The sequence below is a fragment of the Massilia glaciei genome (genome assembly GCF_003011895.2).
Lineage (GTDB): Bacteria > Pseudomonadota > Gammaproteobacteria > Burkholderiales > Burkholderiaceae_D > Telluria_A > Telluria_A glaciei.
In genome coordinates this window covers 1-44,864 of the sequence record NZ_PXWF02000242.1, presented here as the reverse complement: position 1 = coordinate 44,864, position 44,864 = coordinate 1, and the positions used below count along the sequence as shown (strand labels likewise).

Here is a 44,864-nt window from a genome sequence, read left to right as displayed (position 1 = left end):
CCGTCCCCAAGGCAATCCACCGCGGTGGATTGGGGACAGACCCCTGTTCCTTGAAAATATTGGAGGCGTGAATGCGCGGCGCGTAACACGTCCGTTTCCGCGAAACAGGGGTCTGTCCGCTGTTTCTCTGTTTCTCGTCCCCTGTTTCTCTGTTTCCTTTTCATTATGAGCCCGGTGTCTAAAAGGCTAAAGCTTGCTTGGTGCCGTCGGCAGGCTAATTTTCGAACATCCTTCGCGATTAATTAAATGTCATACAACATTAGCATTGATATTGTCAGCATGCGAATGTCATATTGAATTGCGATTTCCCCGAATCTTGCCGTGTATTTTTTTTCAAAATTATCCTCCTTAATTAATTTCTTGTTTACTAATTCTTCTTCAATTTTAAGTGAAATTGGATGCGCCGATACTGAGCCAGAACTGTTTGGCGTAGGTCGAAACGGGAAGAATATCTTCCGAAGTTGTCTGTTTTCGAAATCCAAAATCACCGAATCAAGATCCCACCCTTCCCATTGAAAGTGGGAATCTAGTCTGGCGAATACAATTTTTTTTTGCTTGTACCACTTCCATGCCCCTAATCCATCCATATTTTTCAAATCGGAAATCTTGAAGCCTTTACATCCAATCAGCATTCCTCCCAGCAATACAGCGCCATCATCGAAGTTGATTTTTATTTTATTTGAGTCCAATTGTGGCTCCCTGAAAAAAATTTCCTTTATCATTCAACGATACAAAATACTGCTCACCGCCGCCCGATCCATACTTTCCATTACGAGTTGCCCTACCAGATCCGACGCAAATATCTGCAGTAAGTTTATACTTCCGTACTGCCGTCCTTGGAAGGAACTTCGCGTGCGGATCACTCAATGTACTTTGGACTTGCAATAGATCATGCAATTTCTTGTGGTTCCATTTGGCGGTCATGATTGTCTTTGAGTTTGTAAAATAACTTGGAACATTATTTCCTTGGAATGGTGAGTACAAAGCATAGACTGTAGTCCCTCGTTTCAACACCGTGTTCTTGTAGCGATCCACACCTGGGTAATCGCCCTTGCCCTGCCATGTACGTGCCTCTGCCGCTGGGTCCTTCCCACAACAGGGATCACATCCGCCTTTCGACCGCGCCAAACCAAGCGCATCAGTCCAAGTGGTCGGGTTAGACGCATATTGATAGCTATTAAGTCCGCCGAGTAAACCGACGGGATCCTGTGAAACGTAGCGCGCGGAATCTGGATCGTAATACCGATATCGGTTGTAATGCAGTCCGGTTTCATCATCATGGTACTGTCCCTGAAATCGCAATGGTTGATTGATCCCGCGAATATTCGAATTCGAGTCTAGATATAATGAATCGTGTGGTAGTACTCGCCCCCATATTTGATACCTAGCGCTCCAAACTAAACGTCCTGCTCCATCCAGCAGTTCACGCGGGGTTCCCAAGTGATCGCAGTTGTAATAACGAATACAGTCATCCGCAGCCACATTCTCACCTAAAGTCTTGCATGCCTCCCACGACCTTATATGTTCCCTTTCGACTTCCTCAGCCAACGCGACCGCTTCGACTTCATCGTTCCTTAAGGGGAAGCTCCAATTTGCGACTTCGCTCAAACATCGAGTTGCGCTATTAGTAGGCGCAGCGCTTCCTTCCGAATAGACGGCAGTACCTAATGGCTCTACCACCATCGACTCAATTTGGCACAGCGGTATAAAACTATCGGGCTCATACAAATACGTGATCGCTCTATGCCCTTTATATTCCTGCGCCAATACGTCCCCGTCCCAGAAAAACAGTGTTGTAGTGTTGCTGAGGGGGGCGACAGTATTATTTTCTCGGCATGCCAATTTCTCGACTGAAACTTGCTTGGCGATACGCCGACTAAATGCGTCATAACAATAACTTGTTGTGTATCGGTTTCCTGACTTGGTATGAACTGCACGTACTAACCGGTTCTCCGCGTCATAACTGAGGGCCAAATCGCGTGTTAGCGTTGGAATTTTCAGATGCTCGAAGTGCTTGTTGCTGACGTTGCCTTGCGGATCATACGTATAGTGATTGCCTTGATAATCCTTAAGCAAGTTATTGATGACTGGCGTTGTGGCGACGGTTGTTGGCGGCGATACCGGAACGTTATTGGTCAAGGTCGGACCAACGTCAAGCAGATTCCCGGCCGGATCGAAAGAAAATTTTTCAGTCAAGCCCGGCTGAACTGAGCTAAGTAGCTGCCCCAGCGCATCGTAGCTGTAACTCAGCGTGCCGTCCGTCATATTGGGCGCGGGCCAACCATGTGCAATTTCAATTAAATTGCCCACGGCGTCGTACTTAAAGTTGCGGTCGCGTAGCTCAGCCGTGTCGCAATTTCGCCGCAACGTCATTCGCGAGATACGAGATTGCGAATCGTACTTGCGCCGCGCTGACACTGTTTGTCCGACGCCAATCCGGCGCAGCGTTTCGCGATGCAATTTGTCGCGCTCAACATCGACAAGCGTTACTCCTTGCCACAGCGTCCCGTGCCAGTGCCCCGAGCCATAGCGCAACACATCCACGCGGCGGCCGTTAGGCATGATCGTCTGAATGCGGTCGCCCAGTTCGTCGTAGGCGTGAGTCATCACGAAACTCGCATCAGCATCCTTTCCACCTGCCACGCCCGTCAACAGCCCGCCCAAGTAGTACGCGCTGCGTTCCTCGATCAGCTGCCCCAACGCGTCGTAGTTAAAGCGCTGCTCCGCGTGTGGCGCCGCCACTGCGGTCAGGCGCCCGAGCGCGTCATAGGCGTATCGATGCAAGCCGTCGCCGGTTTGCTTTGCAACCAGTTGTCCAAGCATGTCACGTATCAAACTGCTGGCGCGGCCAGCGCACTCGGTCCCGACGAGTTGCCCGCCTTTGTCGTAGGCATAGTTCGTGACTTTCCCGTCAAAGCCAACCTCTGACGTGAGCCGGCCGTCCGCGTCGTAGCACAATCGGTAGCTCTCCCCGTTGCCGTTGATAAGTTCGACAAGTTGCAAAATGGGGTCGTAGCGGTATTGCAGTGTGTGGCCGAGCGCATCGATGCGTTCGATTGGCAGACCGTGTCCGTTGTAGCGATACTGGGTCTGGTTGGATGCGGCGTCGGTATGAACAAGCAAACGGCCATCGGCATCGTAGGCAAATTGTTCTCTTGCCCCATCAGCTTGAGTGACCGCCGTCAGGAGGCCGGCCCGATCATAGGCATAGCAAGTTGCCTGGTCGAGCGCGTCGACGACAGCGGTCAAGCGGCCCGCCGCATCGTAGTCATACGTAGTGCTATAGCCCGAGCAATCGAAGTAGCTGCTCAAACGTCCCGCGCGGTCATAACGGATCCGCTTGATACCCCCTTTAGCATCCTGCAACTCGATCATCCGCCCTTGCGGGTCGTAGCGGTAGCTGGTCACATGGCCGAGCGCGTCGGTGCGCTTGACTAGGTTTCCAGCGTCGTCATACTCAAACCGTGTCACGTGTCCTAGCGGGTCGGTAATGGACACTGGCTGGTTATGCGCGTCGTATTCGATTCGATTGACGTGTCCCAGCGCGTCTGTGCTGCTGGTGAGGTTGCCCGCTCCGTCATACTGATAACGTGTTGCGCGGCCAACGGCATCGATCTCCGCAAGCAGCATGCCGTCGCGATCCCAGGTGCGTTGGCCCAGCGACGCGGCGGCGCCCGCAGCTTCGATCCTGCGCACATCAACTGCCAGCCAATTGGCGTCAAAGATGTATTCGAGCACGCCGCCGTTGGCGTCGGTCACGCGGGTGGTGTCCGCATCAAGGTAGGCGATGCGCACCGCGTCGAGGCCGTCGGCGGTCTCGGTCGCCACTGCTCGCGCCTGATAACTGTTAGCCACCGTCACAGGAAAGCGTTCAATCAATTCCGTGTCGGGCAATTCGGTGCCACTCCAGCGCTCACGCAGGGCGGCAAGGCTGATCCATTCAAGCGTGTGGGCAAAGCCGGAGTAGCTTGTATAGCTGCACAGCAAATGATCTCGGTAACCGTAGGTCCTGGAATCACCGGCCAAATTGGTCTGTCGTGTCAGATTGTGGCGAACCGGCAGCTGGGCGAAAGGATCCTCCGGCGCGGGCGCACCCATCACCTCGACTTGGTATTCATAGCGCACATGGCAGATTCGCGTGCCATCGGCACGCACTTCGTCGATCTGGCCGATACGCGGCGGGACAGCGGGCGCTCTGTTGCCTGCAAACCGGCTCGGATGAACCATGCGGTCGCGCATCGCTTCGAGCACCTGGCCATCGTCACTTCGTACGCGCAGAAGAAGCTCTCCCGCCCCGGCCTGGGAAAAGCGTTCAACGCTGATGCCTCGCCCATCACGCCCGGCACTGCGCCGCAAGGTGTAGCGTTCCGCCTGCTCGGGCATGCCCGGACTGAGCATCGCATCGACGCCCTCATAACCATGCGGGAGCGCCACATCCGCAGCTGCATCGCGCGTGAACGACTCGGTACTGCCGTCGCGCCAAACCAACTTAAATTCAGACGTGCTCAATCTCGTCAACGCAAAGCCTTCCTTGCGGCTGTCGAATGTGGCGGCAACCGCCAGCGGGGGAAGTCGCAGGGCGCGTCCGCTGTCATCGATATACACAATGCCTTTGCCGGCAACGGCCAAGCTCGCTGTGTATGGTGTTGCCCAGCGTGCGCCATATAATCCCCAGTCCTCTGTTTCCGATCCGGACCGGTAACAACGCGTCCAATCGAGCGGGATTGGTCCGTCGAGGACCACGTCGGTCTGATACAGGACCTCCTCGCCGGTCCCAAAATGAACAGGGTGACGGCTCGATACTGGCTTACCGCCAGGCGCCGCATTCTTGGGGCAGCAACTGGAAGGCTTATCGGATTTTTTATCTTTCTTCTTGCTGGTTTTCCCGCCTTTTGGCTTATCCGGCGAGCGCGGCGGTGGTGGTGGTGCTGCTGCTGATGGTGCCGATTTTTTCCCCGGCGGCGCTTTCTTCTTGAACGGATTGCCGAGTTTTGGAAGCCGCCTGCGCAGCCATTCGCCAACGCCGCGGTACCTCCCCAAGGCACCGGCAGCGAGGGCTTGCCCTGCGTTCATGGCGGCCGCAATCGGGTCGGGTGTCTTTCCCGTCAAGATATAGTCGGCTGAATGGTCCATGACCGTCGCCCCGGCATCCGTGGCGGCGCCTACGGCGGTCACAACAACCCCAACCGTGCCACCCGCCGCCGCGCCCACCCCCATCGCCGCCGCCACCGGGGCCCCTACGACGGTGGAACCGACTGCCACGCCCGCTGCGGCCAGCCCACCACTGCCCAGCATCACCTTGCCACCCGCGTCCATTGCTTCGGCGCCAAATTGATGCACCGAGGGCGAGACGTTGTCCTTGTATTCCTTGGCCGCGCCCTTGACGGCTTCGCGCGCTTCCGCGCCGGCCTCGGCTGCCTTTTCGGCGATCAGCGCGCTAATCTGTTGCAACCGCGTGCGGGGCGCCATGCCGCCCCGCTCATAGATCTTGCCGATCGTGTTGCGGTTGTTCATCCAAACCTCACAGCCTTCTTGCACCGTTGCCGTGCCGTTGCCGTGATAGGTCTTGCTCGCCGTTTTGGTCTCGACCCGCTTGCCGCAGGTGCCGCTCTTGATGCCGCCGGCCGTTCCGGGCTCATCGCCTTTCACGGTCGGAATGATGCTGCGCTGATGCAAAATCACCGGCTCGCTGCGCGACTTGACGTTTGGCGATACATTCGTGGCATCGGCGAATTCGCCAACCACGGAGTAGGGAATCGGTGGGTTGGCCGGCCCCATGGGCGTCTTGCAAATATCCGGGGTCAGGCTGACGCAATAAAAGCGTTTGGATTTGGTGGCGGTCTCGTTGGCCATTATTTTTCACTCGCCCTTGCTATCATCTGCTTCAGCTTCCGACCATTGATGTCGCACCAACTCGTCCAGCCGTGCCAGTTGGTCGGCTTGCGTGATGTGCATCAGGCGCGAGGAGACATTGTTGCCGTCGGCCCGAAGAAAGCCGCGCCAGACCAGGTCGAGTCGATTTGATTCGGGGTTGACGACAACCGTGTCGAGCGAAAGCGGCATCACCGTCAATTCTTCCGCCAGGTTGACTGCCAGCACGAACACGGCTTGCTGCGGCAGTGCGAAACGCAGCACCGTATTGCCACTTTGGTTCTTTCGCGCCGATGGGCTGTCTGGACTGCAAAGGTTCACCAACGAAAACCTTTCCCCGCCGGCCAGGTAGGCGCACTGCTGGTCGCGCGGCGCGCAGTTCCAATAGCCAAAGTCAAAATCGACGGGCAAACGGGGAACTTCATCCGCTTCCCAGTCCTTCTTTTCTTCGATCTTCCCGATCAATGCGCGGCGTGGTTGCCACGCGCGGCCAATCACGCCAAAGCCGGACGGCTCCTCCAATTTTCCGCCGCGCGCGCCCTTGGAAAAGGATTTTGCATTGCACAGCTGGAAAGCTGCCCCGACTTGCGGCGCGGGAAGCCGCGACTTCCCCGCCGCCTTGAGGTACCACTTGCGCGTAAATCCCTTGCCGAGCGGGTTGGTCTCGCAGGCTTCGTGGGCGATGGCACAGGGTTCAGCGGGAGTTGCGGGGCCAATGCGGTGCTTGGCTGGCACGCGCTTACTGGCGCGATCATCGCTGTCGATTCGGCACTCGCCACCGAGCGCGAGTTCATAGCGAACCGGCACACTTGTCATTGGCGCCGCGGCCGACAAGCGCCAGGGATTTGGCCGCAAAAGGCCAAGGGTGCCGATTTTGACGGGCCAATGCAATAGCCGTGTGACAGCCGTCTTCCTCACGAACCAACGTTCGCCGCAGACCATCAGGGTCTTGTCGATGATCGCTGGCGGTGCCGGCTCGCCTGCCAGGCTCGGCATGACGGCAAGTCGCACCAGGAGCTCCTTCGCCGGCTTCTTGTCGGGCACATGCGCGACTGCGTTGACGATCACGTCGCAGCGCGGCTTATACGGGGCAAAGTCACTTTCCTCAAGCACACTTGCAGATGGATCGTCGCCGTGGTGGCGGTCTTGGGTGTTGAGTTCGGCGGGCGTGTCGAGCACCTTGAGCGTTGCCCATCCGTCCTGGTCGCATGGCCCGATCGTGTAGCCGATCTTTGCCACGAACACATGGAAGGCTCCGTCGTGCTGGTCGACGGTATCAAACTGCGCCGCCGAGAACGGCGTCCTGTTATCGAAAAGCAGGTTCGGCACGGCAAACTCTGGGGCGCCCGTATCCTTCCCAGGCGGCGTTGCCGGCACCGCGGCTGTAGCAGACTGTGCCATTGTCATCCCGGGTTGTGGTCGATGTCGTCGCCGTGGACTTCGACCTTCTTGCGCCCCTCGATCATGATTTCGTCGGCCACAAGGGATATGCGCGTTGCCGTCATCGTTATCACGGAACTGCCGACGACGAATTTGATCTCGTTACCGGCCTGGAGCAGGCTTTCCATGCCGACGATGACCGTCTTCGACATGCCGACCTCCTCGGCCTGCGTCAGCGCGACGGTCGTGTTCATGAGGCCGCCCACCGTGGTCTGATAGGCCGCGCCGATCGACAGTGCCTTGGCCAACAGAATGGTCTCGCTCTTGTAGCCGTCGATACTGACTTTTTCGTTCCCGCCTACATGCTCGCCGCGGTCGCCGCCGATGTCGATGTCCTCGTTGTGGTCGACCCGTTCGGTGCGGTTGTTGCCAACGTTGATTTTTTCGTCGTGCCCGACCGTTTCGGTGCGGTCTCGCTTGACGTTGGTGGTCTCGTCGCGGTCGATGTTTTTGCGGCGGTCGTTGCCAACCCACTTGTCCTCGTCGTGCTCGACTTCGGTTAGTTGGTCCTTCTCGGCGTGCAACCACAGTTGTTCATGGTCCTTCTTGTCTTCGAAGCGCAGGGCGTTGGCGTGCGAGCCGTCGCCTTTCTTCGTCGAGCGGGTCAAAATGCCGCTTTGCGTGCTGTTGACCGGCAATTGCCAGGGCGGCATATTGTGATGGTTGTAGACGCTGCCGATGATGATTGGGTGGTCGACATTGCCATTTAGGAAAACGATCGCGACCTCCTGGCCAACACGTGGCAAGCTGATGTGACCGAAGTTGCTGCCAGCCCAGCTCGACATAACCCGTAGGAAGGGAGAACTGGCGTCGTCGAACTTCCCCAGGCGGTCCCAGTGAAATTGCACTTTCACCCGGCCGTAATTGTCGGTGTGGATTTCCGAGTCGGGAGGTCCCACCACCGTCGCCGTTTGCATGCCCGATACCAGGCAAGGGACGCTGTTGAATCCCCGCCCGGGACGCCAGCGAATACTCTGGCGTATGCAAGTGAAAACGTTATCGTAGTGCGAGGGGGCGGCGCGGCCCGCGTGGTAGTTGTTGCTGGCGGTGTGCAATACCGACAAAATCAGGTACGCGCGTTTGTGTATCGGTACCGCGCCAATTTCGCCGCGCGGCCGTTGCCCTGGCTCGGCGCTGAAGTGTCCACCGAGCTTGAAGGCGCGCCCGGCTTGGGCCCAGCGGCTGTCCCCTTCGGCCACAAAATATTGGACACGCCCTTCGTGCTCATCCATACGGCATTCGGCCAGCGCCAATCCTTCTCTATAAGTCTTGAAACCATCCGCGCCGGCATTCTCGTAACGCTCGTAAAGCCAGACTTTTCCCTGCGTGTTCGTCATGCCGGCGGAGGCGAATTGCGGGCGCGGATTTTTGTAGTCGAAGCTGGTCAGTGTCGTCTTGCCGGAGCCCAGCTCGCGCACTGCCTGCCAGGAATGGATCGCGTCGTCCTCAACCGAGCCGGATTTGCTTTTGAACGGAATCTGGGCCGGGTTAATTTTTTTCGATCCCGCATCGATGGAAGCCGACCGGGTGCTGTCATCGCCGATCCACAGGGTATGGCCATCGGCGCGGTGCTCGTACCAAGTGTATAGACCCAATTCTTCCCAACGCCGATGCAAGTGGTTGTGGTCGGACTCGTTGTACTGGTTGGCACAGACGATAGGCGGATCCTTGTGTAGGAGACGCGTATTCCAGTCGCGGTCGTGGTAATGGTCAAATGTGGCTTCCGTAATCCCGATCACGTTTTTATGGAGGAAGGACATGCTGTTTACGCGCAGGGTGGTGAAGGCAAGCCAGGGCCGCAACACCATGCCGTAATAGACAAAGCCGCCATCGGCCTTGATCATGCGGAATTCAAACACATAGCCGTTGAAGTGGCGAAGGCTGCCGTCCTCGCGCACCAGCGAGATCGTCACCATCTTGCCCATGACTTGCTTGAGCGGGATATTGGCCTTGTCGGATAAAAGCTCGACGTCGAATTGAAAGTCGCGTGACACCTCCTCGCGCGCCACGAGTTTATTGACCAGGATGACGGTATCGGCGGGGCCATCCCTGCGGGGGAAGTCGATTGTGAGCAGGCGATGGTGCTGCGGGTCATCGCGCAGCTTGAGCAAGGCGGCAGCTGCGCCGTACAAGGCATTGGCCATCTAATAGTCTCCATTCGACATGGTTCGACGCCGCAAACGCGACTTTGCGCGCTGCGGGTGAGGATGCGAGGAGGAAACTTTATCGGCTGGGGATGCCGTAGATATTGATGTTGGACAAACTATTGCCTAAGAAACCACAATGGCAATTGATGCATTGTAAGTTTCAAAGCCGTCGTCCCGACCGGCTCTTTGTCTGCGAATTTTCTGGATGAGGCCAATCTCACCGCCCGCTTGATCTTCGAATCGGCCGCGATCACAGCTTCGAATCGGCCGCGATCACTGCTTCGGCGCGGCCGCGTCCTCGGCTTTTTTGAGGGCGCGGCGCCAGCGCAGCAGGCCGGCCGACATGGTCGCGAAGTACCCCGCCACCACACCGAGGCCAAGCATGGTGAACGGGCTGTCCGTGAACGCCATGCGCGGCGTGGCCGAGTTCTGGTTGGCGTACAGATCGACGCCGACGTACAGCAGGCGCGCGATGAACAGCATCGCGATGAAAATCCCCAGCCGCGCGTTGGGCGTGAAGAAGTAGCCCTCGCCCGTGGTCTCGTAGCGCGTCAGGCGCAGCCCCCAGATGCCGTAGCCGATGCCCGCCGCCACACCGAGCGCGAGCCACAGCAGCGACATCGGTTTGCCCAGTAATTCGGTGGCCGGCACCAGCGCCATCGCCGTGAACAAGCCAAGTCCGGTCCAATGCTTCTGCATGATCGAGCGCTGGCGCGCCATCGCCAATTTCAGGCGCGAGTAGATGCGCCAAATGAGCAGGGGGGCCAGCACGAGCAGTGCGATTGTCGTCAAATCCATTGTTTGTGTATGTCTAAAAATGTGCGCGCCGCGCTGGGCGGGAACGCAAGGTGGGCCGAGCCGACATTGTAATCGACGCGCGCCCGCCCGCAGGAGGCCAGCCGGGACGCTCTGGCGAACGGCTCCGGCGCCGCGCCCATGGTAATGTCAAGCTGATGTATTTTTCCCATTACCAGGAGCGAGACCGCCATGAACCCAGCAGCAATCGACGCCCACCGCGCGCCCGATCCAGCGCCGATCGAGGATCCCTCGCCGACGCCGTTCGACAACCCCCATCCGCACCATCCGCCGGTGCACACGCCGCAGAACGAAGACCCGGTGCCCGATCCCAAGCCCAGCGTGGGCAACTTCATTTAGGCTTGTGCCTCGGTTGAAAATTGCTGGGTGGCGCGTAACTGCTTACTCAGCATGGGTTCCCTCTTTCGAGGGAATGACGGGGAGGGGGCGAGGGAATGACAGTTCTTCCACGCCCCCCGCCTATGCGGTCGCCTAGTCGAAGTTCCACGAGTACAGCAGGTCGAGCGCGGTGTTGGCGCCGGTCTGGAACTGCAGCGTCAGGCGCGGGTTGAGCTTGTAGCGCAGCCGCACCATGCTCGAGGCCGTCGTCGCGCCCTGCTCGAAACTGAGGTAGGCCCGTTGCGAGATGCGCTTGCCGACCGTGACCACCGTGCTCTCGAGCCCGGCCGCCTGCGACAGGCCCAGCTCGTCCACCCCCAGCGAGTTGGCAAGGCGCGACTGGAAGCCGCCGCCCGAGCCGCCCAGCAGGGCCCCGGCCGCCGCGCTCAGCACGCTCGCCTCGTTGCCCGAGACGCCCTCGATGCCGTGCCCCAGCACCAGCCACGACAGTTTTTCGCTGTCGGGCACCGACGGCGTCGACACCAGCTTGGCCGACGGCGCCATCGCCGTGCCGCGCACCTCGACCCCGGCCTCGACATTGGTCTCGGACAGCTGTTCACCCTCCGGTTGCTTGCGCATGGCGCGGATGTTGAGCCCCGGATTGTCGTACGCGCCCGTGAAATTGAGCACCCCGCGTTCGATCGCCAGCTTTTGCCCGTAGGCGGCGTAGGTGCCCTCGTCGACCCGGATGCTGCCGGTCACGCGCGGCGGCCGGTTGCCGGTGGCGCGCACGTTGACGGTGCCGGCCAGCATGGCGTCGATCCCCATCCCGCGCAGCTTGAAGAACTCGCCCAGGTTGGCCTCGAGGTCGATGTTGAGCGGCAGCGACGGCGCGCCCTTGGCCGCGCTGCCCGGACGCGCGCGCCCGAGCACGATGACGTCGTCGGACATGGTCGGGCGGCCCAGAGGCGCCAGTTCGATCAGCGCGCGGTCGGCCCGGAATTTGCCGGCCAGCAAAAACCGCTTGGCGTCGCGCGTGAGCGTGCTCTGGCCCGACACCACCAGCGTGCGGTCGGGCCGCGACAGGATCTCGAGCTTGTCGGCGACCAGCTTGAGATCGACCGTGACGTCGGCGCGCTCGAAGCGCATGTTGCCGCTGGCCACCGCCGTGCCCTGGTTGCCCTCGAAGCTGAGGCGCTCGAGCAGCACCCGGTCGTCCACCAGCTTGGCGCGCAGCTGGCCGTTGCGCAGCTTGACGCCCTGTTCGGCCCAGCGCAGGGCGAGCTTGTCGCCGTCCACGGTGCCGTTGAACAAAGGGGCGCCGAGGGTGCCGGCGCCGCTCAGGTCGAGCTTGAGCTGGCCGTCGAGTTCGAGCGCGGGCTGGCCCGCGAGCGGCGCCAGCCAGGCGATCGAGCCCATGTCGGCGCTCGCGCGCAGCCTGAGCGCGCTGGCGTTGTCGAGCCGGCCGGCCACCAGTTGCACGGTGGCGTCGGCGCTGGCCTTGCCGGCGCGCGTGCCGTCGATGCCGAGCCGGACCCGCAGGGCGCCGTTGGCGATGTCGGCGCGCAGGTCGAACAGGCTCAGGCCGAGCGCCACCGGGGCCTCGGCGCCGGCGATCAGGTCGCCCTTTTCGCGGAACACGTGCAGCATGCCGTTGAGCGCGGGCGCGGCCGCGGCCGCCCCGGGCGCGGGCGTTTGCATGTCGAGCGCCCATTGCGCGCCCAGTGTCAGGTCGCCGCGCATGTTCTCGCGCATGTCGGGCGAGAACTGGGCCAGGTAGTTCAGCGGCACGCCGGAGGCGGTCCCCTTGCTGGTCCAGCGCGGGCCGTTCTTGTCGAGCGACTGCACGCTGATGCTGCCGTTGGGCAGGCGGAACACGGCGTTTTGCATCTCGACGCGGGTCGGGCGCAGCAGGCCCCGCGGGCCGGCGCCGGGCGCCGTGCCGACGCGCAGCGGCACCGGGCCCTGCAGCGTGAACGCGTACAGGCCCTTGTTTTGCAGCGCGCCGACGGTGCCGCTCCAGGTGCCGGCGTTCCAGCCGCCGGCCACCTCGCCGCTGGCGTCGAAGGCGTCGCCGGTGGCGGCCAGGCGCAGCGTGTGGGCGCCGCGCGTGCCGCCGGTCACCAGGCGCGCCGAGGCGATGCGGCGCGCGCCGTTGGCGTAGCCGGTGAGCGCGATGTCGCTCACCAGCGGGTCGGCGGCGCCGCGTCCGCTGCCGACGTTGGCGCTGGCGCGCACCGACTTGACCTGGTGCAGGCCGAAGCGCAGGTTCTGGCCCTCGAGCGCGGCGCTCACCGCCGGCGCCTGCATGGTGCCAAACAGCGTGCCGGCGCCGCGCAGCGCGCCGCCGAAATCGGGGCCGAGCGCGGCAAGCTGGGTGGCGTCGATGCGCCAGGCGAGGGTGTCGCCCGGGCCGCCGAAGCTGCCCTTGGCGGTGGCCACGTTCGGGCCCACGTGCAGGTCTATGTCGGCGTTGGAGACGCGCCTGGCGTCGGCCACCAGCGCGGCGTGGCCCCACAGCGGCGCGTTCGACAGGGTCGACGGGGCCAGCGCCACCTTGAGCGCGGCGCGCCAGGCCGGTCCGAGCCGCCCGCTCGCGTCGAAGCTGCCGTTGATGCTGCCGGGCAGGGCGAAGCCGAACGCGGCCGGGTTGAAGCGCTCGGCCTTGCCGGCCGCCTTGAGGTTGACGACCTTGTCGGCCAGCCACGCCTCGCCGCTCGCGCGCAGGGCGCCGTTGTTGGCCGCGCGCGCGGCCGGGGTCCAGCCGACCCCGTTGGCGTCGACCACGAAGGTGGTGCGCGGCGCGGCCATGGTGCCGGTGACGACGCCGTTGGCCACCAGCTCGCCATACAGGTCGCTGCGCGCGAGCGCGAGCTGCCTGCCTTCGGCGCGCCAGGTCAGGCGCTCGCCGGGGGCGCCGAAGCCGCCGGCCAGCGCCAGCGTGTTCTTGCCCAGCGCGAGCTTGGCGGCCACGCCGCTGATGTGCTTGGCGTCGGCCTTGAACTTGCCTTTGCCGGACAGCGGCTGGTCGAACAGGCGGCTCGGGCGCAGCGCGAAATCGGCGGCCAGCTGCCACGCCGGCGACAGCACGCCTTTGGCGTTGAGGTCGGCGTTGATGTCGGCCTTGGGATAGTCGCCGAACGCGGCCGGGTTGAAATTGGCCGCGTTGGCCTTGAGCTCGAACGGCTGGCGCTCGGCCAGGGTGGCGCCGCCGGACAGGCGCACGTTGCTGGAGCCCGAGCCGATGCGCGCCTGGCGCAGGGTCAGGCGCGTGCCCTCGAGGACGGCCTCGGCGTCGAGCCGCAGCGCGCCGTCGGCCAGTTGCGCGACCAGGGTCTGGACCCCGCCCGCGCTGGCGAGCTTGATGTCGCCGGCGATCGCGGTTTTCTTCATGCGCCCGTGCAGGCCGCGCAGGTCGAGCCGCTCGGTGCGCAGCACGAAGTTGGTCGACGCGTCGCGGTTGACGCCGCCGCTGCCGGTGAACTTGCCGGCCGCGCCGAGGTCGACCAGCACGTCGCCGATGCGCAGCGCCGCCAGCGTGCCGCCGATCTCGCCGTGCAGCGCGCGCAGGGGCAGGCGGTTCTGATCGAGCGTGCCGGCCGGGCCCTTGTTGACGAGGTCGATCTTGCCGGCCACGTTGCGCTTGGCGTCGATTTGCGCCGACAGCGCCAGGTCGAGCTTTGCCGCCGGCAGCGCCGCGTGCAGGGTCGACGGGTCGATGCCGGTGCCGTCGATGGTCAGCGCACGCACGACCAGCGGCTCGAACGGGGCCAGCGTGAAGGCGCCGACCGCCTTGCCCGAGCCCGACAGGGCGGTGGCGTTGACGATCGTCTTGACCAGGTCGCCGCCGAAGCGCGCCTCGAGCGTGCCCGTCTTTTGGCCCGCCGCGTGCATGAACTGGGTCATGCTGGCGCTGCCGCTGAGCTTGAACGGGCGCGCGGCTCCGACCTTGGCGCTGGCCGCGGCGATGCCCCACGGCGTCACCGCGCTGAGCTGGCGCAGCTCCCAGGCGCGCTGGTCGCCGGCGAGCTTGAAGCGCAGGTCGCCAATGACGGTCGCGGCCGAGCCGGGCGCGGCGCTCGTGAAGGTGATCTTCTGCGCGCGCCCGTCGTTGATGGCGAGCACGAACGGGGCCGCCAGCGTGGCCGGCAGCTTGGCCTGGTCGCCCTCGCGCAGCGCGTGCACCTTGACGCTGACGGCGTACAGCTTGCTGATCGCGATGCCCTGCTTGAGGTACTGCCAGGGCGACCATTCGATGTCGATGTTGTCGACCGTGATCACGCGCTCGGGGCTGCGGTAGACCATGCGGTCGATGTGCATGGCGTCGTACAGCGAGCCGGTGATGCCGCTGATGGCGATCTGGCCGCCGCTGACGTCGGCCACCTTTTGGGCCAGCACCTGGAGCGTGGTTTCGCGCCCGAGGTACCAGTAGGCGCCGGCCAGCACCACGCCGAGCGCGGCGACGCCGTAGGCGAGCCGGCGCGGCCAGCGCCGCGTCCGCGCGGGCGCGGGGGCGGGGTCGTGCGGGGCGGCGTCGTGCCGGGCGGCGCCAAGCGGGGTGGTGTCGATGCTCATCAGAAGGTGAATCCAAGCGAGAAGTGCAGACGGAATTTTTTGGTCGCCTGCCCGTAGGCGGCGTCGATGTTGATCGGTCCCACCGGGCTGCGCCAGCGCGCGCCCACGCCGTAGCCGATCTCGGGTTTGAGGTCGCCCAGCTTGTCGGCGGCGTTGCCGGCGTCGAGGAACAGCGCCGCGCCCCAGGCGGGCTTGAACCAGTGGTTGTATTCGACGCCGCCGGTGAGCAGGTAGCGCCCGCCGACGATGGCGTCGCCCTCGCGCACGCCGAGCTCCTGGAAGCCGTAGCCGCGCACCGACTGGTCGCCGCCGGCGCGGAACAGGAAGGTGCCCGGCACCCCGGCCTTTTGTTTGGAGCCGAGCGCGCCGGCCTCGCCCCGGACGATCAGGCCGCCGGACGGGCCGAGCGGGCGGTAGTAGATGCCGCGCGCGCTCGCGCGCACGAAGCGCTCGTCGGTCAGGACCGGCAGCAGGGCGCCGCCCAGCTGCGCGTTGATCACGTAGCCCTTGGTCGGCAGCAGCAGGTTGTCGAGCGCGCGCCGGGTGATGCTGTAGGTGAGCGGCATGCTGCGGCTGCGGCTGGTGCGCAGGCCGGCCACGTCGCGCTGCTCGGTCAGCAGCTCGAGCGTGAGGCTGCGCTCGAGCAGCGGGCCGCCCCAGGCGCGCCGCGCGGCCACGCTGAACACGTTGGCGACCTCGCCCGCCAGGTCGGTGCGCTCGTAACCGACGCCGACGCTGTCGTTGTAGCCCTTGACCGTGGTCGGCCAATAGAAGTCGCCGCGCACCGCCTGGCGCTTGGTTTCGATCAGGACGTTGCTTTTCATGCGCAGGCCGAACACGTTGAGGTCGTCATACGAGACCTGGGCGCGCCCGCCCGTGTTGCTCGACAAACCGAGGCCGATGTCGGCGTGCTTGGCCTTGTTTTCGGTCACCCGCACCAGCACCGGCAGCACCAGCGGGCCGGCTTGCGCGGCCGGCGCCGGCTTGGGCGCGGGCGCCGGGGCCGCGCCGGGGGCCGGGCCGGCATCGGCGCCGGGGTCGGCGTCCGGGTCTGCATTCGCATCGGGGGCGGCGTCGGGGGCCGCGTCGAGGTCCGCGCCCAGCAGGTCCGACATGTCGACGCTGACTTCGACGCCGCTGAAGTAGCCGGTGTCCTGGATGCGCGACTGGAACGCCTGCAGCGCCGCCTCGCTGTACTCCTGGCCGGGTTTGATCTGGTTGAGGTTGGTGACGATGCTCAGCGGGTAGCGCCGCAGGCCCTCGACCCGCAGCCCGCCGAACTTGGCATCGGGGCCGCTGTCGATTTCGACCCGCAGCAGCGCGCGCCGCGTGTCGGGGTCGACCGTGGCGCTCGAGGCGACCAGCCGCGCGCGCGGATAGCGCGATTGCATCACCTGGCGCAGCAGGTTGCGTTTGGCCTGCTCCCAGTCGGCCTGGCGGAAGACGGCGCCGACCGGCATGCTCCAGCGCTGGCGCAGCGCTGCGGCGTCGAACGCGGTGGCGTCGGGCGCGCCCGGGGCGAAACCGTTGAGAATGAGTTCGATGTCGCCGACCAGCACCGGCGGCCCGGGCTCGACCAGCACGCGCGCGACCGGCTCGCCGCCGCTGGTGTCGAGGCCCGCGGTGATCTTGGGCGAATAGTAGCCCTCGGTGGCGACCAGGGTGCGCGCCTGCTCGGGCGCGGCCTTGACCAGCCGTTGCAGCTGGTCGAGGTCGAGGCGCGGATTGCCGCGCCAGCGCACCAGGTCGAGATTTGTTTCGAGGAGTTTTTCGAGCGGTCGCGGGGCGTCGACCTCGACGGTGTAGGGCACGCCTTGTGCGATCGCCACGGATGTTGTCGTAGTGACAAACACGGTCAGCCCGATTTGTGCCAAAATTCGTGGCCGCCTGCGCGGTGTCGCTGATCTGTTGTCGGGTCGTGCGGGAAACATGTCGCTCCATTGGTCAATAACGCATCCCATCTTACCGGAATGGCGCTAACGGTGGCGTGCGCTTAACACGACTCGGGAAACAAGCCATGCAGCAAGCCGACACCGCGCTCGTACTTTTCAGCGGCGGACAAGACTCCACGACCTGCGTCGCCTGGGCGCTCGAGCGCTTCGCGCGCGTCGAGACGGTCGGATTCGACTACGGCCAGCGGCACGCGGTCGAACTGGCGGTGCGCCCGCGCCTGCTGGCCGGCCTGCGCGCGCTCTCGCCCGAATGGGACGCGCGCCTCGGCGCCGACCACCTGCTCGACCTGTCCCTGATCGGCAGCATCTCCGACACCGCGCTCACCAGCGAGGTGGCCATCAGCATGCAGGAGAACGGCCTGCCGAACACCTTCGTCCCCGGCCGCAACCTCATGTTCCTGACGGTGGCGGCCACGCTGGCCTACCGGCGCGGCCTGGGCGTGCTCGTCGGCGGCATGTGCGAGACCGATTTCTCGGGCTACCCCGACTGCCGCGACGACACCATCAAGGCGCTGCAGGTGGCGCTCAACCTGGGCATGGCGAGCCGCTTCCGGCTCGAGACCCCGCTCATGTGGCTGACCAAAAAGCAGACCTGGCAGCTGGCGCACGCGGCCGGCGGCGCGCCGCTCGTCGAGCTGATCCGCGCCGACACCCACACCTGCTACCTCGGCGAGCGCGGCACGCTGCACGCGTGGGGCCATGGCTGCGGCACCTGCCCGGCGTGCGAGCTGCGCGCGCGCGGGCACGCCGAATACCTCGCGGAAGGCGCCTGAGATGCGGCTCGCCCTGCTCACCGACCTGCACGCCAACCGCGAGGCGTTCACCTCGTGCCTGGCGCACGCGCACGCCCAGAACGCCGACCAGTTCGCGTTCACGGGCGACTTCGTCGGCTACGGCGCCGATCCGGCGTGGGTGGTCGACACCGTCATGCAGTACGTCTCGCACGGCGCCATCGCGGTGCAGGGCAACCACGACTATTCGGTCACGCGCAGCACGCGCCCGCAGATGCACGCCGAGGCGCGCGAGGTGATCGACTGGACCCGGCGCCAGCTCAACGCCGAGCAGATAGCCTTTTTGGGCAACCTGCCGCTCACGGCCGAACTCGACGACCTGGCCTTCGTGCACGCGAGCGCGTTCGAGCCGGTGTCTTGGGAGTACGTGACCGGGCTCGAGGAGGCCGAGCGCAGCATCCAGGCCAGCGGCAAGCGCATGGTGTTTTCGGGCCATGTGCACGCGCCGGCGCTGTACCGGCTGGCCGACGACGGCCGCATGGGCAGCCACACGCCGGTGCACGGGGTGCCGGTGCCGATCCGGGCCCAGCACCAGTATCTGGTGATCCCGGGCGCGGTCGGGCAGCCGCGCGACGGCAATTGCGCTGCCTGCTACGCGCTGTACGACACCGAAACCAGCCTGCTGACCTACTACCGGATCCCGTACGACCACGGCGCGGCCGCGCGCCGCGTGATCGCGGCCGGTTTGCCGATCGTGTTCGCGATGCGCCTGATCGAAGGCATATGATCGAAGGCATATGATCGAAGGCGTCGATCCCGCCCGCGTCCGCGCGGACGCAAAAAAAAGCCGATTCGCGTGAATCGGCTTTTTCGATTGCGGGCCGCGTTTTTTACCGGCCCTTTTTGCCGCCCGGCGGCGCCCGGCTTAGCTGACCGTGGCCGGCGCGGCCGGCGCCGGCTTGCGGCGGAAGATCAGCCAGACGATGGCCAGCGGGATCAGGATCGGCAGCAGCAGGGGCGAGGCGCACACCGCCACCAGCAGCGCCGCGAGCACCAGGCCGACCACCAGCAACACGCCCAGGCCGGCGAACAGCACCGCCAGCAACACCCCCACGAGCGCCAGCACGACCACGCCGATGACCGCCCCGACCACCGCCGCCAGGGAGCCGAACACTAAGCCGAACGGGCCTTCGAACTCGTCGCCGTCGATGTTGATCGACATGGCGCCGTCGAAGTACAGTTCCCACGCCAGCGCCAGGCCAATGAACAGGATTACGGCGGGAAGGAGCTTTTTCATGGTGGGGCCTCGTCTAAGTGTTGTTGGAATGATTGAACTGTAGACGTGGGCGGGGGCGGGGGCCAGCGGCGTGCGACAGAATGCGTTTTTTGCGGGCCAGAAGGCAGCGTGGGTTCGCCGGCGGGGGGGCGGTTTTCCTTGAATTAAAAATCTCGCGACCTATACTGACTGCCTGCCCCAACCGCAGGGAGAACCACCATGCAAGCACACCGCACCACGGAGCGGCACCGGATCGGCCGCATGCCGGCCTGGGCCGAGCGCCAGTTGCGCGCGCTGGCGGCCGGCTCGGGTCCGAAGGGCCCGCCGTCGGCGCCGCCGACCATTCCGCCGATAATCATCACCCCGTTCAGCTACCAGACCCCAGCGCCGGCGATCGACCCGCGCATCACCCCGCCCGGGCCGCCGCTCGAGCCGCCGGGACGGCCCGGCATGCGCTTGTGCGCGCTCGCCGCGTGAAGCCAGGCCCGCCTTGCGCGGGCCTTTTCAATCCCCGGGGTTTTTCGACCAGTCGCGTGCTCTCTGGAGGGGATTGCTACTTCTTGGTGGCTTGGCGGCGAAATTCCTCGGAGTCGGCAATCGTGATATTTTCCTTCGCCTTGCCCGACTTCGGGCGCTCGACGCGAACGCCGTTCTTGTATTCGGGGGCGGCTTGCTTCGATATCAGCGCCCGGCTCGGATCCGGGGCGGCGCAGCCGGACAGGGCGGAGCTAGCGACGAGCGCGGCGCATGCCGCCAGCCGCAAAAATAATCTTGTCATGGTCACGTCTTTCAAATGGATTGGAATCACTGGGATTGGAATCACTGTCGCGCCGGCCGCCTTGGCTGGCAGGAAATCAGTCTAAGGCCTTTGCCAAACTTCTGTAAATCAAACTTTGCAAGAAACTGGACAGCCCCAACGAGTCAAAATTTTTCCTCCGGCAGTTCGGAGACGAACCGCCTCGCCTCGCTACGCATGCCCTCCGAAATCGTGTCCCATGTGTAAGCCGGAAAGTCGGCCGGCAATTGGCGTTGTACCTTCGCAAGTACCTGATCGACACTTTCCACCAATGCCAACATCGCTGCCCAAGCTTTGGGGCCGCCATGCTTGAGGGCAAGTTCACGCCAATGTCGCGCATGAATCTCTTTGAAAAGGTAGTGCGCATTTTTTTGAGCGCAACGCCATGGCGAGTCCGGCCCTGTGCCGGTTGAGTTGCCTGGGCCCGCAGCCGATGTAGGGCCAGGCAGACAGGATGTCGTAGAGCGGGGTCATTTCGTAGACGTCCCCGCGCAGCAGGAAAATAGAGAAATTTTTCGCGTGGCCATCCGGTGCTGCCAGTAGGAAAAATGCAAGCTGTGTCAGGAGAAAAAAATCGAATCGTTGGCATCGTCACTGCCCCGCAGAAGTTGTAGGCAGCCGCGCATGCCGGGGCCTCCATGCTGCGTGTATTTCTTGTCTGGAGGGTAGCCCAGCGCTTGGCAAAAATCTTCCTGGGGCAGGCGTGCAATCCAACTGTTCCCGCCATGCCAATCAAGGTAGCGATAGTGAAAGCGAGCGCCTTCGATCTGATTCGATCCAACTCCGTGTGTAACGAAAAGTGTGGGAATTGCGGTCGACCGACCACATTCCGACATATTCGCCGTTCATCCAGGCATTCAAGGCCTGACTCACCAGGCTCCCTTTTTTAAACGGGGCGAAAGCGGTCGGTGAATTCTGTCGTAGTCACTGAGCGCGTCGGCAGCTTGTCGAATCTTGTCGATCCCACCTAAGGCTTCAATCTCCTTGCGGAGTTTTTCCGCAGGAAGCCCTGCCTCGATGGTCCGACGAAGTTGCTCAATGCCACCTAGGAGCCTGTCGGACTTAGGATCGTCGGCTGCAAAAAGTGCTGGACGGTCCATATTTCGCCGCTTTCTCGGCCAATAGCTCGCTATTGGCACTGCGAAATCGTCAAAATCTCTCCTCGTCCAGCACTTTTCTCGCTTCGACTCCCTAAGTCCGACAGGCTCCTAGCGCCGCGATGTCTCTGAGCAGCCTTTCCGTACTGGTGGTGGTCTCGGGGATGCGACGCATCTCATCGATCGTGTGCGATTGATCCTGTCCGCTGGCCGCGGCATTCAAACGAGATGGGTTTTCGATACCAGTGTTTCCAGCGCTCGCCTGCGAGACGCTCCCAACAACGGCCTTGGGCGCTGGCTTTCGGATTCTCTTCGCAGAAGGAGTGGCTTGCGCTTCCTTGCGGTCATTGCCAGCGGGCGCCACCTCATCTTCGCTAAGAAGAATCGTGGTGTCGAGAGTTGAAAGGATCTGCATCATCTGCTCGAATCGCACCAGTCCCGGATTCGCCTCGATTTCGGCAATGCGCGCCTGGCTTACCCCTATGATCGCTCCCAACTGCGCCTGCGTGAGGCCGCGTTTGGTCCGAAGCGCGCGTAGATGCTGGCGCAACTGAGCGGTGAAGCGGAGGGGATATTGGTTCGTCGCCATTGCGCCAGTAAATAAGCTTTGTAATATATTATCCAAGTATAGGCCCCGGCCTGTTTTTTAGGTCCTGGGATATAAATGGAAGGTATGGGCTTCGGCGGCGCCGCCCGGGCCTGGGGCGTCAACCGGGGCGGTAGCGGCCGGGCGCCGCTCCTGCGCGCCGCTTTTCTCATCGGTTGGCTAGAATCGACTATCATTCCCCCTCTTACATTTTTGAGTTGGCCGCAATGAGCGAGAGCGCAACAGAATTCGACGACGACGCCGCCTCCGGGCTGGTGCAGGAGCCACGCCTGTGGCAGGGCAATGGCTGGACCGCCCGCGTGATCAAAAACGAGGACGACGAGGGCTGGGCCGTGGCCATGATCCGCGACGGCGAGCCCGAGCCGGCCCTGGTCGGCCCCTGGACCATGGGGCGCGACAAAAAAAATCCCAAGCCGCTCGACACCAACGCCTTCCACACGCTCGTCAAGACCGCCGCCGAGGTGATCCGCCGCCACGAGCAGCAACTGCATGCGATCCTGCACAAGAGCACCGTGGTCACGCACGAGGGCGCCGACATCAAGGTCACGCTCGACATCGTGCCCGACGACGACCATCCTTACGCGCAGTTGACCGCGCAGGACGCCGACGGCGAGCGCATCGCCCAGGTGCGTGTCGCGGCCAGCTTCAAGCTGTCGCCGGCGAGCGCCGCCGCCTGGATCGAAAACGGCTTCCACACGCCCTCCTGAGGCGCCCGCAACAACGCGCGTAAAACGCGCCCAAAAGCGCCATGATCGGCTCGTCCGCCCATGGCGCCCCATGTTAATATTTCCCATACGTATTGAACGAATGAGGGAAACGCATGGAAAGTCGTCTTAACCGCCTCGAGGCGGTCCAGGCCATGTTGCTCGAGATCGGGCGCAGCTCGTCGACCTGCAGCGACATCACCGAGTTCATCCGTTCGGTCCACCGCTCCCTCGGCCGCATCATGTACGCGGCCAATTTCTATGTCGCGCTGGCCGACCGCGCCGACAACACCGTGCGCTTCGTCTATTTTGTCGACGAGCTCGACCCCGTGCCCGACCCCGACGCGAAGGTCACGCTGGCCTCGGCCAGCGAATCGCCCACGGCGTGGGTGATCCTCAACCGCGAGACCCTGGTGATGACCGCCGACGAGCAGAACGCGCGCCTGGCCGACGGCCAGCCGTGGGGCGCCGGCAGCGAGGCCGAGCACTGGATGGGTTGTCCGCTGCTCGACCACCAGCACCAGATCCTGGGCGCGGTCGTGATCCAGAGCTACCGGAAGGAGCAGACCTTCAGCGAGGAGGACCAGGCCCTGTTCGCGCTGATCGCCAGCCACGTTTCGAGCGCGCTGCAGGGCCTGCAGAGCATGGACCGGCTCGAGCGCGCGGTGCAGGAGCGCACCGCGCTGCTGGCGCACGAGGTGGCCGAGCGCGGGCGCGCCGAGACGGTCCAGCACGCGCTCTACGAGATCGCCAACCTGTCAGCCTCGGCGGTGGACGCGGCGGGCCTGTCGGCCAGCCTGCACGGCATCATCAGCGCCCTGATCGTGGCCGAGAACTTCCTCATCGCGCTCTACCATCCGGAGACGGGCGAGATCAGCATCCCGTATTTCGTCGACCAGAAGGACGCCGAGGCGCCGGTCAAGCGCTTCCGCTACGGCGTGGGCATGAGCTCGTACGTGCTCTCGACGCGCCAGGCCAGCCTGCACGACGCGGCCAGCTACGCGCGGCTCGTCGCCGACGGCCTGATCAAGGAACCGCTCGGCAACGTCGAGATCGCCAGCTGGATGGGCGCGCCGATGCTGGTGCACGAGCAGCCCTACGGCGTGATCATCGTGCAAAGCTACGACCCGGCCATCGTCTACACCCAGGCCGACCTCGAGCTGCTCGCCTTCATGGCCAGCCACGTGGCCGTGGCGATCGCGCGCATGCAGGCCGACCGCGCCATCCGCAAGGCCAAGGACCGGCTCGAACACCAGAACGCGGCGCTCAACTCCGCGCTCGGGGCGCTGCGCGAGGCCCAGGGCGAACTGGTGCGCCAGGAGAAGCTGGCCTCGCTCGGGCGCCTGGTGGCCGGCGTCGCGCACGAGATCAACACCCCGCTCGGCATCTGCGTCACCGCCACCAGCCACCTGGTGCAGGAGCTCAAGCTCACGCGCGAGGAGCTCGAGGCCGGCGAGATGACCGAGGAGAGCCTGCAGCAGTTTTTGGAGATCATCGACCAGTCGCTGCGCATCATGACCACCAACACCCAGCGCGCCGCGGCGCTGGTGCGCAGCTTCAAGCAGGTGGCGGTGGACCAGTCCTCGGACGACATCCGCAGCTTCAACCTCAAGACTTATCTTGGCGAGGTGCTGCTGTCGCTGCAGCCCAAGCTCAAGGGGCGCCCGATCACGGTCGAGGTCGAGTGCGCGCCCGACATCACGCTCGACAGCTTTCCGGGCGCGGTCTCGCAGATAGTCACCAACATGGTGGTCAATTCGCTGGTGCACGGTTTCGAGCGCGACCAGGCCGGCCTGATCCGCATCGCGGCCCGGCTCGAGCGGGACCACGTGCTGCTCGAGTACAGCGACGACGGCGCGGGGATGGACGGCGACACCCTGGCCAAGCTGTTCGATCCGTTTTTCACGACCCGGCGCGGGCAGGGCGGCAGCGGTCTCGGCGCCCACATCCTGTACAACCTCGTGACCGGGCCGCTCGGCGGCACCGTCAAGGTCGAGAGCGCGCCGGGCCAGGGGCTGCGCTATTGCATGCGCTTTCCGCGCAGCCGGCGCGCGGCCAGGGCGGAATCGGAACTCGAGAGCGATACAGGAAATTGATCAAGGTCTTCAATCGTCCTCCCCAACCAATTGAACAGCCCGGTGTCGAAGCACAAAGGATGGGCCGCCGGCCTCAGAGGCTGAGAGTTTTTCGGACGTGTCCGAGCAGCCCGCCAGAAAGCGGCAGATCGAGGCGCAAAGCACAGCCATAGCGGGCTATGGCGAGCATTTGCAACGACGAACTGGCGCTTTCTGGCGTGATGAGCGGGCATGATCGAAAGACTCTCAGCCTCTCAGTGTGCGGCGCTTGCCGTAGAATGGGCTTGAGAGACGGGGGCACTATGGATCTGACAGGAATCGGCTTGTACACACTGAAGGAGGCGGAGCGGTTCACCGGGGCAGACGCGCGCGAGGTCAACCGCTGGTTGTTCGGTTATCGCTTCAAGGGCGGTGCGAGCGTGCCCCTTTGGCACACCCAACTTGCCGACATGGACGAGGGCGCGCAAAAGGTGATCGGCTTTCGCGATTTGCTTGAACTGCGCATCGTCAAGGCGTTCACCGAACACAAGGTGCCGTTGCGGGTCATCCGGGCCGCCATCGTTAGCGCACGAGAAATTTTCTCGACCGAATATCCATTCACCGCCAATCGCTTTTTAACAGACGGTAAAAGCATTTTCTACGAAGCCTTTAAGGAGCACGGCGAGGTCGCGCTGACGGACTTGGTGCGGCGCCAACTCGTATTCGAACATATCATCCGGCCAGAACTATATGCAGGCATCGAGTTCACGGCTGGCGGACAGGCCTTGCGCTGGTATCCCGTCAAAAAGAGCGAAGCCATTGTCCTCGACCCGGAAATCTCTTTCGGGAAGCCGATCTTGACGGAATACGGCATTCGCACAGACGTGTTGGCAGCATGCTTTGCGGTTGAACGCGACAAGAAGCGGGTCGCCGCTTTATACAATATCCCTGTGGGCGCTGTGAATGCCGCCATGCGCTTTGAAGCGCAAGCGGCGTGAAATTTTTCTTCGACAATAATTTGTCGCCTCATTTGGCGCACGCGATGCGTGAGCTCTGTAAAGCGGAAACCGACGTCGAGGACGTCGTCCATTTACGTGATCGATTCCGTCCGAACATAAAAGACCATGACTGGATCACCGAACTTTCGCGGTCCGGCCCATGGGTGGTCGTTTCACAGGATGGATTCATGAAGAACGACCTTGAGCGTGAGGCGCTGCGCCGTTCGGGGCTGGTCGTGTTCGTATTGCATCGGCAATGGGCGCAGCATGCTCACTGGGTGGTGGCGCACAATTTGATCAAGTGGTGGCCAACGATAATGGACCAATGCAGGTTGATACGAGGAGGCGCCTCGTACCGGGTCGTGTGGCGCTACTCCGGCGGCAGGGTGGAACAAATCCGCATCTAGGCCGTATCTGCCTCTCAGTCCGGAAAACTCAGATTGATCGCGAGCGCGTCGTCGATGTTGTTGATCAGCAGGTCGACGTAGTACGGGTCGAGGTGGGTGCCAGACACCTGGCGCAGGTGCGCCACCACCTCGTCGATCGGCCAGGCCTGCTTGTAGACGCGCTGGTGCACCAGCGCGTCGAACACGTCGGCCACGGCGACGATGCGCGCGTACGGGTGGATGTCGGTGCCGGCCAGGCCCTGCGGATAACCGGTGCCGTCGAATTTCTCGTGGTGCTGGTGGGCGATCACTGCGGCCGCCTTGAGGATCGGGCGGCTCGAGCCGTCCAGGATCGACAGGCCGACCGCAGGATGCTGCTTCATGATCTCCCATTCGGCGCCGTCGAGCTTGCCCGGCTTGAGCAGCACCGAGTCGGGGGTGGCGATCTTGCCGATGTCGTGCATCGGCGCGGCGTGCTTGAGCACCGCCGTCTCCTCCTCCGACATGCCCGACAGGCGCGCGAGCATCTTGCACACCTCGGACATGCGGCGCACGTGGTTGCCCGCCTCCTTCGAGCGCGACTCGACCACGTCGCCGAGGCGCAGGATCAGCTCGGCCTGGGTGTCGGTGATCTCCTGGGTCAGCAAAATATTGTCGAAGGCGATCGCCACCCCCGAGCAGAACACCTCGAGCAGCTTGGCGTCGATGTCGGAGATCTCCTCGACCCCCTTGAGCACCAGCAGCGAGGCCTTGCCGCTGCTGTTGGGGAAATAGCCGACATAGGTGTCGCCGTGCAGGCGCGAGATGCGGTTGCTGCGCGCCTCGTCGAGCTGGGCCATCAGGTCGGGCCCGAGCATGGCCTCGCCGATGTCGCCGATCTGGGCCAGGATCTCGTACTCGGTCTCGCCGGTGATCACGCTCGCCCCGGCCAGGCGCAGCAGCATGCTCTGCTCGAGGCGCAGCAGCGCCACCACCTGCTGGAGCAGGCCGCTGGCGAAGTCCTTGAGGTTGCGCTGCTGGAAGATGTGGGCCGAGGCCGCGATCACCCGCTCGAGCCCCTCGCGGTAGTTCAGCTGCGCCAGCCGGGCCTCCTCGACCTTCATGATGTCGCGGTAGGCGCGCAGCGCGGCGAAGGTGGTGGTGAACAGCTTGGTGCGGTCGAGCTCGGTCTTCTCCTTGTAGTCGTTGATGTCGTAGTTGACGATCACGCGCTCCTCCGGGGCCTGGCCCGGCTGGCCGGTGCGCAGCACGATGCGGGTGAACTGGTTGCCCAGGTCCTGGCGCAGCCAGCGCGCCACCTCGAGCCCGCTGTCCTCGCGCTCCATGACGACGTCGAGGAACACCAGCGCGATGTCGGCCTCGCGCGCGAGCACCTCTTTGGCCTCGGCGCCGCTGTAGGCGTGCACGAAGGTCAGCGCGCGGCCGTCGAGCCGGAAGCGGTTCAGGGTCAGCTTGGTGATGTCGTGGATGTCGGGTTCGTCGTCGACCAGCAGGATTTTCCAGGGGGCCAACTTGGGCGTGGAGGATGACAAAAATGACATAAAAGCGATTTCCGATACCGGTGGGGTGGTGATGCCCGACACACGCGCGCATGGGGCACGGACGAGGCGTGCTTCGATTGTAGTATGACATCACCCCCATTCACAACATGCAAGATTGATTGTTCCTCTTTGCAACAACCGTGTGTCTTCGGGCGGAATCCGGGGGCGCTACATTTGCTTACAAAAAGTCACCAATAGGCTGCTGGAAAGGCCGGCCCGAATGGGCGTATATTGGCGTTCGGGGCGCGTCGCTCGCAGGCGCCCGACTCGCAAAGGCTCACCATGCTCACCATGAAATCGCTCGCATCCCCGTATCTGCAACTTGGCCGCCGGCTCGGCGCGGCCGCCGCGCTGGCGCTGGCCGCCGGCAGCGCCAGCGCCGGCGTCAAGCTGCGCTTCACCGACCCCGGCAACTTCGCCGACATGCCGTTCGCGGCGGCCGAGCGCGCGCGCGTGCTCGAAGGGCTCACCGAGCACTTTGAAAAGCTCGGCGCCACATTGCCGGCCGGGCAAGAGCTCGACGTCGAAGTGCTCGACCTCGACCTGGCCGGCCGCGTCGATCCGACCTTCAGCAGGCACCAGGACGTGCGCGTGCTGCGCAACGGCGCCGACTGGCCCTCGATGCGCCTGCGCTACACCTTGCGGGCGGGCGGGCAGGTCATCGACAGCGCCGAGCAAAATCTGAGCAACATGATGTACCTGGACCGCGTCAACCGCCACGACAAGGGCGATCTCCTGCGCTACGAAAAGCAGATGATCGACGAGTGGTTCAAAGAGAAGATCGTGCCGGTGCGGCAAGGCCTGGCCGCGACGCGCTAAGGGGCGGGTGCCGGGCCGGCGCCGCGGCATCTGCCGGCGCCGCCCGGGCCGGAGCGCTCACTGTTTGGCGGGGGCGCGCCGGATCCGCGTGGCGAGGTCCCGGACGCTGTAGTCGGACGGCACCGTGAACAGGGCGGCGGCCGGCTCGTCGCGCTTGACGTTGGCGAGCCGGTAGATGCGCTCGCCCGAGCGCGGATCGCTGTGCTTGGTGTACACGGTCACTTGCAGCGACGGCGCGAACCAGCTCTCGTGGGTGACGGTGATCGGGCTGCGGTTGCCCACCTCGCCGGCCGGAATCTCGTAGCTGCGCTGCTTGCCTTCGGCCTTGACGCCGTCGAACTCGCGCGCGCCGAGGTCCTTGGTGGCCGCCTTGGCCGACCACTTGACGTCGCCGAAGGCGTTGGCCACGATCGGCCCGATGCGGGGCCCGTCGCCAGCCGCCATGTTGTGCATCACATGCACGCGCACCCGCTCGCGCACCCGCTCGCCGACCCCGCCCTCGGCCCGCTCGATCCGCTTGACGATGATTTTCTCGCCATCGCCATCGGCATCGGCATGGCGCTCGACGTGCGTCTCGTGTCCCGCCGCGCCCGGGTTGCCATCCTTGTGCTTGCCATCGTTGTGCTTGCCATCATTGTGCATCATCCTGATACGTTCCATGCCCGCGCCGCGCGCGCCCGGTGCGGGCAGCTTGGTCGCGATCTTGCGCTGAGGGTTGAGCAAAAAGGTGCTGCCGCCGACCGGGTCGGTGATCGTCACCGCGCGCACCGCGCCGTCCTTGTCGCGCAGTTCGGTGCGGGTGCGCCCGGCGCTGTCGCGGTAGCTCATCGTGCTCGACTTGTTGCTGATCTGGTTGCCGTCCGACAGGTGCTGCACGCGCTCCGAGACCACCTCGGCGCTGTAGGGGGCGTTTTTGACGAGCTTGCCGCGCATGCGCATCCCCGCCATCGCGCCGTGCCCGGTCGCGCCGCCCTCGTCGCCCGCCGCCAGCATGACGACATGGCGTTCGACGTCGCGCGGCCCGTCGGCGTCCGCGCCCGCGTCCATCCCGATCTCGGCGAGCGCCTCCATCGCTTCACTGTCGATTGAAGCGAACACGGGCGTCACTAGGGCGCCGAGCAGGGCGGCGAGCAGAATTTTTTTGGTGTTCATGGGGTCCTCGTGCGGTTTGGTGGTTGGTAGTTGGTGTGGGGCGGTGCTACTGGACGGCTGACTGCTGTGACACGAGCCGCAGCGCGAGGGGCTGGCCCTCGGCGCTGACGAGCATTTCGGCGCGCACGGTGTCGCCCGCCGTTTCGGGCGTGAGCGCCACGCCGAGCGAGGCCAGCGCCGCGCCCGAGAGGTCGGCTTCGACCATCTGCGGCGCCGCTTCGCGCTCGATCCGCTCGAGCGGGGCGAGCGCGAGGAAGGCGCCGCCGTCGTCGTCGTCGATCATGGGCAGCGGCGCGGCGCCCGGCGCGCTCGGCGCCGTGGGCGCGAGCGTGAACACCAGCAAGGCCATCATGCAGGCGCCGAGGCCGCCGGCCATGCCCCAGTGGCGCGCCGACAGCGCGTGGTGCCAACGCCGTGGCCGCCGCTGTTTGGCGAAGGCGGTCATGAGGGCCTGTTCGACCCGCGGCGGCGCCGCGTGGGTGGCCAGTTGCGCGCGCAGGGCCGCGAACGGCGCGCCGGCGGGGGTGTCGGGGGGGAGCTGGGTGGTCATGATTGGTCCTCGGTTCAGGCCGCGAAATGGGCGGCCGGACGGTGTGCGGCCAGTCTGCGCGACAGCGCGGCGCGGGCGCGCGACAGGCGCGAACGCACCGTGCCGATGTCGATCTGGCAGATGTCGGCGATTTCCTGGTACGACAGGTCGTGCATCTCGTACAGGATGATGGGGTCGCGGTAGTGCGGCGGCAGCAGCGCCAGCGCCTGGCGCACCTGCTCGGCCAGTTCGTCGCTGAGCATGCGCGCGAGCGGCTCGGCGGCCTCGCAGACGGGTTCGGGGGCGCCGTCGTCGTCGCCGCCGTCGGCACCGTCGGACAGGCTGTCGAAGCGGCGCCCGGGGTGCTCGTGCTTGAGAATGAGCTTGCGCGCCACGCCGAACAGGAAATTGGGCAGCATGCCGCGCAGCGGATCGAACTTGAAACTATCGGTAAGCAATCCCATGAACACCTCCTGCACCACGTCGGCCGCGGTGTCGCCCGAACCGCAGCGCAGCAGCGAGAAGCGGTACAGCGGCCCCTGGTGGCGCTGGTACAACTGCTGGAAGGCGGCCGTCGTCCCGTTGCGCATCTGGCGCAGCAGTTCGGTGTCGGAGGTGGCGGAAGTCGGTGTCATGGGTCGGGTCTCTGATGGTATTCCCGTCGCGCGCCCGAAAAGTTCCAATTATTTTCGGCGTCCGCCCCGGCGCCCTATTCGGGGGCCGCGGCCAGCGCCAAGATCTCGGCGTCGCCGTCGTCGTGCAGGCGCTCCCAGTCCGGGAAGTTGCTCGTGCCGAGCGATTTGGCCATCGACAGCAGCAGGCTCTGGCCGGCGCGCAAGGGCGCGAGCTGGTAGACCGGGTCGGCCAGCGCCTCGGCCGGGGAAATGATGCTCCAGCCCATGTCGCGGAATTGGGCGATGACGTCGCCCAGCCACAGCGCGTTGATCAGGTTGTGGTGCAGCAGCAGCACATGGCGCATGTCGCGCCCCTGCAATTGCTGCGACATCGCGCGGTAGGCCAGCGCGCGCTGGCGGATGTGGGCCAGGTATACGCGTTTGAGCGGGGCCAGGTCGGCCTCAGGGTTTTTGGTGAGCAATTCGGTCAGCGCGTCGTCGAGCCGCCAGTCGCTGGTGTCGATGCTGACGAAGGCGTTGCGGTAGCCGTGCCCGCGCAGGAAGGCGCGCATGGCGTCGCGCCGCGCGGGGGTGTTGCCTTCGCGCAGGAAGGTGTAGCGGTACCACTTCTGGTAGCCGGGCAGGGTGCCGATGATCTTGTCGCAGTCGAGGATCTCCTGCTGGTACTGCGCCAGGCTCAGCTTGGGATCGTTGAGGTCCGGGTGGGTCATCGTGTGGTTGCCCAGCGCGTGGCCGGCCTCGCCCCAGGCTTTGGCCAGGGCGTAGCCGGCGGGCACGTCGGCGCCATTGGCGGCCGTCACGAACAGCGCCGCCTTGACCCGGTGTTTGGCGAGCGCGGCGAGCAGGGCGTCGTTGCGCTGGCGCGGCGTCAGGCGCGGGGTCGGCCCGAGCTTGGGGCCGTCGTCGAAGGTGAAGGCGACCGACTGCGCTTGCGCGGCCGGGGCGCACGCCGCGAAGACGAGGGCGCCGATCAGGGTCAATAGTGGTTTCATGCTTTTTTTACCTTCCGAAGGTGTCTCGATTATCCCACGTGGAAACAGTTTCATTTGTCGAAACTGTGGGAATACGTCAGCCGCACGGTCGCCGCCGTCGGCGTGTCGGTGCGCATTTGCAGCGCGCCATCGGCGTCGGCGAAGCGGTCCACGCTGCGTTGGCGCTGGTGCAACAGGTTGGCCAGCGACAGCTGCCACTTGCCGCGCGCCGAGACCTGCCAGTTGCCGAACAGCTCGAGCGCGCGCGAGGGGCTGTTCCACTCGGCGCTGGTGTCGCTCAGGCGCACCGCCCCGCCGCCCTGGAAGGCGAAGTTCATGCCCAGCGCTACCGGCGCGCCGGCCATGCGGTAGTCGAAGCCCAGGTTGGCGCTCAGGGGCACCTGCCCGTCGAGCCGGTTGTCGGGCCCGGCGACGGCGTGCATGCGCGACCAGTTGCGCACCAGATTGGCGCGCAGGTCGATGGCGGTGGCGCCGGCCCACAGCGCCCGCAGCGGCAGCTTGGCCTCGAGTTCGAGGCCCCAGGTGTCGGCGCGGCCCTGGTTCGACGGTATGCTGACATAGCGCAGCCCCTGGCGCGTCAGGCGCGTGGCGATCACGTCGTCGATGCGGCGCGCGTAGGCGCCCACGCTCACCAGCCCGCTCTTGCCGATGTACCGCTCGTAGGCGAGGTCGAGGCCCCAGGCCCGCTCCGGCACCAGCAGGGGGTTGCCCGCGTAGTCGGGATTGACCTGGCTGTTGCCGTTGTCGACGCTCAGGCGCCGCTGCGCCAGCGCGATCATCGTCGGCGCCTTGTAGGTGCGCGCCAGGCCGAGGCGCAACTGGTCGCTGGCCGATAGTTTGTGCAGCGCCTGCAGCGAGGGGACCACGACCCGGGAGCGCTGTCGCACATGCGCGAGCACGTTGCCCGTGGTGCGTGTCGACAACGCCTCCCAGCGCAGGCCGGCGGTCAGCGACCATGCCGGGTTGATGCTCCAGTCGTCCTGGACGAAGACGGCGAGGCGCTCGAGCGCGGCGCCATAGTGTTCGTCGCTCGCCTTGACCGGGTCGGCGGCGACGCTCGAGCGTTCGCGCCGCGTTTCGCTGCGCTCGCCGGTCGCGCCGTCCCAGCCGGCGGCCAGCGCGTGCCCGCCCGGCGCCGTGCGCGACCATTTGCCGCTCAGCTTGAACACGCGCTCGCGCGCGTGCGAGCCCACGTGGCGCGCGCCGATGCCGTCGTCGCTGAAGAAACCGAAATCGGCGCTTCGCACAAATTGCGAGACGCCGGCCTTGAGCTCCCAGCGGTGGCCGTCGTCGCGCGTGCGCGTCCATTGCAGGTCGGAGCTCATGGTGGCGGCGGTGGCGTCGAAGAATGCGTGGTTGTCGGGGAACGCGGTCGGCGCGCCGACCGCGGTGTGCTCGCGCGCCGCGTTGTCGTTGGCGAGCTGGAACAGGCGCACGAAGCTTTGCGAGCTCAGCGCGTCGCCGTTGGCCAAGCCCAGGTCCAGGCGCGGGCTGATGGTGACGATGCGCTGCAAGGACTGTTCGCGGCGGCGGCGCGTGCGTTCGACCAGGAATTCGCCGGTGCCGAGCTCCTCGTCGGCGTAGTGGTTGTCGGTCCGGTTTTCGGCGGCGGTGGCGGCGACCACGTACGAGGCCGTGCCACTCTTGCCGCTGAGCTGGCCCGCCACGCTGGCGGACGGGTGGCCATCGCTCACGCCGAGCGTCGATGTCAGTTCGCGGCGCGCCTTGCCGACGCTTTTGCGCAGCACGATGTTGATCGTGCCCGCGATCGCCTGGGCGCCCATCTCGGCCGTTGCCACGCGCCGCACCTCGACCCGTTCGACCAGGTCCGGCGCGATCGTCTCGAGGGAAAATCCGTTCGGCATCGGCTGCCCGTTGAGCAGGATTTGCGTGTAGCCGTTGCCGAGTCCGCGCATTTGCAGCGCGCCGGGACGGCCCGGCACGCCGCCGGCGGTGATGCCGGGCACGCGCTTGAGCGCGTCGGCCAGGGTCGGGTCGCCGAAGCGCGTCAGCTCGTCGCGCCCGACCACCATCGCGGCGGCGCTGTCTTGCTGGCGCTGCTGGTTGCGCGAGCCCGACACCTCGACCACCGGCGGGGCGGCCGGCTCCGGCGCGGCGTGGGCGAGCGCGCCGGCCAGCAGTGGCAGCGCGAGCAGGGTATGTTTTCGGTACATCTGGATCCTTGTGAAAAATTGGGCGCACGGGTCCGGTGCGCGCGCGCGGGGGGCGCACGCCGGACTGGCGGGGAGGGTGGCGGGCGCCGCGGCTGGCGCGGCGCCCGGGGGGCTTGGGTGCTACTTGCCCGGGGGGAGCGGCAGGCGCGCCGCGAGCGCCGGGCGGGTCGCGTTGGCCGTGAGCCCGGCGAGCACGGTTTCGGGATTGATCAATTCGCTCCCGCGGCGCACCTCGAAATGCAGGTGCGGGCCGCTGACCTTGCCGGTCGCGCCGGACAGGCCGATCAACTGGCCGGCCTTGACCACCTCGCCGACGGCCACGCGGCGCCGGTCCAGGTGCGCGTACAGCGAACGCATGCCGCCACCATGGGAGAGCTCGACCGTTTCGCCGTAGATCGCCTCGCCACGGTAGCCCTTGGCCGATACCAGCACGACGCCGTCGGCGCTGGCGAACACCGGCGTGCCGGTCGGCGCCGCCAGGTCGATGCCGCGGTGCGGGCGCTGGCGCTGCGGCGACATCACGCCATAAAAGCTCGACACGCGCGGCTTGGCGAGCGGGGCGCGCCAGGCGGCGGCCGGTTGCGGCGCGGCGGCCGTTTCTGCCTGTACCGTTTCTTCCTGTGCCACTTCGGCCTGCACCGTGGCGGCCTGCACCGTGGCGGCCTGCCAGGCGAACGCGGGTTGCAGCAGCAGGCCGCCGGCGAGGGCCAGGCCGAGCGCGCCGAGCACCACGCAGTGCCCCATCGCGCCGAGCGCCGGGTTGGCGTTGCTGCGGATGAGCTGCATGCGCTCGGTCATGGTGGTGGTCTGGTCGCCGCCGAAGGCCATCGCCGCGCCGAAGGAATTTTGTTGCAGCCTGAATTGGGCCAGCAGCGCGGCGGCGTAGGCCTGGCGTTGCGGTTGCGGGCGGCCTTGCAGCACCTGCGCGTCGCAGCCCAGTTCCTGCGCCCAGGTCAGGCGCTCCCCGAGCTTGCGCATCACGGGATTGAACCAGAGCAGGGTCTGCAGGGCGATGCTGGCCGCCATCCAGAGCGGATCCCTGCGCCGCAGGTGGGTCAGTTCGTGTGCGATCACCATCTGTTGTTGTTCATCTTCGAAGGCGCGCAGGTGGCGCGGCAACAGCAGGCACGGCCTGTGCAGGCCTATCAGCATCGGCGAGACGGCGGCGTCGGTCTCGAACACGGCGATTCCCGACGCGCCGGAGCGCTCGGCGCCGAAGCCGGCGTGCCCGTCGAGCGCGGTCAGTTCGCTGGCGCCGCGGCGCAGGCCGCGCAGCGTGCGCACCACGCGCGCCACCCTGGCGATGGCCAGGCCGAGTCCGGCCAGGTAGACCAGCGACCAGGCCAGGGCCGCCGCCGGCAGCCAGCCGCCGGGGGCGCCGGCGGCGCCGTCAATGGTGCCAGCGGCGCCGGCATCGATGGCGCGGGCGCCGCTGTCGCTTGGCGCCGCGTCGAGCGGGGCTGCGGGGTGCGCCGGTTCCGCGGGCGACAGCACGATCGCGGGCGGCAGCGCGATCGCGGGCAGCACGCCGAGCTTGCTACTTTGCGGCACCAGCAGCATGGCGAAAACGGCCACGACCATCATCTGCGGCAGCAGCCAGGCCCAGCGCCGGGCCGCGAGCGCGGGCCAGCGCGCGAGCGCCAGGCGCAGGGCGGCCCAGACCGCGGCGCCGGCCACGGCCGAGCCGATGCACGCCTGCAGCAACTGCAGCGCGGCCAGCGCGAGCGGGCTCATTGCCCCTCCTGCGCGTCGGTCGGCCAATCCTGCAGCAGCCGTTCGAGCGCGTCGAGCTCGTTCTTGTCGACCAATTTGCTGCCGGTGAACATGCTGACCGGCAGCGGCGTGTCGATCTCCATCACGCGCCGGCCGAAGTCGTGCGCGAAGGCGGCCAGGGTGCCGACTTTTTCGAGCTCGGCCTGGTAGACCAGCACCCCGTGCCGGGAGGACTGGCTGACCATCGCCTTGTCGAGCATGCGCTCGAGTGTTTTGCGGGTCGACGAAAACGACCAGTCCAGTTCGGACGCGACGCGCTCGTGGATTTCGCGCGCGCTCAGCGGGTGCTCTTTCCAGAGCGCCTTGAGCAGGCTCAGTTCTGACATTGACGGGATAGACATGGGACCGCTCCTAGTGTGACGATTTGCGCTAGTTTGCGACATATGTCGCACACCTGTCAAGTCCCGGACATGGATTTTCCCGCCGCCTCCCGGCCTCCGAGCCCCAAAGCCTCTCAGTCGACCCGGTTCACGCGCGGGAACTTGGCGCGGAATTCGTCGGGCATGTCGACCACCTGCGCGCTCTTGTAGTTGAAGAAGACGAAACCGGATTTGGCCATCGCCACCAGGGTCATGTCGCGCGGGCGCGTGACGCGGAAGGTGATGTCGCCGCCGTATTTGTTGAAGTCCATCACGCCCACCTCGAACAGCAACTGGTCGCGCGCGTGGGCCTCGGCGCGGTAGGTGGTGGCGAGGTCGGTGACGATGATGCCGGTGCCGTCGCGTTCGGTCTCGCGCACCCCGTACTCGTAGAGGAAGCGCGCGCGCGCCTCGGAGATCATGGAGATCATCGAGTCGTTGCCGAGATGGCCGGCGCCGTTGATGTCGGTCACCCTGACCGTCAGCGGCGTGCTGTAGCAAAACTGGTCTTCGGGGAAATCTAGCTGGATGCGGGCCATTGTTGTTGTTTATCAATGTGGGAATGGGCAATTCTAGCGCCAAGCGGCCCGGCCGCCCCATTTTGTTGGCCGCGCACCCCCGTCGCGGCCCCGGCGCGGTCCCGTCGCGGCCGCGGCGGCGCCCTACAGGCGAACGATCTTGTAGATCTTGCCGCTGGCACTGACCAGGTACAGCTCGCCGTCGCCGTCGGTCCCGAAGGAGACGATGTTGCCGACCGCGCCGATGGGCCAGTCGGTTTGTTGCTCGATGCCGCGGCCGGCGAATCGGAAGCTCTTGAGGAAGCCGGCGCAATAGTCGGAATAAAAATAGTGGCCCGCCAGTTCGGGGATCGCCCTGCCGCGGTAGACGTAGCCGCCCGTGACCGCGCAATTGGGGCTTGTCGGCGAATGCAGGTATTCGAGCGCGGGCAGCGTCAGCCCGGCCACGACGCAGTTGGCCGCGTCGAAGCATTGGCCGCCCTCCATGATGTTCCAGCCGTAATTGAGCCCCGCCGTCGACACGCCCGCGATGTTGATTTCTTCGCGCCGCGCCTGGCCGACGTCGGCGGTGTAGAGCAGCCCGCCGTCGAACGCGAAGCGCCACGGGTTGCGCAGGCCCAGGGCCCAGATCTCGGGGCGCCGTCCGAATTGCGAGACGAAGGGATTGGTCGGAGGAATATGGTAGGGCCGCGCCAGCGTGGCGCCGGCGACGTCGATGCGCAGCATTTTGCCGAGCAGGGAATTGAGGTTCTGGGCGTTGCGCAGCGGGTCGCCGGATCCGCCGCCGTCGCCGGTGGCCAGGTATAGATAGCCGTCGGGGCCGAAGGCGAGCTGGCCGCCATAGTGGTTGGTGTAGAACGGATGGGGGATCGCGAGGAGCGGCAGTTCGCTCAGCGGCTCGGCCAGATTGGGGTTGAGCGGCGAGGCCGTGCCGCGCGCGACCACGATGTTGTTGTTGATGTCGGTGTAGTAGTAGTAGAAGTGGCGGTTGAGCGCGAACAGGGGGGCGAAGGCGAGCGAGAGCAGGCCGCCTTCGGCCGTGACCACCACGCGCGGGCCGATGTCGAGGAACGGCGTGGGCAGCAGCACGCCGTTTTGCACGATGCGGATGCGCCCGGCGCGCTCGACGATGAACAGGCGCGGGTCGCCGGCCGGGGCGGTCAGGAACACGGGCGAGGTCGCGCCCGCCACTTCGGTGAGCCCGAGCGCGGGCGGCGGGGCCGGCGGCCGCGGCACGACGCCGGGCGAGCCGCCGCCGCCGCAGGCGGCCACGAGGCTCGTGAACAAAGCCAGCAATAGAATGCGCGCACGGGCGATCAGCATCTCGGTCTCCAGCAGGAAAGTCGACGGCCAAACCGGCGGGCGAAAGCCCGCCTCCGTGGTGCACGCTAACGAAGGGGAGGGCCAGGTTCTGTGCGTTCGCGCACGCGCGGCGCCGCGTCGTCACGCCATCGGCGCGCCGTTTGCAGCAGCGCAAACGGGCCGCCGATTATGCGCCGGCGCGGGAAACCGAAAAATCGGGCGGCGCCGCCCGTTGCAAAATGTCGACAGGCAAGTAATTGTCCCGGCGCTGTTTGTCCGTGGCAAAATAAAGCGATGGTTTCGTCGTCGCTTGTGCGCGCGACTATTTGATCGGGACACAGTGTATCGCGCTGGCAGCCCGCGGCTTTTTCCCTCCAAGGAATTTTTTATGCGCTCCTCTTCGTGCTTTTCGCAACGCGTCCGCGCCGGCGCCGCAGCCGGCCTGCTCATGTTTTCGCTGCACGCCGGCGCGCAAACCAGGGACTGGGTCGTCACCGGCACCATCGTGACGGCCGACCGGGTGTTCGCGGACGGGGCGTTGTCGATTTCCGGCGACAAGATAACGGCCGTGGGCGAGCGCGCCGCGCTGCCCGGGAACGCGGCGGTCACCAAGCTCGACGGCATCGTGCTGCCCGGCTTCATCGACCTGCACAACCACCTGACCTGGAACGTCCATCCGCGCTGGATCCCGAACCGCAAGTTTTCGAACCGTTACGAGTGGCAGAACACGGCCGAGTACGACCGCGTGCTCGCCGGTCCGCACGCCGCGCTGGGCGGCGCCATTTGCGAGGCCGAGATTTTCGGCGAGGTCAAGGCCCTGATCGGCGGCGCGACCTCGGTCGTCGGCAGCCTCACGCCCGACAAGCTCGGTTGCTCGCGCGGCTTGCTGCGCAACCTCGACGTCGATTCCGGCCTGGGCCCGGCGCCGGCCGCGGGCGAGGCCTGCCAGAAAAATCCGAAGGCGCCCCAGGCACTGTTCGACCTCGTCGTCAACGACGTGTTTCCGTTGGAGATAGACTATGAGCGCATGAATTTTTTGCGCTGCGCGCTCGGCTCGGGCGCCATGCGCTCGCTCGTGGTGCACCTGTCGGAGGGGGCCGACGCCAGCGCCCGGCGCGAGTTCCGCATGCTTAACAAGACCGGGCTGATCATGCCGGGCCTGGTGGTGGTGCACGGCACCGCGCTGCGCGCCGAGGACTTCCAGGTGATGGGCGAGAAAAAGGCGGGGCTGGTCTGGTCGCCGCGCAGCAACGACGAGTTGTACGGCGAGTCGTCCAACATCGCCGCGGCGCTGCAGCAAAACGTCGCGGTGGCGATCGCGCCCGACTGGAGCCCGACCGGCAGCGCCGGCATGTTGCAGGAGATCGGCTACGCCGGACGGCGCTACAAGAATGTGACGCCGGAGCAATTGATCGCGATGGGCACGTCGGCGCCGGCCAGGATGGCGCGCCTCGACGACCGCATCGGCGCGCTCGCGCCGGGCCTGATGGCCGACTTCATCGTGCTGCACGGCGACAAGGACAAGCCGCACCTGGCGGCGGTGCGGGCCACCCCGGCCGATGTGCAGCTGGTGGTCGTCGGCGGCCGGCCCATGTACGGCGACGCGCCCGTCATGGCCCGCCTGCTGCCCGGCGTGAAGCTCGAATCGCTGGTCGTGTGCGGCGCCAAAAAATCGCTCTACCTGGGCGACAGCGCGGCCGCCGCGCCGCGGCGCTCGTTCGCGGACATCCAGTCCAAGCTGGCGGCGGTGCTGGCCAAGGCCGGCGCCAGCCTGGCCGGGTTCGAGTGCAATTGAGGGCGTCCGCGCCCAGTTTGCTCTAGACCAAACGACCCCTGCCATTGCGCCCCGCGCCAACCGGTTGGCGCTTAGTATTTACTTTGGATAACTTCTTGGAGTCCATCGTGAATCCTTATGGCGCACCCGGGGCGGACATGGCTGGTTTGTCCGGCGATTACGAGATCTACCGCCCCAAAATCTTCGCATTGCGCGGGCGCATCGGGCGCTTTCATTTTGTGGCCTATCTGGTCGTGGTGGCGTTTCTGCTGTCGCTCGCCGTGGTCGCCGAACCATCGCTGCTCGATCCTGTGGCCTCCCTGTTCCTCAGATCGGCGCTGCACACCTGGATGGGGCAAGCCGTGGTCGGCGCGCCTTTTCTGTTGCTGGCGCTGGCCGGGGCGTGGCGCCGCCTGGCCGATCTCGGGCATTCGGGCTGGTATGGGCTGTTGCTGCTGGTACCCGTCGTCGAATACGGCCTGTGCATCTATCTCGCGTGCGCGCCCGGCCGGCGGGAGCGCAACGCCCACGGCCCGGCGCCTTCGGAGGCCACCGGGGCCCGGTCCAAGTGGGCCATGGCGCTGGCGGTGGTCTTCATCGGTGGCGTGGCCACTGGTGTCGGCGTGCCGGCTGAAACCCGCGACGAGATGCGCGCGCGCCAAATGGCGGCCGACGTGCTGATACGTTGAGCCGCCCGGCGGCCCGGGCTCAGCAGACCAGATTCATCCAGGTCCGGGTGTTTTGCACGCCTTGCTGCGCGCGAAACTCGGTGCCGCCGTGGTACACCAGGCCCCAGGCGGCGACCCAGCGCGAGGCGCGCGTTTTGGTGGCGGGCGACGCCGCGTTGTTGGTGCGCTCGATCGCGGCGGCCATGCGGCGCATCGCGTAATCTTTGCAATCTACCTTGGAAGCGGTCTGCTGTCTCATGCTGTTCTTCTTTGTCGGCAAGTGGTGGGGGCGTCGGCGGGTCCGTGTGGACTGGCTCAAGAATATTCGGCCCGCGCCAACAGCGTCGGTGCGATAACTAACGTTGAGCGCGCCAGAAGGGCGGCCCCGCTCACAGTGCGCCGCTGTCCTTGATCTCGCGGTAGCGCCGCACCAGCGCCATGCTCAGCTGCTCGGGCGCGATGTCGATCAGGCGGTCGGCGCGGATGCCGATGCGGCGGATGGTGGCGCGCCGCTGCTGCAGGTAGTGGCTGGTCGCGCCCAGGCGCAGGGCGCCGGCGAAATCAAGGACCGGCGTGGCGACGATCTGGTCGAGCGACTTCTCGCGCAGGCTCGCGCACATCACTAGGTGCTTGGTCGACATCAGCTCGCAGGCCGCGCGCAGCGCGCCGTCGTCCTCCTCGCGCAAATTGGTGATCAGCACCACGAAGGCGCGCTTGCCCAGGCGGTTGAGCAGGTCGGCCGCGGCGCGCGTGTAGTCGGGCGCCGCCTCGACCGGCTGCAGGTCGTAGACGCCGGCCAGTAGGCGGTCGAGCCCGCTGCGCCCCTTGAGCGGCGCCAGCCAGCGCGGGGCGCCGCCGAAGGTCATCAGGCCGACCGCGTCGCCCTGTTTCTGGGCCAGGAAGCCGAGCGTCATGACGGCGTCGAGCGCGTGGTCGAAGTGGGTGGTCGCGCCGTCCTCGGCCAGCATGCGGCGCCCGGTGTCGAGCAGGAACACGACCTGCTGGTCGCGCTGCTCCTGGTATTCGCGCGTGATCGGCTTCTGGTAGCGCGCGGTCGCCTTCCAGTCGATCGAGCGCAGGTTGTCGCCCATCCGGTATTCGCGCAGCTGGCGGAAGTCGGTGCCCTCGCCGCGCCGCCGCACCCGGATCGACCCGGCCGCGTTGGTGAGCCGCTCGGCCGCGCTGAGGGTCTGGCCGAGCAGCTTGGAGTAGTCGGGGAACACCTTGACCGCGCTCGACGGCCCGAGCCGGTGCAGGCAGCGCCACAGGCCGAGTGTTGAACGCACCCGCAGGTGGGCCGGGCCGAAGCCGGCCTCGCCGCGGCGGTCCGGGCACAGGCGGTAGCGCACGGCCGCGAACGCGCCCGGGCCGATGCGCGTGGCGTGGCTCAGGCCCTCCATCTGCCAGCCGCTCGGGTAGTCGTCGAACAGCTCGAGCGCGAGCGCGCGCGCCCCCTCGTTGTGGAGCGTCAATGTGACCTGGTTCCAGGCGTCGACCGGCCACACCCCGGCCAGTTCGCGCTCGACGCGCACGGCCGGCGCGCGGCGCCCGTGCCAGCCGTCGGCCAGCGCCGCGGCCACCAGCGCGAGCAGGGCGCCGGACCAGACCTGCTCGAGCGCCGGCCACCAGTGCGCCAGCGCGCCGAGCGCGCCGAGCCCGGCGGCGCAGGCGAGCATGCCGCGCGACGGCGTCAGGGCCGCCTTTGGAGCGGTCCGCTCAGACACGCGGGGCGGCGACCTGGGCGACCAGGGCGGCCAGCAGGTCGTCGCTGTCGAGGCCGTCGAGCTCGCTCTCGGGCGAGAGCGCCACGCGGTGGCGCAGCACCGGCAGGCTGGCCGTCTTGATGTCGTCGGGGGTGACGAAGTCGCGCCCGCCGATGAGCGCCATCGCGCGCGCCATGCGCACCAGCGCGATCGAGCCGCGCGGGCCGGCGCCGACCGCGATGCCGCGCCAGTCGCGGGTGGCGCGCACGATGCGCACCGCGTACGCGGCGACCGCCTCGTCGACCCGGATCAGGGCCACCAGGTTCTGCAGCGCGACGATGGTTTCGGGCTTGACCAGGGTGGCCACCCTGGCCACGTCGAGGCCGTCGCCGACGCGCGCGCGCGTGACCTGCCGCAGCAGCGCGAGCTCCTCCTGCTCGCTCGGGTAGGCGATGCGCACCTTGATCAGGAAGCGGTCGAGCTGGGCCTCGGGCAGCGGATAGGTGCCCTCGTTCTCGAGCGGGTTCTGGGTCGCCAGCACCATGAACGGCGGCGCCAGCGGGTGCGACTGGCCCTCGATCGTGACCTGGCGCTCCTGCATCACCTCGAGCAGCGAGGACTGGGTCTTGGCCGGCGCGCGGTTGATCTCGTCGGCCAGCAGCAGGTGCGCGAACACCGGGCCCTTGCGCACGCTGAAGCTCTGGTTCTTCATGTCGAACATGGCGTGCCCCATGACGTCGGCCGGCATCAGGTCGGGCGTGAACTGGATGCGCGAGAAGTCGCCCGAGAAGGTCTTGGCGAGCGCCTTGACGAGCAGCGTCTTGCCCAGCCCCGGCACCCCTTCGATGAGCACGTGGCCGCCCGCCAGGCAGCACGCCAGCACCTGGTCGACCACCGCCTGCTGGCCCACCACGGCGTGTCCGATCTGCTCGCGCATGCGCTGCACGATCTCGCTGGCCTGCTGCAGGCGCGCCGCCGAGATGGCGCCGGCCCCGGGCGCCTCGGCGGCCTTCTCGAGCGGCACCCCGGCGGGGGCGGGGTTGGGGTTGGCGGCGGCGGCGGCGGGCGCGTCCTGGCTCTCGGCCTTGGTCATGTCATTCATCGAAATGCTTTCTGAGCGCTTGCAGCGTTTGGATTTGGAGGGTGAATTCCTGGCTCGTGTGGCCGGCCAGCCAGTACAGGGCCTTGTCTAGCTCGGCTTGCGGCAAACCGCTGCGCGCGGCCAGCATTCGCAGCTTGTCCGGCGGCGCCAGGTGTTGCAGCTCGGGCGCGCGGCGCGCCAGCGCGGCCAGCGCGTCGTCGCGCACGGCGTCGATCAGCAGGGCCCGCCCGCCCTGCGCGTGCCACAGCCAGGCGGCGCTGGCGTCGATGTGCTCGACCAGCGAGCGGCGCTCGGCGCGCGGCGCAGGCAGCAGCGGCCCGAAGCGGCGCAGCGCGACCCACAGCAGCAGCGCCAGCAACAGCGCCGCGCCCAGCACGGCGAGCGCGAAATTGTTCCACAGCGCGCGGTACCAGGGCAGCACGTCGACATGCTGGACGATCAGCACCCTGGCCGCGCGCGGGTTCAGGCGCACCAGCGCGAGCAGGGCCTCGGCGTGGTCGTACCGCTCGAGTTCCTGGTTGTCGAAGTAGTTGGTCGGCACCAGCACGACGTGGCCCCTGCCCTCGGCGAACACGCGCACGCCCTCGCCGGCGCGGTCGGCCCACAGCGGTTTGACGGCCCTGCCCTGGAGCGAGACCAGCACGTGGCCGTCGGTGTCGAGTTCGAGCGGCCAGCCGGCGCCGGGCGCGCGCATGCAGGCCAGCCGCATCTCGGTGCGCGCCTTGCGGCCCGCGGCCGCCACCGCCGCCGGCAAGGGCTCGAGCGCGCCGCCGCAGCGCGGCGCCGCCTCCGACCAGTCCATGATGCGCACGCCGTAGCGCTTGCCGATCGGGTCCGATTCGACCAGCTTCGCGTCCGCCGCCGCGGGGGCGTCATCGTACCGGTCGCCGACCTCCTCCGCCGCCTCTTCCGCCTCCTCCGCCTTCTCCGCCTCCCGCTTCGGATCCGGGCGGCCACCGGCGTCGGGCTGGAGGGCCACGCCGTCGGACTTGCTGAAATGGCGCGGGCGCATCACCAGCGTGTTGCCTTTGGCCACCCAGGCGAGCAGGGCGCCGCTTTGCGCCTGCGTGACCAGGCCGTCGGATTCGGCGATGATGATGGTGCCGTCGCGCAGGGAGCGCAGCGGCAGGTTGGCCAGCTTGGGCGCGATGTCGACCGCGATTTTCTGCTGGCGCAGGAACATGGTCGCGGCGAGCATCGGGTTTTCGGCCGCCGCCTCCGACATGGTCCAGTGCGCGACCATGCGCTGCTCCATGATCTGGTGCCACCACCACCAGCCCAGCGCCACGAGCGCGGCGGCGCCGGCCGCGACGATCGCGACGAACACCTTTTTGGCGCCCGGCGTCATGCGCGGCCCCCGGCGCCGGCGCCTTCGTCGAATTGCGCTTGCCAGGCCGCGCATTGGGCCTCGAGCGCGGCGTCGTCGGGCCAGCGGTCGCCGTAGGCGCCGCCGAGCCAGAGCCCGGTCACGCCGGCGACCACGTCGAGCCGCCCGCGCGCCAGTTTTTGCGCGGCGTGCGCCTGCCGCGCCAGGCGCAGGCAATCGCCCTCGGTGGCGCCCCGCGGCAGCAGCAGGCCGTTCCGGGCGACCAGGCGCGACAGGGTGGCGCGGTACAGCAGCCCCAGCGCGGCGCGCCGTTCGCCGCCGGCCCACAGCGCGCGCGCGCGGCCGGCCACGTCGTCGGGCAGCGAATCGGGGCGGATGTCGAGGCCGCCGACCTCGGTCGCCACGCGCAGCGGCGCGCGGCGCGCGAATTCGGGGAACAAGCCGCGGTAGCGGTACAGCAACCAGCCGGCCAGTCCGATCGCGGCGCCGATGAACACCATCTTGGCCGCCTGCGCGAGCCAGTCGAAGTTGGGCCGCGGCCGGTCCGCGCGCGGCGTTGCCGCCCGGTTTTTGGGCTCCCATTTGAGGCTGCACGCGTAGCCGCGCAGCGCCGGCGTGGCATACACCTGCGCCAGCTGCCGGCGCAGCTGCGCCTGGGCCGGGGCGTGCGGCACCAGCCGGATGCCGTGGTACGGGCCGTCCGTCGGCGGCGGCGCGCACGCGGGCGC

At 66.2% G+C, this 44,864-nt stretch carries 39 protein-coding genes; 11 read left to right on the top strand and 28 right to left on the bottom strand.

Annotated features, from left to right (window positions below; all coding sequences use genetic code 11):
- Window positions 1-242: 242 nt before the first annotated feature.
- From C7C56_RS28225 to C7C56_RS15815, 5 genes are all read right to left on the bottom strand, one after another.
- Window positions 243-689, bottom strand: coding sequence for a hypothetical protein (locus tag C7C56_RS28225; protein WP_146204510.1), 447 nt, complete (start codon window positions 687-689; stop codon window positions 243-245).
- A complete protein-coding gene (locus C7C56_RS15830; protein WP_106758340.1) occupies window positions 676-5,853 on the bottom strand; it encodes an RHS repeat-associated core domain-containing protein in 5,178 nt (1,725 codons plus the stop codon). Before C7C56_RS15830 ends, C7C56_RS28225 begins: the two co-directional genes overlap by 14 nt.
- Window positions 5,854-5,859: 6 nt before the next feature.
- Window positions 5,860-7,200 carry a DUF2169 family type VI secretion system accessory protein gene (locus C7C56_RS15825; protein ID WP_181373199.1) on the bottom strand — a complete coding sequence of 447 codons (1,341 nt, stop codon included), beginning with the start codon at window positions 7,198-7,200 and terminating at the stop codon, window positions 5,860-5,862.
- A gap of 74 nt (window positions 7,201-7,274) precedes the next feature.
- Window positions 7,275-9,455 (bottom strand): type VI secretion system Vgr family protein, encoded by a 2,181-nt coding sequence (locus C7C56_RS15820; RefSeq protein ID WP_106758338.1) that lies wholly within the window; start codon window positions 9,453-9,455, stop codon window positions 7,275-7,277.
- A 276-nt stretch (window positions 9,456-9,731) separates the two neighbouring features.
- Window positions 9,732-10,250: a CcdC protein domain-containing protein gene (locus C7C56_RS15815; protein ID WP_370660213.1), complete on the bottom strand. Its 519-nt coding sequence runs from the start codon at window positions 10,248-10,250 to the stop codon at window positions 9,732-9,734.
- A 195-nt stretch (window positions 10,251-10,445) separates the two neighbouring features.
- Here C7C56_RS15815 and C7C56_RS28925 point away from each other — a divergent pair, with 195 nt between their 5' ends.
- Window positions 10,446-10,613, top strand: a complete 168-nt coding sequence (locus tag C7C56_RS28925; RefSeq protein WP_181373198.1) for a hypothetical protein — start codon at window positions 10,446-10,448, stop codon at window positions 10,611-10,613.
- 132 nt (window positions 10,614-10,745) lie between these two features.
- Here the strand turns inward: C7C56_RS28925 and C7C56_RS15805 are convergent, their stop codons facing one another.
- Window positions 10,746-15,167, bottom strand: a complete 4,422-nt coding sequence (locus C7C56_RS15805) for a translocation/assembly module TamB domain-containing protein (protein ID WP_106758335.1) — start codon at window positions 15,165-15,167, stop codon at window positions 10,746-10,748.
- The gene (locus C7C56_RS15800; RefSeq protein WP_307719054.1) at window positions 15,167-16,996 is read right to left on the bottom strand and encodes an autotransporter assembly complex protein TamA; all 1,830 of its coding nucleotides are present in this window, start codon (window positions 16,994-16,996) and stop codon (window positions 15,167-15,169) included. The genes C7C56_RS15805 and C7C56_RS15800 overlap by 1 nt, the downstream gene beginning before the upstream one ends.
- A gap of 188 nt (window positions 16,997-17,184) precedes the next feature.
- Between C7C56_RS15800 and queC the strand changes: the two genes are divergently transcribed.
- Window positions 17,185-17,892 (top strand): 7-cyano-7-deazaguanine synthase QueC, encoded by a 708-nt coding sequence (gene queC, locus C7C56_RS15795; RefSeq protein ID WP_106758333.1) that lies wholly within the window; start codon window positions 17,185-17,187, stop codon window positions 17,890-17,892.
- Window position 17,893: 1 nt separating this feature from the next.
- On the top strand, window positions 17,894-18,637 hold the full coding sequence (locus C7C56_RS15790) for a metallophosphoesterase family protein (RefSeq protein ID WP_106758332.1): 744 nt from the start codon (window positions 17,894-17,896) through the stop codon (window positions 18,635-18,637).
- 138 nt (window positions 18,638-18,775) lie between these two features.
- Here C7C56_RS15790 and C7C56_RS15785 read toward each other — a convergent pair whose 3' ends face one another.
- A complete protein-coding gene (locus C7C56_RS15785; protein WP_106758331.1) occupies window positions 18,776-19,147 on the bottom strand; it encodes a hypothetical protein in 372 nt (123 codons plus the stop codon).
- Between the two features lie 198 nt (window positions 19,148-19,345).
- Between C7C56_RS15785 and C7C56_RS15780 the strand changes: the two genes are divergently transcribed.
- Complete coding sequence (locus C7C56_RS15780) at window positions 19,346-19,603, top strand: hypothetical protein (RefSeq protein WP_106758330.1); 258 nt, start codon at window positions 19,346-19,348, stop codon at window positions 19,601-19,603.
- Window positions 19,604-19,679: 76 nt separating this feature from the next.
- Here the strand turns inward: C7C56_RS15780 and C7C56_RS15775 are convergent, their stop codons facing one another.
- The 5 genes from C7C56_RS15775 to C7C56_RS15760 form a co-directional block, all read right to left on the bottom strand.
- Complete coding sequence (locus tag C7C56_RS15775) at window positions 19,680-19,919, bottom strand: hypothetical protein (protein WP_106758329.1); 240 nt, start codon at window positions 19,917-19,919, stop codon at window positions 19,680-19,682.
- A gap of 324 nt (window positions 19,920-20,243) precedes the next feature.
- The gene (locus C7C56_RS29950) at window positions 20,244-20,462 is read right to left on the bottom strand and encodes a HipA domain-containing protein (protein ID WP_229458805.1); all 219 of its coding nucleotides are present in this window, start codon (window positions 20,460-20,462) and stop codon (window positions 20,244-20,246) included.
- Between the two features lie 192 nt (window positions 20,463-20,654).
- Complete coding sequence (locus C7C56_RS30730; RefSeq protein WP_370660214.1) at window positions 20,655-20,750, bottom strand: hypothetical protein; 96 nt, start codon at window positions 20,748-20,750, stop codon at window positions 20,655-20,657.
- Window positions 20,751-20,791: 41 nt separating this feature from the next.
- Window positions 20,792-21,022, bottom strand: coding sequence for a hypothetical protein (locus tag C7C56_RS28220; RefSeq protein ID WP_146204509.1), 231 nt, complete (start codon window positions 21,020-21,022; stop codon window positions 20,792-20,794).
- A 91-nt stretch (window positions 21,023-21,113) separates the two neighbouring features.
- Window positions 21,114-21,644 (bottom strand): helix-turn-helix domain-containing protein, encoded by a 531-nt coding sequence (locus C7C56_RS15760; RefSeq protein ID WP_229458804.1) that lies wholly within the window; start codon window positions 21,642-21,644, stop codon window positions 21,114-21,116.
- Window positions 21,645-21,832: 188 nt separating this feature from the next.
- Here C7C56_RS15760 and C7C56_RS15755 point away from each other — a divergent pair, with 188 nt between their 5' ends.
- The 4 genes from C7C56_RS15755 to C7C56_RS15740 all read left to right on the top strand — a co-directional run bounded on the left by C7C56_RS15755 (window position 21,833) and on the right by C7C56_RS15740 (window position 25,789).
- On the top strand, window positions 21,833-22,333 hold the full coding sequence (locus tag C7C56_RS15755) for a hypothetical protein (RefSeq protein WP_106758326.1): 501 nt from the start codon (window positions 21,833-21,835) through the stop codon (window positions 22,331-22,333).
- A 113-nt stretch (window positions 22,334-22,446) separates the two neighbouring features.
- Entirely contained in the window at window positions 22,447-24,426 is a 1,980-nt protein-coding gene (locus C7C56_RS15750) for a GAF domain-containing sensor histidine kinase (RefSeq protein WP_106758325.1), read from the top strand.
- A 302-nt stretch (window positions 24,427-24,728) separates the two neighbouring features.
- Window positions 24,729-25,382, top strand: coding sequence for a DUF433 domain-containing protein (locus C7C56_RS15745; RefSeq protein ID WP_229458803.1), 654 nt, complete (start codon window positions 24,729-24,731; stop codon window positions 25,380-25,382).
- Window positions 25,379-25,789: a PIN-like domain-containing protein gene (locus tag C7C56_RS15740; protein ID WP_106758324.1), complete on the top strand. Its 411-nt coding sequence runs from the start codon at window positions 25,379-25,381 to the stop codon at window positions 25,787-25,789. Before C7C56_RS15745 ends, C7C56_RS15740 begins: the two co-directional genes overlap by 4 nt.
- A gap of 14 nt (window positions 25,790-25,803) precedes the next feature.
- Here the strand turns inward: C7C56_RS15740 and C7C56_RS15735 are convergent, their stop codons facing one another.
- Window positions 25,804-27,309: a response regulator gene (locus C7C56_RS15735; RefSeq protein WP_106758323.1), complete on the bottom strand. Its 1,506-nt coding sequence runs from the start codon at window positions 27,307-27,309 to the stop codon at window positions 25,804-25,806.
- A gap of 282 nt (window positions 27,310-27,591) precedes the next feature.
- On the opposite strand from C7C56_RS15735, the gene C7C56_RS15730 reads away from it, so the two are divergent.
- Complete coding sequence (locus C7C56_RS15730; protein WP_307719053.1) at window positions 27,592-28,128, top strand: DUF3016 domain-containing protein; 537 nt, start codon at window positions 27,592-27,594, stop codon at window positions 28,126-28,128.
- A 57-nt stretch (window positions 28,129-28,185) separates the two neighbouring features.
- Here C7C56_RS15730 and C7C56_RS15725 read toward each other — a convergent pair whose 3' ends face one another.
- The 9 genes from C7C56_RS15725 to C7C56_RS15685 all read right to left on the bottom strand — a co-directional run bounded on the left by C7C56_RS15725 (window position 28,186) and on the right by C7C56_RS15685 (window position 37,583).
- Window positions 28,186-29,280, bottom strand: coding sequence for a hypothetical protein (locus C7C56_RS15725; protein WP_106758322.1), 1,095 nt, complete (start codon window positions 29,278-29,280; stop codon window positions 28,186-28,188).
- A 46-nt stretch (window positions 29,281-29,326) separates the two neighbouring features.
- Entirely contained in the window at window positions 29,327-29,830 is a 504-nt protein-coding gene (locus C7C56_RS15720) for a hypothetical protein (RefSeq protein ID WP_106758321.1), read from the bottom strand.
- Window positions 29,831-29,844: 14 nt separating this feature from the next.
- A complete protein-coding gene (locus C7C56_RS15715; protein ID WP_106758320.1) occupies window positions 29,845-30,444 on the bottom strand; it encodes an RNA polymerase sigma factor in 600 nt (199 codons plus the stop codon).
- A gap of 74 nt (window positions 30,445-30,518) precedes the next feature.
- Window positions 30,519-31,436 carry a polysaccharide deacetylase family protein gene (locus C7C56_RS15710; protein WP_106758319.1) on the bottom strand — a complete coding sequence of 306 codons (918 nt, stop codon included), beginning with the start codon at window positions 31,434-31,436 and terminating at the stop codon, window positions 30,519-30,521.
- Between the two features lie 50 nt (window positions 31,437-31,486).
- Complete coding sequence (locus tag C7C56_RS15705; RefSeq protein WP_106758318.1) at window positions 31,487-33,610, bottom strand: TonB-dependent receptor plug domain-containing protein; 2,124 nt, start codon at window positions 33,608-33,610, stop codon at window positions 31,487-31,489.
- Window positions 33,611-33,730: 120 nt separating this feature from the next.
- Window positions 33,731-35,344 carry a M23/M56 family metallopeptidase gene (locus C7C56_RS15700; RefSeq protein ID WP_106758317.1) on the bottom strand — a complete coding sequence of 538 codons (1,614 nt, stop codon included), beginning with the start codon at window positions 35,342-35,344 and terminating at the stop codon, window positions 33,731-33,733.
- The gene (locus tag C7C56_RS15695) at window positions 35,341-35,724 is read right to left on the bottom strand and encodes a BlaI/MecI/CopY family transcriptional regulator (RefSeq protein WP_106758316.1); all 384 of its coding nucleotides are present in this window, start codon (window positions 35,722-35,724) and stop codon (window positions 35,341-35,343) included. The genes C7C56_RS15700 and C7C56_RS15695 overlap by 4 nt, the downstream gene beginning before the upstream one ends.
- A gap of 113 nt (window positions 35,725-35,837) precedes the next feature.
- A complete protein-coding gene (locus C7C56_RS15690) occupies window positions 35,838-36,281 on the bottom strand; it encodes a thioesterase family protein (protein ID WP_106758315.1) in 444 nt (147 codons plus the stop codon).
- 123 nt (window positions 36,282-36,404) lie between these two features.
- A complete protein-coding gene (locus tag C7C56_RS15685; protein WP_106758314.1) occupies window positions 36,405-37,583 on the bottom strand; it encodes a PQQ-dependent sugar dehydrogenase in 1,179 nt (392 codons plus the stop codon).
- 367 nt (window positions 37,584-37,950) lie between these two features.
- Between C7C56_RS15685 and C7C56_RS15680 the strand changes: the two genes are divergently transcribed.
- Complete coding sequence (locus C7C56_RS15680) at window positions 37,951-39,357, top strand: amidohydrolase family protein (RefSeq protein WP_181373197.1); 1,407 nt, start codon at window positions 37,951-37,953, stop codon at window positions 39,355-39,357.
- A gap of 95 nt (window positions 39,358-39,452) precedes the next feature.
- Window positions 39,453-40,025, top strand: coding sequence for a DUF805 domain-containing protein (locus tag C7C56_RS15675; RefSeq protein WP_146204508.1), 573 nt, complete (start codon window positions 39,453-39,455; stop codon window positions 40,023-40,025).
- Window positions 40,026-40,044: 19 nt separating this feature from the next.
- On the opposite strand, the gene C7C56_RS28215 is transcribed toward C7C56_RS15675, so the two are convergent.
- The 5 genes from C7C56_RS28215 to C7C56_RS28920 all read right to left on the bottom strand — a co-directional run.
- Window positions 40,045-40,263 (bottom strand): hypothetical protein, encoded by a 219-nt coding sequence (locus C7C56_RS28215; protein ID WP_146204507.1) that lies wholly within the window; start codon window positions 40,261-40,263, stop codon window positions 40,045-40,047.
- 130 nt (window positions 40,264-40,393) lie between these two features.
- Entirely contained in the window at window positions 40,394-41,728 is a 1,335-nt protein-coding gene (locus tag C7C56_RS15670) for a DUF58 domain-containing protein (RefSeq protein WP_146204506.1), read from the bottom strand.
- Entirely contained in the window at window positions 41,721-42,809 is a 1,089-nt protein-coding gene (locus C7C56_RS15665) for an AAA family ATPase (RefSeq protein ID WP_106758310.1), read from the bottom strand. The genes C7C56_RS15670 and C7C56_RS15665 overlap by 8 nt, the downstream gene beginning before the upstream one ends.
- Entirely contained in the window at window positions 42,802-44,157 is a 1,356-nt protein-coding gene (locus tag C7C56_RS15660; protein ID WP_106758309.1) for a DUF4350 domain-containing protein, read from the bottom strand. The genes C7C56_RS15665 and C7C56_RS15660 overlap by 8 nt, the downstream gene beginning before the upstream one ends.
- On the bottom strand, window positions 44,154-44,864 hold a 711-nt coding region (locus C7C56_RS28920; RefSeq protein WP_106758308.1), incomplete at its 5' end, for a hypothetical protein. The genes C7C56_RS28920 and C7C56_RS15660, both read right to left, overlap by 4 nt.

Coding starts and splice junctions, on each gene's coding strand:
- C7C56_RS15735 (WP_106758323.1), bottom strand. CDS start 27,309: ATGTCATTTTTGTCATCCTCCACGCCCAAGTTGGCCCCCTGGAAAATC.
- C7C56_RS15680 (WP_181373197.1), top strand. CDS start 37,951: ATGCGCTCCTCTTCGTGCTTTTCGCAACGCGTCCGCGCCGGCGCCGCA.
- C7C56_RS15720 (WP_106758321.1), bottom strand. CDS start 29,830: ATGACCACCCAGCTCCCCCCCGACACCCCCGCCGGCGCGCCGTTCGCG.
- C7C56_RS15830 (WP_106758340.1), bottom strand. CDS start 5,853: ATGGCCAACGAGACCGCCACCAAATCCAAACGCTTTTATTGCGTCAGC.
- C7C56_RS15820 (WP_106758338.1), bottom strand. CDS start 9,455: ATGGCCAATGCCTTGTACGGCGCAGCTGCCGCCTTGCTCAAGCTGCGC.
- C7C56_RS15700 (WP_106758317.1), bottom strand. CDS start 35,344: ATGAGCCCGCTCGCGCTGGCCGCGCTGCAGTTGCTGCAGGCGTGCATC.
- C7C56_RS15725 (WP_106758322.1), bottom strand. CDS start 29,280: ATGAACACCAAAAAAATTCTGCTCGCCGCCCTGCTCGGCGCCCTAGTG.
- C7C56_RS15785 (WP_106758331.1), bottom strand. CDS start 19,147: ATGAAAAAGCTCCTTCCCGCCGTAATCCTGTTCATTGGCCTGGCGCTG.
- C7C56_RS28220 (WP_146204509.1), bottom strand. CDS start 21,022: ATGGACCGTCCAGCACTTTTTGCAGCCGACGATCCTAAGTCCGACAGG.
- C7C56_RS28215 (WP_146204507.1), bottom strand. CDS start 40,263: ATGAGACAGCAGACCGCTTCCAAGGTAGATTGCAAAGATTACGCGATG.
- C7C56_RS15715 (WP_106758320.1), bottom strand. CDS start 30,444: ATGACACCGACTTCCGCCACCTCCGACACCGAACTGCTGCGCCAGATG.
- C7C56_RS15705 (WP_106758318.1), bottom strand. CDS start 33,610: ATGTACCGAAAACATACCCTGCTCGCGCTGCCACTGCTGGCCGGCGCG.
- C7C56_RS15695 (WP_106758316.1), bottom strand. CDS start 35,724: ATGTCTATCCCGTCAATGTCAGAACTGAGCCTGCTCAAGGCGCTCTGG.
- C7C56_RS15805 (WP_106758335.1), bottom strand. CDS start 15,167: ATGAGCATCGACACCACCCCGCTTGGCGCCGCCCGGCACGACGCCGCC.
- C7C56_RS15790 (WP_106758332.1), top strand. CDS start 17,894: ATGCGGCTCGCCCTGCTCACCGACCTGCACGCCAACCGCGAGGCGTTC.
- queC (WP_106758333.1), top strand. CDS start 17,185: ATGCAGCAAGCCGACACCGCGCTCGTACTTTTCAGCGGCGGACAAGAC.
- C7C56_RS15665 (WP_106758310.1), bottom strand. CDS start 42,809: ATGAATGACATGACCAAGGCCGAGAGCCAGGACGCGCCCGCCGCCGCC.
- C7C56_RS15755 (WP_106758326.1), top strand. CDS start 21,833: ATGAGCGAGAGCGCAACAGAATTCGACGACGACGCCGCCTCCGGGCTG.
- C7C56_RS15710 (WP_106758319.1), bottom strand. CDS start 31,436: ATGAAACCACTATTGACCCTGATCGGCGCCCTCGTCTTCGCGGCGTGC.
- C7C56_RS15690 (WP_106758315.1), bottom strand. CDS start 36,281: ATGGCCCGCATCCAGCTAGATTTCCCCGAAGACCAGTTTTGCTACAGC.
- C7C56_RS30730 (WP_370660214.1), bottom strand. CDS start 20,750: ATGTGGTCGGTCGACCGCAATTCCCACACTTTTCGTTACACACGGAGT.
- C7C56_RS15685 (WP_106758314.1), bottom strand. CDS start 37,583: ATGCTGATCGCCCGTGCGCGCATTCTATTGCTGGCTTTGTTCACGAGC.
- C7C56_RS28925 (WP_181373198.1), top strand. CDS start 10,446: ATGAACCCAGCAGCAATCGACGCCCACCGCGCGCCCGATCCAGCGCCG.
- C7C56_RS15750 (WP_106758325.1), top strand. CDS start 22,447: ATGGAAAGTCGTCTTAACCGCCTCGAGGCGGTCCAGGCCATGTTGCTC.
- C7C56_RS15660 (WP_106758309.1), bottom strand. CDS start 44,157: ATGACGCCGGGCGCCAAAAAGGTGTTCGTCGCGATCGTCGCGGCCGGC.
- C7C56_RS15780 (WP_106758330.1), top strand. CDS start 19,346: ATGCAAGCACACCGCACCACGGAGCGGCACCGGATCGGCCGCATGCCG.
- C7C56_RS15730 (WP_307719053.1), top strand. CDS start 27,592: ATGCTCACCATGAAATCGCTCGCATCCCCGTATCTGCAACTTGGCCGC.